The organism is Duganella sp. GW821-FHT07G03, from assembly GCF_059418605.1.
Genome location: NZ_JBWKQE010000021.1, coordinates 57,672 through 113,256 on the forward strand (window position 1 = coordinate 57,672; position 55,585 = coordinate 113,256).

Below are 55,585 nucleotides of genomic sequence, written 5' to 3' on the forward strand. Positions count from 1 at the left end.
CCACCGCCGCCGCGGCGCCCGCGGAACCGGACAGGCGCGGCCCGACCAGATCGGTCAGGTCGGCCAGGCGCTCGTAGGCCCAGTCGCTCTTCATCGCGCTGTCGCGGATCTGGGCCAGGGTGGCCGGATCGTTGGCTGGAGCGGCAATGGCGCCAACGCTCAACAAGGCGCTGGCCGACACGGACAGCGCGGCAAGGACGGTCAGGGACAACGGGGACTTGAAGGCGGATTTCATGCTTTTCCTATGGATGTAGAGTGGTGAGTTGCAAGAACGATCTAAACGATAACCTATCGTAGAGATCTTGTCATCAATGTTGATTTGTTATGGCCGTTGCACTACCATGAACCTTCAACCATGCGAAGAAAGCGTTTATGCTCAAGGGTTCACTCTGCACCGTGCGCCACCTGCTGACCGCCGACCTGAACACCTTCATCGCGCTGGTCAACGACTTGCCGTCGCGCGGCGACCACTTCTCCACCCACTTCAAGTCGCCGGAAACGATGCGCAAGGAGTTCGCGCAAAACGGTTTCGTCAGCGACGACAGCGAGCTGTTTGTCATCGAGGACAGCCTGCACCACATCGTCGGCGTCATCACGCACTTCAAAAGCCGCACGCCGGTCACGCGTGAAATCGGCTACCGCCTGTTCGACCCCAAGCTGGCCGGACGCGGTTACGTGACCGAAGCATGCCGCATGCTGGTCGATTATCTGTTCAAGGTCCACCAGTTCCACCGGCTCGAGCTGTTGACGGCGCCGGAGAACGTGGCCTCGATCCGCGTGGCGCAAAAATGCGGCTTCAGCGCCGAAGGCACGCTGCGCCAGAGCTTTTTCATCAATGGCCGCTACCAGGATGTGCAGGTATTCAGCCTGCTGCGCCCAGAGTGGGAAGCACTCAGGGCGCAAATGTAACAAGCCATTACCGGAATGGCCGGTTTGTAAGCATGTGTATAAGACGTGGTGTATCGGCGTCCAGGCTATATAGTGGAGTCACTGGCCGACGTATCATTCCGATCCGGGCCACGGCAAGGGGAAATACCATGTTGAGCAAAAAATTTATGGGTGTAGCGTTACTGGCCGCAGCAGCAGTATCGTCGTCGGCCTACGCAGGCGACCGTGATTTCAACACGGTAGCCGGTGCCGTGGTCGGCGCCGCCGTCGGCCACAGTGCCGGTGGCCGCGATGGCGCCATCGTCGGCGGCCTGGTTGGCGCGGCGGTGGGCAACAGCATCAATACCAATGATCGCTACTACAATCGCGGCCGCGGTGACCGCTACGTGGAGACCCGTGTGTACTCGCAGCCCGCCCCGGTCTACTATGAGCCTGCCCCGGTCTACTACGAACCGGCGCCACGCTACTACGCCCCGCCGCCGCGCGTGGTGTACGTTGAACCGGCCCGTCCTTACTACCGCGAGTACCGCGAAGAGCGCTGGGAACATCACCACCATCATCGTGATCGCTGGGACCGTTAAGTTCCCTCCCTCAGAGCCCCTCACACGAGGGGCTTTTTTTTCGTCTTCCCCCCGCTAGCCCTGCGTAACGGCGCGGGCCGAGGGGAAATCATGACGACAACAGACGCAATCATCGCTTTGGAACTGGGCCACTACCGGCTGCGCGAGCAGATCGGCGGATCGGCCTACGGCATCATCTGGCGCGCCAGCGGGCCGCCGGCCACACGCGATGTCGCCATCAAGTTAATCAACCGCGAGCAGATGGCACGCGCCCTGCCCGCCCAGCGCGACCGCTGGATCGCCAGCGCAAACAACGAAATCGGCTTCCTGCAATCGCTGGAACCGTGGGACGAGCGCCACATCGTGCGCCTGCTCGACAGCGGCTGGCACGAAGGCCTGCCGGTGCTGGCGCTGGAACTGATGGCGATGGACCTGGGCAAGCATATGCTCGCGCTAAAGGGGCGTGGCGAGGCGATCCCGCTGCCACGGATACTCAACTGGATCGGCCAGATCAACCAGGCGCTGGCCAAGGTGCACCAATACGGTTGGCGCTACCTGGACCTGAAACCGGCCAACGTGCTGCTGGACCGCGACCTGGGCACCGTCAAGCTGGCCGATTTCGGCACCAACCGCCAGTTGGGCAGCCTGCAAGTTCACTCGTATGCCGGCACCGCCAATTGGCAGGCGCCGGAACAGTTCTTCCCGGCCGACGGCGGCGGCTATGCCACAGGCCCGCGCAGCGACTACTTCTCGCTGGGGGCGATGTTCTATTTCCTCGTCACCGGCGGCCTACCGCTGCGCTTTTGCAGCGATTGCGGCCAGGCTTACCGCGAGCACCACACCGACGGCGCTGACCTGCTGCGCAGCTTGAACGGCGGCGCGATTCCGGCCGCGCTGCACAGCGAGGAAGAAGCACGCTTCGCCGCGGCGATTCCCACGCCGGCGCGCGATGCTGCGCTGGAGTTGCTGCGGGCGCTGCTCCATCTCGATCCAGCGCGCCGTCCGCGCCACGCGATCCAGATCAGCCGTATGCTGCACGCGATCCAGGGCGTCAAGCCACAGCGCGGCATGTTCGATATCGCAGATCCCGTCCACGGCATGAATCGTCCAACCGCCGACAACCACTGGCACCACATTCAGGGGGCATGATGGCTATCTCGCTGCGCCGGTCCTTCACAGCGACCCCGCCCGCCCGCCCCTCGATCGCGCACGCAGCCGCCAGGAATACCGGCCTGACCCTCACGCTGGCGATGTTGACTGTCTTGTGCGGCTTACAGGCGCTGGCCTTGTTGCGTGCACCAGCCGCATGGCTGCCAAGCGCCATCACGGTCAATCTGGCGCCGGGCGAGACCATCACGCTGGGCCATCACGAATTGGCGGCGCCGCAGTCGGACCGCAACCATCTGTCCCTGCGCCGCGATACACAGGACGGCTGGACGCTGCGCAATCTGAGCGCGACGCGGCAAGTGATACTGCTGCGCGACGGCAGCGAACAACGCATGGGCAGCACCACGCTGCAGGCCGGCCAGCGCTTCCAGATCGACGGCGCGCTGTTCGATGTGCGGGGCGCAGATTCCGGCAGCATCACCTTCGCCCGCGACGGCCACGAATGGCGCTACGACGGTGCGGTGTTGTATCGCGACGGTCATCAACAAGCCAATTGCCCCGAGTCGCACGTCGCCTCCCGGCTGCTGTCACTGTGGAATCGCGCCATGCCTGGCCTGCTGACCATTTCGCGTCCGCTGTCCTTCGGCGGCAATCTGTATTGCGACAACCGTCTAGGACTGGCCCAAGTGACTCCCGGCGCGGCGCAAATCGCGCGCGGCAACGGCGGGCTCCAGCTCTCGGCCGGCAATCCTGATGGCGACCGCGCGGCGGTGCTGATCCACAGCGCCGGCTTGCAGACCGACTTGCGCAAGCAGGAAGCCTCGCTGGGCGGCGTGAAAGCGATTGTGGTCGGCCATACGCGCTTCCAGCTGGACGCTGACGGCGGCCAGCTCACGCTGCACCCGAGCCGCCACGTCAACCTGTTCAACGCACCGGACCTGAAACTGCCGGAACACGTCACCTGGCAATGGCAGCAGCGCGCGCTGTGGGATGGCGGCCAGTCCAAGGCCATGTGGGCCGGACTCGCAGCCTGCCTGGCTTGCATGGCCGCCAGCCTCGCGCTATCCGCGCGCCTGCCTGGCCGCGCTCACAGCGCGAGGCTGGCAGTCATGCTGCTGTCCGCAAGCGGTGTGCTGATCTGCGGCGTTATCGCATTGGTCGCCCAGCGCGCGGGTTATGCGCCAAGCGCCGCCAGTTCGATGTTACTGGCCGTCTGCGCGCTGCTGCTCTGGCTCGCGCTGCCAGGCCGCCTCACACTGCTGACCGCCGCAGGCGTGGTGCTGCTCGCCGCCGGTCTGTTGGCGCAACTGGAGCTGGGCCTGGGCGCGCCGGAATCGTCCTGGCTGCGCTACTACCAGAAGAGCGCCGCCATGCTGGCGATCGGCGCCGGTCTTGGCGGCCTGCTGCGCCTGTGGGCGCAACGCCAGGCCACGTGCGGCGCACATCTTCAACAGCGCAGCATCGAATGGCTGCTCGCCCTGTTTGCCGCCGTGGCGCTGGCTGCGCTGGCCGCGCAAGTACTATGGGGCGACGAACAAGGCGTCTTCGATTTGCAACCGGTGGAGCTGGCCAAACTCGCGCTCACCGCCCTCACCGCCCATTGCCTGGCGCTGCGCTTCAACTGGCACGCCGGCCCGCAAGGGCTGTCCGAGCACGGCGCCCGCTGGCTGCAACTGATCGCGCCCGCGCTGCTGTTCCTGGCGCTGCTGGGCCTCTCGCTGGTGCAGGTCGACGACTTCTCGCCGCTGATCCTGCTGCTCATCTGGAGCACCGTCATGGCCTTCGCGTACGCCCTGGCCGCCCGCAACCGCAAGCTGGCCGGCGCGCTGGTCGCGTTGACGTTGACGGCCGCCGCCGCCATCGTCTACCTGCGCTGCGTCGGCACGGACGACCTGATACGGTGGGGCTTCTACGCCGACCGCTTCCTGGTCTGGCTCAATCCCGCCGAGCATCCACACACCGGACAACAGCTGCTGCTGGGCGCGCGCGCCATCAGCGACGGCGGCTGGCTGGGCGCCGACCACTGGCTCGGCCTGCGCTCGCTCGGTATGGCGGCCGGCGGCGCGGTGCAGATCCCCGCCGTGCAGGACGATTTCGCCGCGTCCTTCTTCCTCAACCGCCACGGCCTGGTCGGCGGCCTGCTGCTGTGGGTGGCGCAAGCCGCTTTCCTGGCCGGTATCGCCTTCACCGCAGCGCGCGCCTACCAGGCCGGCGCCGCGGCGCGCGACTTCCGCCATGCCTGGTCCGGCCGCTTCCGCTACTTCATGCTGTGCGGCGGCGGCGCCTTCGTGCTGGGCCACTTCCTGCTGTCCTGGGGCACCAACCTGGCCATCTTCCCCATCATGGGCCAGCCCATGAGCTTTCTCTCGGCCGGCGGCAGCCACCTGCTGTTTTTCCTTTGCCCCCTGCTAGCGTTTAGTGCCATCAGCGCGCAATCTTTAGAAGGAGAATGAATCATGCCGATCTACGTACAACACGAAGTCCTGGGCCGCATCCCCGACGTCTTCAACGCCGAAGCGATCTGGCAGGCGCCCGGCCTGGCGCTGTTCTCGCGCCGCCCGCTGCTGCGCGACCTGCTCGAACGCAGCCCGCGCGAGCACAAGGGCCGCGCCGCCACGCGCTGTTTCTCCCATGTGACGCTGATGCTGCCGCAAGAAGAAGTCGACGACGACTACCACCTGACCCGTGGCGCCCGCGCGCGCGACCTGGCGCAGACGCTGACGGCGCTGCACCAGAAGGACTTCGGCGACCTGCTGGGCGGCGACCAGGTGCGCTACGACGTGATCGGCACTTCGCAACTGGCGCCGGGCGAGATCGAGGTCAAGTTCGGCCACGCGGTGTACCTGCCGGCGGCGGACGAGAAGATCCTCTATAACGTAAGCGTCTCGCGCGACAGCGCGATCTGGCATCCGGTCTGCCCGATCTACCCCAACCAACGCCTGGCGCTAATCGGCGGCGAAGGCGGCGAAGCGAGCTTCATCGCCAGCGGCTGGCCGTTCGGTCCCGACGGCGCCATCCTCATCATCAACGACGGCCCGGATGCGCCGCCCGTGGTGCAAATGCGGCCCAAGGACGCCTTCGAATGCCGTTTCGATCCGCGCAGCGGCTACTACACCATCAAATCCCTGCGCGAAGCACCGGGCGGCAGCCCGCGCCTGATGCTCAAGATCGGCCGCACCGGCGCCGCCGCGCCGCGTCCCCAGGCCAGTGCGGCGGTCGACGCCATCAGCATCAACCCGGTGGCGGCCACCGTCGCCGGCAAGCCTGCGGTCTGGCAGAGCCGCGCCAACGGCGGCGCCGCGCCCGAGCTGACGGCGATCCCGGTCAGCCACAAGCCGGCCAACAACGCCGGCGAAAGCGACGCCACCTACGCGCCGATCTCGCAGCAGCGCGTCAGCCTGGTGGCGCTGGCGATGCCGCGCCTGAGCCGCTACCGCGACACCGGTGCGCAAGCGATGGAGCTGCCGTTCAACCACGCGCTGGCCTTGTCCACTGGCGGCCCCGCGGCCATCAGCTTCGTCGTCGACGCCTCCGATGAACTGTACGCCTGCACCGCCGAAGGCCGCCAGCGCATCACCGCCCCCGCCACTTTTACGCCGGTCGATACGCAGGCGATCCGCGTGCTGGCGGCCGCGCCGCAGATGGCGGACCGCTACCGCGCCATGATCTGCCTGGCGCAGCCGGTCGGCGCCTCCGTGGCGAGCGGCGCGCGCTTCAGCTTTGGCCGCAACTCGCCGATGCTGGCGGCGCTGCGCCTGCTCGATTCGCCGCGCTTCCTCAAGCGCGCCAGCGGCGCCAACACCGCCAGCGCCGATCGCATCGGCCTGTCGCGCGACGCCTTCAGCTTCGAGGCGACGGCGCAGGGCTACAAGATCGGCCGCCTCAGCGCCTCGCAGGCCTTGTACCACTTGGACGAGAAGCTGGAATTCGTCGCCAGCATCGGCGACGCCAACACCGATACGCCCTACCTGCTGCCCAATGGCCATCATCTGGTGGCGGGCCATTATGTGCTGCGCTTTGACGCCTGAGAACCCAAGGAGCTTGCATGGAAACGGCTAAACTCTACGCGGCGGGCGCCTTCGCGGCGGGGCTGGTGATCACGCTGTTCCTGGCTGCCTACCTGACGCCGCGTCAGTGGTGGCGCCGTCCGAACGCGCGCGCGCTGCTCATCATGGTGGTCGGCGCCTGGGGCTTCGGCAGCCTGATACTGTACGCGGTGCACGGCCGCCAACCCGGGAACGATCTCATCGTCGCCGCCACACCGGACCGCAACGCGCAAGCGCGCGCGCTCACCGCGGCCGTGGCGGCAAGGGAGGCTGCGGCCAGCGCGGCGGCATCGACGGCGGCCCTGATAGCCGGACTACCGTTCGCCGTCCACCGCGACTTGAACCTGCGCGCCGCGGCCGGCGTGCACTCTGCCCGCCTGGTCACCGTACCTGCCGGCGCCACCGTCACGCCAACCGGCGCGCGCAACGGCGACTGGTGGCAGATCAAGGCCAGCGTCGCCGGCCGCGAGAACACCGGCTGGGTCAACAGCCTGTGGCTGCGCCGGAGCGACGAATGAGGTCCGAACGTTCAGGCACGCCATCCCACGCCGGCATTTTTTCAGCTAAGCTGTGGCCTTTCGCCTCCCGCGCCACGGCGCCCGTCCCGATGACACGAATCACCGACCTGCAGGACTTCGGCCCCGGCCTGGACGTCGCCGCCCGCAGCAGCGCCAGCATCAGCAAGCTGCAAGTGCCGGAGAACCAGGACAACCTGCTGATCATCGACGCCAGCGGCCATGCCGTCTTCCTGCGCGACCAGACCCCGCACAGCATCACGCTGCCCGACTGGCCGCGTGGCCACGTGCGGCTGGCGGTGTTGGACGGCATGGGCGGCCACGGCAACGGCCGCGAAGCCGCCGAAGCCGTGGCCACCGGCCTGCTGCTGATCCCCGCCTGCACCACGCAGGAAGAACTCGGCGGCCGCCTCGACGCCCTGCACGCCCGCTTGCAAGAGCAGTTCCGCAGCGCGGGCGACGACGACAGCTTCCGCCGCCCCGGCACCACGCTGACGCTGCTCGAGATGCCGCCCGGCGCCGCGCCGATGCTGTACCACGTCGGCGATTCGCGCCTTTACGAAATCACCGCCCAGGGCGCCCGCCCGCTGACGGTGGATCATGTGCCCGCCACCTCGTTCGCCATGCACGGCCTGCTGGGCGAGCGGGAATGGTGGCAGCAGGTCCACGGCGAGCACCGCGCGCAGATCGCGCAGGCCTACATCCTCGGCAACGCCTTCGCCAATCCGCAGGTGCTCGACGACGGCCTGATGGCGCTGAGCGCGGCCAACCTGCCGCCCTTCCTGCACCAGCTGGCCGACCGCCGCCTGCTGACCGTGCGCGCGGACGCTACCTATCTGCTAGCCACCGACGGTTTCTGGTCCTGCGGCCGGCCGCTGCAATGGACCGCGCGCTGGCCGGCGCTGCTGGCGCGGCCGGGCCACTCGGCCGGCGCCGCGCTCGACGCCCTGTTCAACGACTACGCCGACCACCCGCCGCCCCAGCTCCACATCGACAACCTGAGCGCCATCGTGCTGCGTTTCGCCCCGGCCCACGAGCCCGCGCACAGCGAGAACGTTGACGAAACGGCACTGCCGCACGCATCAATTCTGTCGCATTTTTGACAACTGGCGGCGCATGTGTTGCGCCGTCGGATTGAATGGCCCCGAGATCGCCACATTGGTTGCCAAGCAGAGTGTAAACCGCATAAACTGACGGGTATCCCATCGGTCGGTTCACCATGAAAAAATGCAGTAATGCCCAGCACCCGCACTGCACCTACTGGGTCATGCCAGGAGCGCAAGCTTGCGAAGGCGGCCACGCCCAAGCAGAGCCCTCCAGCTTCGACCTGCTGAGTGCCGTGCGCAGCACCCGTTCCGGCGCCCCCGGCACGATGCTCGATGCCGCCCCTGCCGAAACCGCCCACGCCCCAAGCACCTACGCCCGCCCCCTGCAACGCGCCCAATCCGAGCGCCCGCAGCTGCACATCAGCGGCTTCGACCCACGCGCCGCCGGCGGCCGCCAGACCCTGAAGATGGAACTGCGCGGCATGCCGCAAGCCTGCGCGCCGCAGCTGACGCTGCAAGTGCAGTCCGACCTGATCCCCAACGGCGCCGCGCGCCAGCAGTTCGTGCGCGCCACCAGCGGCGAATGGCGTCCCGTGTTTGTCGAGTTCTCCTCGCGCGGCAAGGAGCACGGCCAGTACCAGATCAGCATCGAGCTGCTGAGCCGACACGCCGATCTGGCGTCGCGCAAATGGGTGTGCACCTTCGTCATCCTGGTGCCGCGCCTGGACGCCACGCTGACCGAAATCCACCGCATCTTCCTCAGCACCCACAAGAACGTGCGCGTGATGGCGGACGACGCCTCCATCGCCCGCGTCAGCGCGCAAGGCGGCGACAGCCTCGATATCGATGTCACCGCGCGCAACGCCGGCATCGCCCACCTGGACCTGAACGCACCGGCCGGCAAGGTCGACCTGGGCTTCACCACCATCGCCTGGGACGAGGACCTGATCGAGATCGACATGCCGCTGGCGACCGCCATGCATCCGCATCCGAGCCGCGCGGCCTGCCTGGTCAACGCCGCGCCGGAAGCGGGCGCGCAGCGCCAGATCCGCCTGTTCGCGATGGAAGAATGCGTGCTGGGACGCTTTGAACTGGTCGATCCGGAGTCGCACCTGCTGCTGACCCACTACGGCGCCGACGGCCAGGACACCAACGGCCTCACGCGCCGCCTGTCCGGCCGCCATGCGGTGATACGCCGCTCGGGCCAGGGTTTTGAAATCGAAGACGTGTCGCGCTACGGCCTGCTGCTGGACGGCGTCTGGCCGGGCAAGCACAAGCCAACCGCGCTGCGCCTGGGCATGCGCATTGAACTGAGCGCCAGCATCAAGGGCATCGTGGTGTTGTCGGTGTCGGCCATCATGCCGCACGGCGTGATCCTGCACCGCATCGACCAGGGCGCCAACGCCGAATGCTTCTACCTGCTGATGCCAGAAACGCATCCCGGCTATCCGGTCAAGGCGTTCGCCGCCGCGCCGCATGCGGCCGCGCTGCCGCTGCTGCTGCACCGCGACGGCGGCTTCTGGCACCTGGACCAGCTGACCGGCAAGGAAACCGCGCTGGCCCCCACCGTGCCGCTCGATAAACTGAGCCGCATCGCCCGCCACAACCGCTTCGCCAGCGATCCGTATCCTGAACACTGGATCATCCGCACCGGCGCCACCGACCTGTATAGCACCGTGGCCGCCAACGCCATGTCGACCGCGTAACACGCGGCCCACAGGCTCCAGTGCCCCTGACCAGCTCCCTCCACAGCCGTCGATGGGAGCGCATCTCCCTTGCGGTGCTGCTCCTGCTGCTGGCCGGCCTGCCGCTGGCGGTCTGGCTCGACATGCAGAACATCGCCGCCGCCCGCCTGCAGGCCCAGGCGGTCGACCTGAACTCCATGATCGCCAGCATCCGCGGCTACTACGCCAGCGCGGTGGTCGGCCGCGTCCTCGGCAACCATGGCAAGGACACGCAGGTCATCCACAACTACGAGACGGTGGCGGGCGCGATTCCGATCCCGGCCACGCTGTCGCTGGAACTGGGCCGCGTCATCGCCGACCGCCAGTCCAACGTCAGCTACCGCTTCGTGTCGGACTATCCGTTCCGCGGCCGCACGCCGCACGCGCTTGACGACTTCGAAAAGAACGCGCTGACGGCGCTGCGCGCACATCCGGACCAGCCGCCCATCATCCTGGCCACCGCCAGCGGCGGCGACACGCGCGTGCGCCTGGTGGCGCCGGTGCTGATGGGCGCCGCCTGCGTGCAGTGCCACAACAGCCACCCGGACAGCATGAAGAAAGACTGGAAGGTCGGCGACGTGCGCGGCCTGCAGGAGGTGGCGATCCACGACGAGATCAGCACCAGCCTGTGGTCCTTCAAATACAGCGTGGCCTACTTCCTGTTCGCGGCGGCCACGGGGCTGGGTTTCATCCTGCTGCAACGAAACCAGAACGCCGTCATCCGGCGCATGAACACCGACCTGACCGGCGCCAACGACTTCCTGGCCGCGGTGTCGATCAAGATCTCGCACTACCTGTCGCCGCAGATCTACAAGAGCATCTTCAGCGGCGAGATGGACGTGGCGCTCAGCACGCAGCGCAAGAAGTTGACCATCTTCTTCTCCGACATCAAGGACTTCACCGAACTGACCGAGTCGCTCCAGCCCGAGGCGCTGACGGAACTGATCAACGAATACTTCACCGCCATGTCGCTGATCGCCATCCGCCACGGCGGCACCATCGACAAGTTCATCGGCGACGCCATCCTGGTGTTCTTCGGCGACCCGGAGAGCAAGGGAACGGCGGAAGACGCGCGCAACTGCCTGCGCATGGCCATCGAGATGCAGCACGCGCTGTCCAAGCTGAACGTCCAGTGGCGCATGCTGGGCGTGGAGGCGCCGTTCCGCGTGCGCATGGGCGTCAACACGGGCTTCTGCAATGTGGGGAATTTCGGCAGCAACGACCGCATGGACTACACCATCCTCGGCGCGGAAGCCAACCTGGCGGCGCGGCTGCAGTCGATCGCGCCGGCCGGCGGCATCGTCGTCAGCTACGAAACCTATGCGCTGGTGCGCGACACCGTCGCCGGCCACGCGCTGGCGCCGGTCACCATGAAAGGCATCGCGCGCGAAGTGGTGCCGTATGTGATCGACGGCATGCTCGACGGCGACGGCGCCACGCTCCAGGTATTCAGCGAGCATAGCGACGGCCTGGATCTCTATCTCGACATGGGCCGCATCGATGCGGACGCCGCCAGGAACCTGCGCGGCGTGCTGCACCAGGCGATAACGGCGCTGGACCGGCAGGAACAAGCTTAGTCGGCGGGCCTAGGCCACCGGTTTTTTCGCCGGCAGCGGAATGAACTCGGTCTCGCCCGGCACCTTGTCGAAGCGCTGCGCTTCCCAATCCTCGCTGGCCTGGACGATGCGCTCCTTGCGCGACGAGACGAAATTCCACGACATGAAGCGGTGGCCATCGAGCGCCTCGCCACCGATCACCACGAACTGCGCATCCGCATCCGCCTTGATCAGCTGTGCCGTCGTCGTATCGAGTAGCGCCATCGTATGCAGCGCCAGCGGCGCGCCATCGATATGCAGCTCGCCGGTGATCGGATAGATCGCCGCTTCCGCCGGCAGGCCGCTCAGCGCCAGCTCATGGCCGGCCTTCAAGGCCACGTCCAGATACAGCGTCTGGCTATAGGTTTTCACCGGCGAGGTCTGGCCGAAGGCCGAACCGACCAGCACGCGCACACGCGCACCGTCGACCTCAAATTCAGGAATATCGTCGGACGGCGTGTGGCAGAAGCTCGGCTCATCTTCTTCATGGGCGACCGGCAGCGCGGCCCACAGTTGCAGGCCGTGCGTGCGGTGCGGCTTGCCGACCAGGTCCTTGGGAGTGCGCTCGGAGTGGACGATGCCACGGCCGGACGTCATCCAGTTGATCGCGCCGGGTTCGATGCGCTGCACGCTGCCGATGCTGTCGCGATGGTCCATCGCGCCTTCAAACAGATAGGTCACGGTGGCCAGGCCGATATGCGGATGCGGACGCACGTCATGGTCGGCATCGAGCGGCACATCGACCGGACCGAAATGGTCGAAGAAGATGAACGGACCCACCGCCTGCTTGATCGCGGACGGCAAATAGCGGCGCACGACAAAGCCGCCGCCCAGGTCTTTTTCGTGGCCTTTGAGCAGAGTCGAAATCGTCATGATCTTACCCCAGCACCGTGGTGACTTCGGTGGTCACGGACGTCATCAGCTTGTGGATCGGGCATTTCTGCGCGGCGGCCAGCAACTCGGTGCGCTGGGTCTCGGTCAGCTTGCCGGTCAGGTGCAGCGTGGCGGCCAGGCGGTAGGTGCCCTGGCGCTCTTCGCTGGCGTCGCGCTCCATGCTCACTTCCACATGCTCGAGCGGAATGTTCTTGCGCTTGGCGTACCAGACCACGGTCAGCGCCTTGCATGCGCTCAGCGCCGCGTCGTACAGGTCATGAGGCGAAGGGCCGGCGTCGCTGCCGCCCTCCTCCACCGATCCGTCCGTGGACAGGATATGGTTGCGCACATGGACGATGTGGCGCATTGGCAGCGACTGGTCGCGCAGTACTCGGATAGTCATACGATGGTCCTCGAAAACGGCATTATCAAAACCGTCACTCTACACCGTTTGACCTGCTTGCGCCTCCCCTAAACGTTCAGAGGCCGTTCAGCAGCACCATCGAAAAATCGGCGCCGCCCTGGCGCAGCTTCTTCAGCGGCACGTGGGCCGGATCGTCGTACCAGGCCTGCGCATGTTCCATCGACGGAAACTCAACGATGATCTGCGTTTCCGACAGCAGCGGCGATCCTTCCAGGACCAGCGGCGCCGCCTTCGCCAGCGGCTTGCCGCCGTGTTTTTTCGCCAGCGCGGGCATGTGGGCGCTGTACTCGGCCACCCAGTCCGAGTTGCGTAAGGTGAGATATCCGATTGCGTAGGCTGCCATGATGAACTCCTTGCTGTTGAATGAGGCTCCATTATTATTCGAAGTCCTCACAGCATAAATGAGCTAGAATTTCATAGACTCGTAACTAATACTTCCGAATATGAGCGATAAACTCCGCAGCATGCAGGTATTCGTGGCCGCCGCCACCGCGCGCAGCTTCGCCGCCGCCGCACAGACGCTGGACATGTCGCCGGTCATGGTCGGCAAACATGTGCAAGCGCTGGAACAGGAGCTGGGCGCGCGCCTGATCGAGCGCACCACGCGCAGGCAAGCGCTGACCGAGATCGGCGCGGTCTACCTGGAACGCTGCCGCGACGTGCTGGCCAGCGTGGAGGCGGCCGACCTTGTGGCCGAGCACCTGCGCGCGGAACCGCAGGGCAGCCTGCGCGTCTCTGCGCCCGCCACGTATGGCGAACATCGGCTCATGCCGGTCATCGGCGCTTATGCCGCGCTGTACCCGCAAGTGAAAATTGATCTGCTGCTGACCAACCGCGTGATCGACATGGCCGAGGAAGGCGTCGACGTCGCGATCCGCTCCGGCGCGCTGGTCGACAGCGGCTTGATCGCGCGGCCTTTGCGTCCGGGCCGCGTGCTGCTCGCCGCCAGCCCGGAGTACCTGAAGCGGCGCGGCACGCCACGCCATCCGTCGGACCTGGAAAAACATGACTGCCTGGTGTTTTCCGACTGGCGCCCGCACGCGGCGTGGCGCTTCCGCAAGGGAGAGGAACAGATCGAGGTGCCGGTGCGCAGTTCCTTCGTCAGCAATACGGGAACGTCGCTGGTGTCTGGTGCGATTGCGGGGATGGGTATCGCGATGCAGGCGGACCTGCTGCTGGAGCCCGCGCTGGCGGCGGGTAAATTGGTACGGCTGCTGCCGAAGTGGGAACTGCCGTCGCGGCCCATGCACATACTGCGCCGGCCGGAAGCGCGCCCCAGCGCCAAAGTCCGCAGCTTCGTCGACTTTGCGCTGGAGCGGCTGGGATGATTACACGACTTTTTTAACGAACTCGGTTTTCAGGCTCATGGCGCCGAAGCCGTCGATCTTGCAATCGATATCGTGGTCGCTGTCGACCAGGCGAATATTCTTGACCTTGGTGCCTACTTTGACGGTGCCGCCGCCGCCCTTCAATTTCAAATCCTTGATCACGGTCACGGTATCGCCGTCCTGCAGGATGTTACCGACGGAGTCGCGATACACCTTGGCGCCTTCTTCGGCCGCTTCGGCAGCGGTGGCGCTCCATTCGTGGGCGCATTCCGGGCACACCAGCTGGGTGCCATCTTCGTAGGTGAATTCGGAATTACATTTTGGGCAGGGTGGCAAAGCGCTCATGGTACGATCCTGGTGTTTTGAAGAAGGCAGCATTATACCAGTTCTTACCTGAAGTTAGACCAACTTTCGCGCCACCCGGAAGCCGACGATATCGTTGGCGAGCACCGCGGAAAAGCCGTTGCGCACCGACGAACGCAGATAGCGCGGGTTGTACAGCCACGAGCCGCCACGCAGCACGCGCCGCACCTGGTCGCCGCCCTCTTCCCACGCGCTGCCGTCGACCGGCGCGCCGGCGTAGTTATCGTGCACCACGTCCTGGGTCCACTCCCACACATTGCCGTGCATGTCGAACAGGCCCCACGGGTTGGGCTGGAACGTGCCGGCCTTGTTGGTCCCCTGCAGATAGGCGCCGCGCAGGCTGCCGTTGTAGGTGTAATGGCCGTCGTAGTTGGCCTGCTCGGTGGTGATGGCGTCGCCGAAGCTGAAGGCGGTCTTGGTGCCGGCGCGGCAGGCGTATTCCCATTCCGCCTCGCTCGGCAGCCGGTAAGTCTGGCCGGTTTGCCCGGATAGCCAGCGCACATACAGCTGCGCATCGACCCAGCTGACGCCGACCACCGGATGCTCGTCGGTCTGCGCGAAGCCGGGTGCGCGCCAGTCGGTATCGGATTGCGATTCCCAGCCGGTGGCGCGCACGAACTGCCGCCATTGTCCGACCGTGACGGGAGAACGCCCCATCGCGAACGAATGCTCGATGCCGACCCAGTGCTGCGGCGTTTCGCGCTCCAGCCAGTTTTTCTGCGCGCCGGCCTTGATCGCCGCCGCCTGCTCATGCTCGTGTGAGCCCATCTGGAAACGGCCGGTGGGTATCAGCACCAGATCGGGGCCAACGCCGGTGCCGTCGACAAAGCGGTCACGCAGCACGCCGTTGGCGTCGGCGACCGGGCTGCCCGCCGTCGGCATCAGCGCGGCCAGTTCGGCGGCGTTGCGTTCGGCCTGCTGCTTGCGGTGGCGCTCCTGCTCGGAGCGATACGCCGCTTCGGCCTTCAGTTGCGCGGCTTTTCGTTGCTGCTCCTCGCGTTCCTCGCGTGCCTGCTTGGCGTCGGCGTCGCGGCGCGCCTGCAATTGCTCGCGCAAGGCCTGCTTGCGTGCCAGCGCCGCGGCTTCGGCTTCGGCGCGCTGCTTTGCCTCCAGCGCGCGGCGTTGCTGGTCCAGCTTCACTTTTTCTGCCGCCGCAGCCTGGGCTTCGGCCTGGCGCCGGGCGGCCAGTTCCGCCGCCAGGGCCTGTCGCTTCAGGTCGGCGGCGCGCGCATGTTCCGCCTGTGCCGCCTTGGCCTCGGCGTGCGCCGTTTGCTCGGACTGGCGCTGCTGCTCGCGCTCCCGCGCCTGGCGGGCCTGGGCGGCCAACTCTTCTTCGCTCGGACCGTCGGCGCGGCGCAGCTCCGCCAGCAGCTCGCTGACCGAGGCCGGGCGGCGCTCCTGCGCGTAGGCGAAGCCGTTTTGCAGCACCTTCCACTGCGCCGGATTGAGCCCCTGCGGCGGCGACGGATGGAAGTCGGCCGGACGCATATCGTCAAACGGCATGCGGCCTTCCAGCAGCTGGTAGATCATCACGGCGACGGCATAGACATCCAGCCTGGGCGAAGGCTGGCGTTGGTGGGTACCCGCCTCCGGCGCGCGGTAGCCGACGGTGCCGGCATTGGGCGTCTGCAAACCGAGGCTGCTGCCGGCGCTGCGCGCGCGCGAGGCGATGCCGAAGTCCAGCAGCTTGATCTCGCCGCGCTGGGTCAGGAACACGTTGCCGGGCTTGAGGTCGCGGTGCACCAGCTTGTGTTTGTCCCAGGCGTATTGCAAGGCGTCGCCCACAGGCGTCAGCAGGCGGTAGATGGCTTCCATCGGCAGCGGGCCTTGCGCGGCCAGGTAGGCGTCGAGGTCCTGGCCTTCCAGGTATTCCATGATGATGAAATAGCTGGAGGTGGCCGGGTCCTGCGCCCACTCATAGACGCGGACGATGTTTTCATGCGCCAGCTTGCGCGCCTGCGTCGCTTCCTCGATCAGCAGCTTGGCGTGGGTGGCGCTTTGGGTCAGCTGCGGCGGCAGGATCTTCAAGGCCACCATGTCGCTGTGGCCCAGTTCCGCGTGGGTGGCCAGGTCGGTCGCCTGCCACACCTGGCCCATGCCGCCCATGCCGATCAGGCGCTCCAACCGGTAGCGGCGGTTCTGCGGGCCGATCTCCTGGCTGGACATCAACCCAAGCTCGGTGCCCTGTCGTACCGCCGGCGGCGCAGCCGTGACGCTGCCTCCCGGCGGCGCGTATTCCGCATCCAGGATGGCGTTCTTGCGGCGGTCGAACTCCTGCAAGCTCAGTAGACCGTCATCATGTAAGGCCCGCAGTTCGCGGATCTTGTCTCTTGCTGTTTGCATCATTAAACGAAGTGTAACCGTTCCTGCATAAAGCTGTTTAAGCTAAAGGCACGCCGCATTGGGCGCAGAATTTATCCAAAGGGTGGCCGGCCCGCGTCGGATGGCCGTTGGCGCAGTAGCGCGCCGGCGCGGGCACGGGAGCGGCGGCGCCGGCCTGCGCCACGCCGATGCCCAGCTGGCTCTGCGTGGTCAACGCACTGGCGCTGGCCGTGTTCTGAACGTTCAGCAGGTCGAGCTGGTGGCGGCGGTCCTTGTCCATTTCCGTGTCGCGGTGCGCGCGCTCTTCCAGCACCCGCTCATGCGCCAGCTGCGCCGCTTCGGCCGGGGTCACGCCGTGTTCGGCCGCCACCACCTGCGCCAATGCCTGGATCTGCTCGGCCGTCATGCCGCCCTGGATCTGCATCTTCATGATCTGCTTGAGCGCTTCGGCGTTCGGCGCGGCGGCGGTGGCCACCTTGCCGGTATCGCTCAAACGGCCGATGGTTTCGATGCGCGTGAGCTCATGCGATTGCTGCGCCAGCAGCACATCGTACTCGCCCTTCCAGCGCGCGAACTTTTCGTCGCGGTCATGCTCCAGCTTTTTCAGTTCGCGCTGCCATTGCGCTTCCTGCTCCTTCTGCTTGAGGATCTGGCGCTGCTCATCCACTTCCAGCTGATCCAGCATCGCCTGCTTGTTGACGGCGAGGTTCTGGCGCTGATGCACGCCGTCCGCCTCGATGGTGCGCAGCAGCTTTTCATACTGGACCACCGAATCTGCCTGCGCGCCGGCGCGCTTGAGTTCTTCGATTTTCTGGTTGATCTCGGCCACCTGCACGGCGTTGGCCGCGTCCTTGACGGCGTCGCCGCGCAGCAGTTCGCGCTGGCGGGCCAGTTGCAGCTGGTCTTCCCATTCCTGCACGCGCTCGGCCTCCCTGCGGCGCGCGGCGCTGGCCAGGGTCAGGCCCTGGATGCGCTCATTGTGGCCTTCGGCCTCGATGTGCAGCTCACGCTCTTTCTCGGCCTTCTCGCGCTGGCGCAGCGCGGCCAGTTCACTGCGGCGATGCGACTCGTCCTCGATCAGCAAGGCCTGCGCCATCTGGTTCTCGATGGCTTGCTGGCGCAGCTGGTGCGACAGGCGCTGCTGCGCCAACTGACGTTGTTCGGCGGCCGTCTGTTGCAGCACTTCGAGCTCGGTGCGCATCTTGATCTGGGCCAGATGCCGCACATGCTCCCAGTCCGCCTGCTCGCCGGCACGGTGGGATTTGTTTTTCGCCAGCTCATGCTCCAGATCGGCCAGCACGGTGCCGGCGCCTTTGTCGATGGCGACCTTGCGGGTCTTCGATTCCATCACGCGGCTGTACAAGTCCACTTCGCGCGCGCGCAGCGCCTGCATGCGCTCGGACTCCTTGAACGTCAGCTCGGCCTTGTTGACGCCCGCGTCCTGGCGCAGCTCGGCGCGGCGCAGGTCGGAGCGCATCTTTTGTTCTTCGCGCCAGATGGCCTGCCATTCCTCTTCGTCGTAGATCTGGTCCAGCTGCTTGACGTGCTCCAGCTGCACATGGCGCTCGTCCGCCACCAGCCACAGGGTGCCGATGCGTTCGCGGTTGTGGTCGAATTTATCGTGCCGCAGCGCGACGGTCTCCACGCGATCGACCGCCAGCCCGTAGCCGGCCAGGCGCAGCTTCAATGCGGCTTGCAGGCGCTCGTCCAGTTGCAGGCGCAGCTCGGCGTTGTGCGCCATGTCGCGCATCGAGCGGCTGCCGATGAATTCCGCCGCCACCTGATGCACCGAGGGGCCCAGCAAGTCCTGCAAATGCTGCGTGCTGACGGTGCCGGGAACGGTCATGAAGTGCTGGGCGAAAGCAGGCACGTTCTCGATGCGGATGGCGACCGTGAAGCGGGCCGCCACCTTCAGGTGCTCCGCCGTTTGCAGGTCGCCGAACGAAAACTCCACCGGCAGCGCGGCGCTGCGGGTGATGAGGATTTCGGCGTTCTGGTTGCGCAGCAGGTGGTTCAGGCGGGTGAAGAAGCCTTCGATCTCATATTCGCCCTGCGGCACCTCGGTGGCCTTGTCGGCTTGCAGGATGTAGGCGCGCGAGGTGGCCGGCACGCGCAGCGTTTTGGTGAAGATGCCGGACAAGGCGCTCACGCCGAAGTACACGGCCAGTTCGTCGTCGCCTGGAATCCAGCGGTTATCGCGCAGCACAGGCTCGCTGCGCGGCGCGCCCAAGGTCAAGCCGCAGTGCTTGCAGTAGCCCGACTGGTCGTCGTTTTTGTGCTCGCAACGCGGGCATTTTACGCCGCCAAAACCAAACATTTGGAACATGTCAGACTCCTTCTTCGATTCGTCTTCCGGGCCGCCCTGCCATCCGCCGATTTTAGCAGGGCACGCCCATTTTTCATTCTGCGCACGATACTGTGCCGCTTCAAATCATGCCGATCCGGTCGATACAGGCCAGGCTGGCGCCTTTTTGACGCAGCTCGACTGCGTAGCCGGCCGGCAGTTCATCCTGCCAGGCCTTGGGCAGCAGCACCCGATCGCCCGCGGCCGCTTGCATAAGTATCAATTCCAGCTTGGGCTCGCGGCCTTCGACGGTGTCGACCCGGCCGGCATGCCAGGCGCTGGAGCAGCCGGTGGCGATGATGCGGCCGCGCGGCAGGAACTCGCGCCCGCGCGCAAGACGGTCGGCCATCACCAGCGCCAGTTGGTACGATCCGCCCTGGAAGCGCGGCTGGTCGAAACGCACCACGCTGCGCCAGCGGCCCAGGCCCTTGCCATCGAAATGGCGGGCGGCGGCCAGCGTCTGACGGACTTCCAACTGGGCGCTCGCGTCCAGGCCTGGCGCGGCGATGGTGTCCTCCTCTGTCGCCGATGCAGGATGGTGGGTGGCGCTGGCCGATACACCCTCCGCTTCTGCGCCGCTTTCGATGGCGAAGACGCTGACCTCCACCCACGCCAGGCTGTCATTGACGCCGCCGCTGTGCAGCGGGAACCAGGCGCGCACGGTGGAGACGCCGGCCGACGGATCGGCATGGCCGCTTAGCGCGCCAAGATGGGTGATGTGCAGCGCCCGCGCCGGACCATCGTTGGCTGCGCCGCCGGCGATGATGCTGTCGGCGGGGCCGATCTGCGGATGATCCGCCATAGCGGCGACGGAAGCGGCGCCCTGGACGCGGCCCAGGTGCCAGGCGTCCGACCAGCCTTGGGCGAACTGGCGGCCGGCCTGCGCAGCTTGGAACAAGCCGCGCACCATGCGGTCCGCCAACACTGCTGCCAGTTCCCAGTCGCGGTCTGCGGCGCCGGGCGCCACGTCCATGCTGAGGACGACCTGGTCGCGGCTGTCGAGCCACACTTCGGTATGGCGGGCAAGGCGAACCACTTCCTGCATCCGTTCGGCGATGGCCGGCGCGCCGGCGACGCTGCATTTGACCTCGGCGCGGTTGGCGCGCGGGCGGCGGCTGGCGGTGATCGTCAGGATGCGGCCGTCGGCCAGTATGCTGCGGCATTCGGCGTTGGTGGGCACGGTGGTGGCGGAAATCGTGGTCATAGCGTGGTCATAGCGATGGTTCCGTGCGGGGCGCATGCGGGGCGCGGCGGAAGGCCAGGCCGGTTTCCAGGTTGGCGCAGATGCGGTCTGCCTCCTCCAGCAGTGCCGGCCATTGCGCATGGCCGGCGCGCTGGAAGCGGGCCAACAACGCCCAGGCTTCGTCCAGCGCTTGTATCGCGACCAGGGTCTGGCCGGTGCGTCGGACCTGTTCTGCATACGCCAATGGCTGGTCCGGTGCCGTCCAGGCCAGCGACGGCATGGTGTTGACGTTCAGCGCGGCCATGCCGAGTCGTAGCAACAGGGCCTGGTGCTGCTGGAAGATCAACGAGCCTTCAGGCAGGACGAGCAAGCGCAGGTCGCGGCTCAGGGCCGGCAGTTCAAGGAACAGGCGGCGCAGGCCAAATGCATCTTGCCAGGCGACAGGCGCTGCGGCGGCGGAAGGCGCCACGGAGACGGGCGGCGGCACCGGCGGCATATCGGCAGCAGTTACGACGGCAGCTTTGGCGGCGCGGACCGTCAACACGTCGGCGTAGTCGACTTGGTCGCCCAAGTCGACCGGCACACAGTCGTCCACCGTTACACCGAAGCGCGTGTACAACAGCTGATTGAGGCCGGCGCGGAAGGCATGCCACTCCTCCAGCGTAGTGCACGGCGGCAGGTCCAGTGCGCCCTGCGCCAGCTCCGTTTGCAGCGCCGCCTGGACCGATGTGCGGAACGCCTCCAACTCCAGCCGTTCCGCCATCTCGCTGTACAAATACAAATCGAAACGCTGCTGCGTCACGCGCGGGTTGGCGACATCGACGACAAAGCGCAGCCGCAGCCCCCATTCCGGCGCCGCCGCGAACGGCGCCAGGTGCACCGTGTACGGTCCCGGATGGAAGCACAGCGCCAACTCGCCCGCCTCGCAGGCCACCTTGCCGGCGACCGCGCGGCGCGCATGGCCGCCTGCGTTGAAGACCACGACGGTGCTATGTACCGGCGCAAAGTCCCCCGCATCGAGCCTCAGCGCGATCAGGTTGACTCCCAGTCCGTCGGTGTCGACGGCTGGCTTGCGGCGCCGGGTAAATATGCCCATGGCCTAAGGCGCCACCGGTTCGACAGCAAAACCTGCGCCGTACATCTGGAAGTGGCGCGCCGGCGGGGTGGCGAAAGGCCAACTGCACTCGTATTCGCCGTCGGCGTCCAGGCGGCCTTGCAAGACGATCGCGCCGCCGCCGTCGATCACGCGCACCATCACACGCTCGCGCAACAGGCGCGCGGCGAACGGCGCTTCCGCCGACAAGCTCAGGATCACTTGCCAACCCTCGCCTTGCGGGAGGAAGTGCAGCGTCCAGCAGCTGTCGTCGGTGACCAGCGCGTCCAGCATCGCTGCGCTGGCGGCCGCGCGCAGCATGCCGCAGCTGCCACCCCACACCGGATCGTTGGCGGCCTGCCGTACCTGCGCCTGCGCGGCCGCGTGCCGCTCCAGCGACAATTGACGGAAGCGGCGCAGCGTCAAAGGCGACGCCGACAAGGCCTGTCGTTCGTTCGGCGTCAACACCCGGCTGCCGTCCAATGCCGCCAGCAGCGTGGCGTCGGCCAGCATCAGGCGGTCACCCGGCACGGCGCGGGCCAGCAGCGCGCGCTCTCGCAGCCGTGCGTCTTGCTCATCTTGTGCTGATGTCAACTCGTTCTCCTTCATTTCGCCGACGCGGTGTTGGCCGCATTCAGCTTGTCGATCGCTTCGTTGCGGCGCTTGCGCAGCGTCGGCATCGAAATCTGGTCCAGCGCCGCCAACTGCAGCAAGGTCGGCAGCTCGCCGGTGGCCGGGTCGAGCCAGGCGTCCGGGTAGGTATCGTCGGCGGCGCCCAGCAGTTTCTGGTACACGGCGAGGCGGATCGGCAGCGACTCGCTGCTCAAAACGCGCAACGCCCAGCTGCCGGCTTCCTGCGCCGCCCGCGCCAATTCCAGATAGCGGGGGGGCAGGGAAAGCGTGCCGGCCAATGCCTGTTCGGCCGCCAGGTCGTGCACCTCGAATTCATCTGGCGGCCCGGCAGTGGCGTCGCCCTCCTCCGCTTCGTCCGCAAGGCCGGAGTCTTCATCCGCCACCGGTTCGGGCAGGATGCGATCCTCGCCTTGCGGGGCGTTCTGGTCGGACTCGCCGAGCACGCGCCAGTAGTCTTCCAGCCACAGCGCCGCTTCGCCCGCATCGCCTTGCCAGTCGTCGGCGCGATCCATATTGGCTGACAGTTCTTCATAATCGCCGATCTCCGCCAGCATCGCCGCGATCTTCTCAGGGCTATTTTTCAGGCTGGCGAAGCGTTTGGATTTGGTGTGCAGCGGTCCCGGCGAGCCGGCGTAGCGCTCCTGCGACGCGCTCCAGCGGATGATCCACTCGGCCCTGCAGCCGCTGATGGACTTCATTTGCCGCACCTCGATCGGGCTGCCGTCCAGCGGACGGCCCAGTATGTCGCCCACCCGCGCCGCGTGCTGCCGCCAGTCCGCGAACAGGCCGGCGATCTCGCGGTAGGCGGTATCGAGCATGCGATAGGTGTAGATTTTGTTGGGCGAGCAGTCGCGCCCCGTGGTGACGATGTAGTTGTCGGCGTCGACCTTGTCGCGCAGGCCGGCGTACATATCGTTGACCTTCTTGCGCATCACGCCCTCGGCGGCGGCATCGAGCCAGAAGGCGCCGCTGCGGCCATGTTCGGCGGCGACGGCGGCGACAAACGCCAGCCAGAACGCCGGCTGCGCCTGCAATTCGAACATCAGGCTAAGCGACAGTTCATAGACACTGTCGCCGTAGCTGTTGCCCTCGGCCTCGGCGCGCGCCGAGCGGGCGCCCGCGCGCAGCACTGCGGCTACCGCATCGGTATAGCTGTCGAGCAGCGTTGCATGCTGCCCGGGGTCGAGCAGCTGGTGCATCTCAAGCCGGCGGAACGCCTGCAACGAGCAGTGTCCCAACAGCTTGCGCACTTGTTCCCAGCCGTGCTCCTGATACCGGGTTCCTGGCAAGCGCATACAGTCCTGTCAATAAGAGAAAAACGAAAATGAGCGCGCTATGGCGGACGCCTCGAAATCATGCCACAAAAGCCGCGATTTCATTGTCCCGTTTACAAGCCTATTTCCCCTTCTGTTCGCGGTTCTGGGCCGCCAGCGTGGACAGCACCGCCGCCAGCACCGGCGCCGCATGCTCGCCGCCGGTGGCGTTGGAGTGGCTGACGAAGGCCGCCATCGCCAGCCGGTGCGTCTGGCCGGGCAAAGTGCCCGGTTCCAGCCAGCCGGTGAACCAGACGGTGGCCGTGTCGTCGCCGGTGGGCGCGGTGCCGGTTTTGCCGTACAGGCCGGGACGCACGCCGGCCAGCGCGGCGCCGCCGAACGCGCCGGCGCCGGTGCCGACATCGACCACGCCTTTCATGCCGGCCCGGATGCGGTCGAGGCGGATGCCGACCGGCTTCATCTCCGGCACGGTGCTGTCGGCGCCGCCCAATGCGAGCAGCATGCGCGGCGCCACCACCTTGCCCTGTCCGACCGCCGCCGCGGCCAGCGCCATTTGCAACGGTGTGACCTGCATGCGCAAGCCGATCGCCATCTGCCGCAGCTCGTGCCGAGTGTGGATAGGATCGATATGCGCCGGCGTCGCTTGCAGCGCATCCCAGCTGCGCCAGTTGAAATCGGCCGGCAGCAAGCCGCCGTCCAGGCGCAGCGTTTGCTCGAAGCCCAAGCGGTGCGCGGCGGCGACGATGGGGCGCACCGCATCGAGCGCGTTGGCGTCCAGCGCCTGCAGGTCGGGGGCGCCGCCGTCGGCGCGGCCGAACAGGCTATGGTCGCTCAATTCGCTGGACCAGGCGAACCAGGTATTGAGGCTGTAGGTCAGCGCCTGCGCCAGTCCCAGGCGGCCTTCCTGCGCGCGCCGGTCCAGGCTTTGCTCGTGGTAGTTGGTGATGTGGGCCAGGCGCGGATTGAGCGGGTAGCTGGCGGCGTCGGTCTGGAAGCCGAAGCCGCGCTGCTGCGCCAGGCGGTTGATGGCGGGCAGCGGCATGCCGGTCAGCAGCGCGTCGATCTGCGGATCGTTCTGCGCCGCCAGCTCCAGACCCAGCGCGCTGACCACCTTGAACGTCGAGCCGGGACTCTGGTGCGCGCCGCCGTCGTGCTGCAGGGCCGGCAGGCGCAGCGGGCTGCGCGCGGGGCTGGTGCGGTCGAAATCGCGCACCTCGGCCCAGTTGGCGGCGCTGACTTCGCCCGCGCCGGCGCCGGCGGCGGCCAGCACGTCGCCGGTCTCGGTATCGAGGATGACCAGGCCGGCGTGGCGGCCATCCGCCGCAGCCTGGGCGCCGCTGCAGGCCTTTCCATCCCAACGGCCGCGATGCATGCCGACGCACTCCAGCACGCGCTGGCTCAAGGCCTGCAAGGGCAGGTCCAGCGTCAGGCGCGCGCCGACCGCCGCGCCGGATGCGCGCGAGACCGTGGCAGCCGATACCGGCAGGCGGGCCAGCATGCCGGCCACGCTGTTGGCCTGGTCGCCGCTCACGCCCAGCAGGGGCGCCAGGCCGGCCTCGATGGCGGACTGCGTCGGCGCGCCGTCGGCCCAGAGCAGCGTGCCGTTGCGGTCTTCCAGCTGCACCGGCGACGGTGCGGCTGGTCGTGGCAGGCCAGGCGTGCCGTCGCCGCCGCCGGGCGACAGCGCCTGCCATACCAGGCGGCCGCCGGCGACACGCAGGTGGCGGTATTTTTGATCCTCCGGCGCGCTGAAATCCAGCGGTTGCGCCGTCAGCTGCACGTTGTGCGCGCCCGCTTGCAGCGTCAGCGTGACCTGCTGGACATCCGTGCTGCTGGCACACGCGCGGCCGGTGCAGGCGGGCGCCAGCTGCGCACTGGCGCCAACGCTGCCGGTGACGCGGCCGGCCAGCAGCACCTGCATCACTTCGCCGCCAGCCGCGGCGCGCGGCAGTGCGAGCTTGAGCCGCACGACAGGGCGAACGCCCTGCCCTTCAACTGCTTGCGGCCAGCGCGCCACGCGGGTCCACGGCTGCCATCCTTGCGGCAGCGATGCGAACAGGCGCGAGACGGCGACCGGCATCTGACTGGTGGTGGCCACCATCGTCGGTGCGCTGCCGGATGCCGAGTCGCTGCCGGTGCTGGCGCTCCAGTCCAGCGCCACGCCCGCCGGTGCCTTGACGCGCCAGGCCAGCAGGCGGCGTTCGCTATTGTAGATGTCGATCTGCTGGCGGACGTAGGCGCCGTCGGCCTGGTAGTACAGACGTTTGAACAGTTTGTGCGTGGCGGCGCCGGATTTGACCTGCTTCCAGTTGTCCAATTCCGCGACCCGTTCGGCGGCGCCAGCGGCCTGCCATTGCGGCAGGTCGCGCGGCGCCAGTTCGATCGCGCCGGCGGCGTTCAACCGCACCAGTCCCTGGTCTTGCAGTTCGTTGAACAGCGATTGGTCTTCCAGCGCCATTGGTGCGGCGGCCGGCACCTGATACGCGCCTGGCGCGAGATTGGTGCTGACCGCCCTGCCGCGCGCGGGGAAGGCGACCACCAACGCGCTGGCCGGCACACTGGTGTCAGCTGCGTCGTCCGGCGCCAGGCGATACATCTGCACCACCAGTTCTCCCGCCTGCGGGCACATGGCGTTGGCGCGCCGTTCGATGCGCAGCGCCGAGGCGGCGCCCCACAGCAGCCATCCTTGCTGGCGCAGCGCCACCTGGCCGCTGGCGCCCTGCTCGACCTGGCCGAAGCTGGCGTCGCTGATCCAGCGCGCGCCGGCCTGCGCGCTGCGCCAACTCAGTTGCAGCGGCTCGCTCAGCGGATCGGTGAAATCCGCGCGGGCAGTGCCTTCGATCTGGATTTCCGGGATCGCGGCGGCGCCGGCACCGTTGTCGGCCACCAGCAATACGTTGCGCAGCGAGATCTGGAGGTTCGATTCTTCATTGCGCTTAACCCAGCGCTTGACGTCGTCGAAGCGGTAGCCGAGCCGCAGCGGCAGCAGGCGGGCGTCGGTGGGGCTGCGCATCTGGCTGCACAGGTCCACGCGCACCGCTGGAGCGGCTTGCATGCCGGATGCCACCAGCAAGACGCCGCCGGGTTGGATGCTGGTGCTCAGGCCCGCCTGCGCCGGCACGGTGAAGGCGGCGCCGGGCAGCACGGATTGATAAGCATAGGCGGCGCGCACGCTGTTGACGGCCTGCGGCGTGCTGACCGTCGCGGCGGCCAGGTGTCGCGCATGGCCGGCGATCAGCGCGCCCCCGCCCGCCACCACGCACACGCCGCCAACGGCGATCCACATGGCGCGCTGGCGCCCGAGCGGCTGTGCCCCGCTCGTCGCGGGTGTCGACGGCACCAGCCGCATCGATGAGAAGCCACGTGCTCCGGCGCGCAGGTTGGCCTGCCGGCGGCGCGCGCGGCGGCGTTCGGCCCAGGCTTGCAGGATGGTGGTGATGAATCGCGGCATAAGCCCCTCACGCTGGTGGACGGTATCTGCCCAGCCTTAGCGGAGGGGCGGCGAAAACGCGCAGTCCGTGGTCGAAAAGCTATCGCCTTGTCGCGCCTATCTGCATTTCGGGACGCAAAAAGCGCGGCTCGTCGCAATCCCGTGGCGGCTGGACAGGCCTTTGCATAAAGTGAGCACATCGAAACACACTTTTAACCACCGAAAGGAAGCAAAATGAACGTCCTGAAAAACTTCGAAGCCCTGTTTGTCGTGACCCTGGGCCTGGCCTGCGCCGCCAACTACGTCCTCGACGAAACCACCGCAGCCCCAGCGCCGGCTCCAGCACTGGCCAGCTACACCGCGCCGGCCGCCGCCAAGGACATGCAGGTGATCGTCGTCAGCGCCAAGCGCCTGACCGCCGACCAGAAAAAACAGTCGCTGATCGACGAGAGCAAATCCGTGCTGGCCGCAGACACCACCGCAGCGAGCAAAATTTGAAGGCCCGTAATCCCTTCGCCTGTACGCGCCGCCGAAACGCCGCGTAACAGGCGAAGCCTTTAGCAGCCTCGCTCCGTTCCTTCTTGGTCCGCCAGCACCCGCCCCGCCGTAGTCCTCTCTGTGCGCCACCGCACACACCACCACACCTTTGTGTCAGATGTAAAAAGTTGCATCATCGGGAGTCATCCCTGGCGCTGCTTGCTATAGTTCGTTCAAGCGTTGCACGAAAACGCGCAAACGGAGAACACATCATGATCAAACGCTCGCACACCATTTACGCTGCCGCCATGCTCGCGTTGAGCGCAGCCGCATTCGCTCCAGCCATCGCGTCCGCGCAAGTCGGCGTCAGCGTCGTGATCGGCAATGCGCCGCCGCCTCCACGGTTTGAAAGCCTGCCGGCGCCGCGCCAAGGCTACGTCTGGGCGCCTGGCTATTGGAATTGGGACGGCTATCGCCACGTGTGGCTGGCCGGCCGCTGGGAAACGGAACGCAACGGCGCGCAGTATCGCCGCGCCGAATGGATACGCGACGGCGGCAACTGGCGCCTCGATCCGGGCGGCTGGGTCACCGTCGGCCCGGCCCCGGTGCAGGTTGACTATGTGACCGTCGCACCGCCGCCGCCGCGCTATGAACGGATGCCGCCGCCGCGCTACGGCTACGTCTGGGCGCCGGGCTACTGGGACTGGCGCGGCCACCGCCATGAATGGATAGGCGGCAGCTGGGTCGCCGAGCGTCCGGGCTACATCTATGCCCAACCGCGCTGGGTGCAACGCGATGGCCGCTGGCTGCGCGAGGAAGCGCGTTGGGACCGCGGACCGAACGGCGACCGCGATCATGACGGCATCCCGAACCGCTACGACCGTCACGACAACCGGGACCACGGCCGCGGCGACAAGGACCACGACGGCATACCTAACCGCTATGACCACGATCGCGACGGCGACGGTGTGCCTAACCGCCATGACCGCCATCCAGACAACCCGCGCCGCGATTGATGAACGACGCTGATTTCGAAGTATTGGCCACGGCCGCCTACAAGGGCGAGCGCGTGGCCGCTCGTCGTCTGGCGGCGCGTACACAAGTGAGCGAAGCGCAGGCCTTGCATCAGGTGCTGACGCAGGTGGCGGGCGTACAGGGTTTAGCGCCACTGCTGGCCGAACGCAGCGCCTTGCGCCTGCGCGACCAGGAACTGCGTTCGGCAAAGTTGGCGGAGAAGGCGCGCCAGCTGGAACAGCGCGCGGCGCGCATGCGGCCGGCCACTGACGGCTGGCGTGGGTGGTTCGACGGTTCGGCGCATCCCAATCCGGGACAGATCGGCATCGGCGCGCTGCTGTGCGGGCCGGAGGACGAGCGGGTGGAAATCAGCCGCCGCGCCGGATATGGCAACAGCGGCGAGGCGGAATACCTGGCGCTGACGGCCTTGCTGGAAGCGGCCGTCAGCCTGGGCGCGGCCGGGCTGGTGGTGCACGGGGACAGCCAGGTGGTGGTCAACGATGTGAATCTGAGTGCGCAGGCGGTGGCTGCCGGCCGTGGCGCCAAGGGACTGGAAGAACATCGCCAGCGCGTGCTGGAGTTGATGGCGCCGCTGGGAGAGGTCAGCCTGCGCTGGGTGCCGCGCCACCGCAACGGCGACGCGGACCGCTTGTCGCAACAGGCGATCGACAGATCGCCCGGCGACAGTAGCGACGAACAGCAGTGATAACTAAGCGCGGCTGGTCAGGCGCAGCGCCGGGCGCGCCGCTGTGGTGCGCGCAGCCGTGCCGCGCGGACGCGAAGACGACGCCAAACCCTCCACCTTGAACACGCTGACCGCCTGCGCCAGCGCCGCTGCCTGCTGCTGCATCGATTCCGCCGCGGCGGCGGCCTGTTCGACCAGCGCGGCGTTCTGCTGCGTCACGCCATCCATCGCGCCGATGGCCTGATACACCTCGTTGATGCCGGCGCTCTGCTCAGTGCTGGCCGCCGTGATCTCGGTGATGATGTCGCTGACGCGATGCACGCTGCTGACAATTTCATCCATCGTCAAGCCGGCATCGGCCACCAGCTTGCTGCCCTGGTTGACCTTGTCGACCGAGTCGCCGATCAGCGTCTTGATCTCCTTGGCCGCCGACGCCGAGCGCTGCGCCAGGTTGCGCACTTCCGTCGCCACGACCGCGAAACCGCGTCCCTGCTCGCCGGCGCGCGCCGCTTCCACGGCGGCGTTCAGCGCCAGGATGTTGGTCTGGAAGGCGATGCCGTCGATGACCGCGATGATGTCGACGATCTTGCGCGATGACTGGTTGATCGAATCCATCGTGTCCACCACCTGCGACACCACCATGCCGCCCTTGACCGCCACCTGCGCGGCCGATGCGGCCAGCTGGTTGGCCTGGCGCGCGTTGTCGGCGTTGTGCTTGACGGTCGACGTCAGTTCTTCCATCGACGACGCGGTTTCCTCCAGCGCGCCGGCCTGCTGCTCGGTGCGGCGCGACAGATCCTGGTTGCCCGCCGCGATCTCGCTCGACGAGGTGGTGATATGGTCGGTGCCGCTGCGTACCTCGGTGACGATGCCCAGCAGGCTGGCGTTCATCTCCTTCAACGCGGACAGCAGCTGGCCGGTTTCATCGCGGGCGCTGTCGTCGATATGGCCGGTCAGGTCGCCGCCGGCGACGCGGCGCGCGGCCGTCACCGCCACTTGCAGCGGGCCGGTGATGCCGGTGGTCAGCAGCCAGGAACTGACGGCGCCGAAGGCCAGCACCAGCGCGGCCAGCAGGTACAGCAGCTTGCGGCTGCTGGCCGCCACTTCATCGATATGGACGGCGGTGGCGTCGATTTTCGCGCGCTGCATTTTCAGCAGTTCCTGCATCAGCGCCTGGTAGCTGGTGGAGCCGGGACGGAACACGTTGGCGAAGACCTTCTCGGCTTCTTCCAGTTCGCCGGCGCCTTTCAGCTTGGCCACCTGGTCGCGCGACGACAGATAGATCTTGCGCTGCTCGCCGATGCGGCCGAACAGTTCCTTCTCGTCGGCGTCGACGATCAGCGCTTCCACTTTCTTTTGATATTCCGCCGAGATGGCCGACGAAGCTTTCGATTCTTCGGCGAAGAAGGCGCCCAGCGACGGATCGCTGCTGCGGGCGATGGCGGTGGTGCGGCGGATAGCGCTATCAATCTTGCTTGACCAGTCGGAGATCATGCGCTCCTTGGCCAGCGGCACCTGCATCATCTCGCGCGTGGCCGTGGCCACGCCCTGCAGGCGCCAGACGCTGATCGCGGTGATCAACATGGCAAACGCCAGGATGATGCCAAAGCCCAGCGCCAGGCGCTTGCCGATACTGATATTGGTCAGCATCGTCATCACGCGGCCAGCGCGGTGTTTTCGACCAGGCCCATGTCGGCGCTGGACATCAGCTTGTCGATATCGATCAGGATCAGCATGCGCTCGTCTAGCGTGCCCAGGCCGACGATGTGGTCGGTGTTGATGGCCGAGCCGATTTCCGGCGCCGGCTTGACTTGTTCGGGCAACAGCGTGGTGACGTCGGAGACGCGGTCCACCACCATGCCGACCACGCGGTGGCCGATGTTGAGGATGATGACGACGGTGAACTGGTCGTACGACGGCGTGCCCAGGTTGAACTTGATGCGCATGTCGACGATCGGCACGATCAGGCCGCGCAGATTGACCACGCCCTTGACGAAATCGGGGGCGTTGGCGATGCGGGTCGGGCTTTCGTAGCTGCGGATCTCGGCGACTTTTTGGATGTCAATGCCGTACTCTTCCTGGCCCAGCGTGAAGGCCAAGTACTCGCCGGCGGGGGTCGTTGCGTGCAGTTCGCTTACATTACCAGACATGGGGTTTTCCTTCATTGCCAAAATGATTGACGGCAATGTTACCTCAAGTCAAGTAAAGACGCAGTAAATAAATGCACTAGAGAAACAAATAAGCCTAGCGCAGCTTCCACCTGGGTTTTTCCACCAGCTGGGAGGCCGGTGCCGGCAAGGCGCGCAGCACGGTGATGGCGACGGCGCGCGGATTCGGCGCCAGCGGTTCCGGCTTGGCGGGCTCGGCATCCGCGGCGGTGCGCCTGGCCGACCAGGACGTGGCGCTGGCGGCCGGGTTCGGGCGCGCGCCGGCCGGGCGGAAGTCCTCCCCCCTAAGCTGGAAATAGGGCGCCACGGTCGGCGTGTCGTCCAGCGCCAGCGCGCAGTCGCAGACCAGGGCCAACAAGATCGGTGCAAGCGCCAGGAAGTTACGCATCAAAGTGCCTGTCATTATCAAATATGGTTGCATTTTGCACAATCTCATCGTACTTGGCAAGCAAACAATTATTAATCGCCGTCCGCATACCCTGCACAAGGGCTGAATCAGGCTGTATGATCTGAAAAACCAAACGCCGAAGACATCACGGGAGAACAATGAACAGCTTGCTGAACAGCTGGCACCCGCGCCTGGTCCGCCTGGCCAGCGCCGCCGCCGGAGTCGACGGAGCGCACGATAACAACCACCTGCACCGGGTCTGGCGCAACGCCACCCTGCTGCTGGACGATTATCCCGAGGCCGACGCGCTGGTCGTGCTGGCCGGCTGTTATCTGCACGACCTGGTCAACCTGCCCAAGAACGATCCCGAGCGCCACCTCGCCTCGCGCAAGGCGGCGCTGCTGGCCAGCCGCCAGCTGGCCGAACTCGATTTCCCGCCCAATAAACTGGCCGCCGTCGCGCATGCGATCGAGAGCCACAGTTTTTCCGCCGCCATCCGCGCCGAGACCATCGAGGCCAAGATCGTGCAGGACGCCGACCGCCTCGACGCGCTCGGCGCGGTGGGCCTGGCGCGGCTGTTCTACACGGCCGGCCGCATGGGCACCGCGCTGGCGCACGCCGACGATCCGATGGCGCTGCACCGCGAGCTCGATGAAAAAGCCTATGCGCTCGACCATATCGACACCAAGCTGGCCACCCTGCCCGGCAAGATGCAGACGGCCGCCGGACGGCGCCTGGCGCAAAACCGCCTCAACGAGCTGACCGCCTTCCGCGACAGCTTCATCGCCGAGTGGGCCGCCAGCCCGGCGGCGCCCTGACCTCGCCCTGACTCACTTCTTGCCGATCACATGACCCCACCCGATACCGCCACCACCATCCTGCCGGCCGCCGCGCCGGCGGCCAACCTGAACTTCATCCTGATCTGCGTGTTCATCGATATGCTGGGCATCGGCCTGATCGTGCCGGTGCTGCCGATGCTGATCGGCGAGTTTGCCGGCTCGCGCGAAAACCAGACCCACTGGTTCGGCATCATGAGCGCGGTGTTCGGCCTGATGCAGTTCATCTTCATGCCGATGCTGGGCGCCGTCAGCGACCGTATCGGCCGCCGGCCGGTGCTGCTGTATTCGATGGCCGGCATGTGCATCAACTTCCTGTCGACGGCGTGGGCGCCCAACCTGGCCTGCCTGTTCATCGGCCGCGTGGTGGGCGGCATGTCGTCGGCCAGCATGTCGGTGGCCTCGGCCTACGCGTCCGACGTGTCGACGCCGGACAACCGCGCCAAGAGCTTCGGCAAGGTCGGCGCCGCGTTCGGCCTGGGCTTCATCTGCGGCCCCATGCTCGGCGGCCTGCTGGGCAACGTCAACCTGCACCTGCCGTTCTATGTGGCGGGCGCGCTGTCGGCCGCCAATTTCGTCTACGGCTATTTCGTGGTGCCGGAATCACTGCCGGCGGAGCGCCGTTCGGCCTTCAGCCTGGCCAAGATCAATCCCCTGTCCGCCCTGTCCAAGCTGGCGCGCCGCACCGACATCCGCGGCCTGGTGGTGACGTTCGCGCTGGTCACCTGCGCGCAGATGATGCTGCAAACGACCTGGGTGCTGTACACCAACTTCCGCTTCGACTGGACGCCGGGGCAGAACGGCGCGGCGATGTTCTGCGTCGGCCTGATGGCGGCCGTGGTGCAGGCCGGCCTGCTGGGCATCCTGATCAAGCGCTTCGGCGAAGTGCGCCTGTCGCTGCTGGGCATGTGCTCGGGCGGCATCACCTACCTGATGTACGGCCTGGCCACGCAGGGCTGGATGATGTATGTGCTCATCATCTGCAACGTGCTGTCGTTCGCGGTCGGTCCCGCGCTGCAGGGCATCATCTCGAAATCCACGCCGCCCAACGAACAGGGGGAATTGATGGGCTCTTTGCAATCGATCTCCAGTCTGGGGGTGATCTTCATGCCGCTGCTGGGCACCGCCATCCTGGCGGAAGTGGGCCACCTGCCCGCCAACGACTGGCGCATCGGCAGCACCTTCTACCTGTGCGCGGTGATGCAGGCGCTGGCCATCCTGGTGGCGCAGCGCTTCTTCCGCCAGCACCACATGCAGGCCGCCAAACCATGAGCGGGCGCGGTATCGCCATGCTGCTGGCGGCCGGCGCGATGCAGGCCGGCGCCGCCGCCGAGTGCTCGCGCGATATCGCCGTGCCGGTATCGGCCAGCGGCGCCAGCGTCCTGGTCGAGGGGACCAACATCGGCGGCATCTATCCCGACCTGCTGCGCAACATGGGCGCAAAAAACGGCTGCAACTTCGTCTTCACCCTGGTGCCGCGCGCGCGCCAGGTGGCCATGTTCAAGGACGGCAAGGCGGACCTGCTGGTGCCGGCCTCGCGCACGCCGTCGCGCGACCTGCTCGGCGCCTTCGTGCCGATGATAGGCCATCGCGCCATGCTGATCTCCGTGGCGAGCCAGCGGGCGCCGATCACCAGCGCGAAGAACTTGCTGGAACGGCGCGAGCTGCGCGTGGCGGTGGTGCGCGGCTTCGACTATGGGGAACAATATATGGCGCTGGTCAACGAGCTGGCCAAGCAAGGCCGCCTGTTCACCGAGGTCGACGTGGTGGCGGTGGCGCGCCTGCTCAACGCCGGCTCGGCCGACGTCACCATCATGGGGCCGACGCTGATGGCCGGCGCGATCCGGCGCGACCAGCGCATCAACGGCATGCAGGAGAAGCTGCGCATGGAGGCCATACCGGAACTGCCCTGGCACGAGAGCGGCGCCTACGTGTCGCGCGCGCTCAAGCCGGAAGACCAGCGGGCGCTGGTCGACATGCTGGAAAAGATAGGCAAGTCGAACCAGGTGATGGACGGCTACCGCCACTACTTCCACGCGGACGTGCTGACCGACAGCGTGCGTCCGCGCTAGGCTAAACGGTTTATTCCGTTTAGCTTATTTCCCCTCCACCACCGGCAGCTCCAGCGCGCTGCTCTCGGCGCCGGCGTGGAACACGCGCAGCGTCGCCTTCTTGTAGTCGGCCGGCTTGGCGTAGAAGATGTTCTGCACGTAGGTTTGCGGGTTGCGGTCGTACAGCGGGAACCAGCTGGACTGGATCTGCACCATCACCCGATGGCCCGGCAGGAACACGTGGTTGGCGTTCGGCAGCGCGAAGCGGTATTTCTCCACCGCGCCCGGCGTGATCGGCGACGGCTGCTCGAAACTGTTGCGGTAGCGGCCGCGGAAGATGTCCATCGCGATGCCCAGCTGGTAGCCGCCCAGCTCCGGCTGCGACGGCACCTCGTCCGGGTAGACGTCGATCAGCTTGACCACCCAGTCGGTGTCGGTGCCGGTGGTCGAGGCGTACAGGTTGACCATGGCGGCGCCGGCGATTTGCAGGCGCGCCTTGAGCGGCTCGGTGACGTAGCTCAGCACATCGGTGCGGTCGGACACGCCGCGCTGGTCGCTGACCAGCCACGGGCGCCACACGTTCGCATCGTTCATGTGCACCGGGCGCGGCACGAACGGCACCGGCTTGGCCGGGTCGGACACGTATTCGTCGTAGCCGGCGCCTGGTTGCGGCGCGTCGAAATCGAGCTTGAAGTCCGGCTTCAGGTAGATCGGCTTGAGCGGCGCCGGGCAGCCGGCTTCGCAGGCCAGCGGCCAGCGCGGCAAACGCTGCCAGCGATTGACGCCGGTCTGGTAGAACAGCACCGGCGGCGTGTCGGCGGCCGGCGCGCCGTCCTTCAGGTATTGGTCGAGGAAAGGCTGCATCACGTCGCGGCGGAATTCCAGCGCGGTGTCGCCGGTGAACTTGAACGCCCCCAGGCCGGAGCCCTCGTAATTGACGCCGCTGTGGCGCCACGGCCCCACCACCAGGAAGTTCTTGTTGTTGGCCGTGTCCTGCGGCTCCACCGCCGAGTAGAAGGCGTAGGCGCCGTAGATGTCTTCCTGGTCCCAGTAGCCAACCACGGTCATGGTCGGCACCTTCATCTGGCGCTTGGCCAGGATCTTGTCCAGCGCCTGCTGCTGCCAGTAGCCGTCGTAGGCGGGATGCTCGAACAGCTTGCGGGTGAAGTTCAGTTGATCCAGGCCGAACTGCTTGGCGTAATCGGCCGTGGAGCCGCCGCGCAGCGCGCCTTCGTAGTCGTCGTAGACGCCGGTGGCCAGGGTCTTGCCGCTGCCCTTGGCGGCGGTCTGGCCGGCGATGTAGCTCAGGTTGGGCAGGCGGAAGGCGCCGTTGTGGAACCAGTCGTCGCCGCGCCAGCCGTCGACCATGGGGCTCATCGGCACCGCGACCTTGAGCGCCGGGTGCGGATCGACCAGCGCCATCAGCACCGTGAAGCCTTCGTAGGACGAGCCTATCATGCCGACGTTGCCGTTGCTTTCGGGGGTGTTCTTGACCAGCCAGTCGATGGTGTCCCAGGCGTCGGTGGAGTGGTCGGTGCGCGTGTTGTTGAGCGCGCCCTTGACCGGGCGGGTCATCACGTACTCGCCTTCGGAGCCGTATTTGCCGCGCACGTCCTGGTAGACGCGGATGTAGCCGTTCTCCATCATCACTTCGTCGCCCTGGCCGACGGTGGCCAGCACGCTGGGGCTGACGTTGCGCTGGGCGCGGCCGCTGGCGTTGTAGGGCGTGCGGCTGAGCACCATCGGCGCGCGGACGGCCCCCTTGGGGATGACGAGCACGGTGTGCAGCTTGACGCCGTCGCGCATCGGGATCATGACCTCGCGCTTGACGTAGTCGGCGTTGGGGACGGCGGTGTCGAACTTGGCGGGGATGTCGGGCGCCATCGGCGGGGTGGACGTTTGCGCCGTTGCGGCGGAGACCATCAGGGTGGAAAGCACTGCAACTGCAAGTACGCGCATATCGGCTCCGGTAAGGGGTATTGCTCAGGATCGGCAATACTACCTTATCGTTTAGATTAATGCATGAGCTTAAAGAGCACGGCGGTGAGCCCGGTCTGGACGACGATCACGCCAACCATCCACTGTATCAATTCGGACTTGAGCTGCGCCAGGCGCATGTCGAGATAGTTCTTCGTCACCAGATGACTATCGATGAGCTGAAACATGGCCGAGGCCAGCGCCTTGGCCTGCTTCTCCGGCATGCCACCTTCAGTCAGAGTATCCATAAATGCGACAGAATCGAAGTTATCAGGCATTTTAGTCTCCTTTGGGTTGGACCGCGAGTAATCAATCTAGTTCCGATTTCCCCGTCGTGCCTTGTGGCGCCGCACACCTTGACAGACCGGCGCTGAGCTGCAACCATACGCGCATGAAATTTTTTACTACACTTCACGCCTGCCTGATTTGGCGCCGCTCCTAGCGCGCGGCCACTGTCTACCCATAGTGATGTGATATTTTTATCAACGCCGCCCTTATCTGGTGGCGTTTTTTATATTCGTCGCGCCGGACCGGGGCAACGTAAAGGAACCCCTGATGAGCCTGACCGAACAATCCGACGTAATCGCCACCGCGCCAGCCGCGTCCAAAGGCCCGACCGTGATCCTGACCGGCGACCGCCCGACCGGACCGCTGCATCTCGGCCACTTCGTCGGCAGCCTGCGCAACCGCGTCGCCTATCAGCACGAATACAAGCAGTTCATCATGCTGGCCGACGCCCAGGCCCTGACCGACAATATGGACGACACCAACAAGGTGCACCGCAACGTGGTCGAAGTGGCGCTGGACTATCTGGCGGTCGGCATCGATCCGGCCAAGTCGACCATCCTGATCCAGTCGCAGATCCCGGAACTGGCCGAGCTGACCTTCTACTACCTGAACCTGGTGACCGTGGCGCGCCTGGAGCGCAACCCGACCGTCAAGACCGAGATCGCGCTGCGCGGCTTCGAGCGCGACATCCCGGCCGGCTTCCTGACCTACCCGGCCTCGCAGGCGGCCGACATCTCGGCATTTAAGGCCTCCATCGTGCCGGTCGGCGACGACCAGATCCCGATGATCGAGCAGACCAACGAGATCGTGCGCCGCTTCAACCGCCTGGTCAACCGGGACATCCTGGTCGAGTGCAAGGCGCTGGTGCCGGAAATCGGCCGCCTGCCGGGCACCGACGGCAAGGCCAAGATGAGCAAGTCGCTGGGCAACACGATCAACCTGGGCGCCACCGCGGCCGAGATCACCGCCGCCGTGAAAAAGGTTTATACCGATCCGCTGCACCTGCGCGTGGAAGATCCTGGCCACCTGGAGGGCAACGTCGCCTTCATCTACCTGGACGCCTTCGATCCCGAGCAGGACAAGCTGGCCGAAATGAAGGCCCACTATGTGCGCGGCGGCCTGGGCGACTCGATCGTCAAGAAGCGCCTGGAACTGGTGCTGCAGGAGATGCTGGCGCCGATCCGCGCCCGCCGCGAAGCGCTGGCGCAGGACAAGGGCTACATCATGCAGATGCTGAAGGAAGGCACGCTGCATGCGCGCGAAGTGGCGGCGCGCACCGCCGACGAAGTCAAGGCCGCCCTCGGCCTGAGCTACTTCTGACCCCGGTGACGGCGGACGCCCTGCCCTCGCAGCTTGCGCTGCTGTGGCTGGCGGCGGTGTACGGCGTCGCCAGCATCTTCTGCTTCATCGCCTACGCGGCCGACAAGTCGGCCGCCATCAAGGGCCGCCGGCGCACGCCGGAAAGCACGCTGCTGCTGTGGGGCCTGGCCTGCGGCTGGCCCGGCGGCCTGCTGGCGCAGCGCTGGCTGCGCCACAAGACGGTCAAGACTTCGTTCCAGGTCGCCTACTGGTGCAGCGTGGCGCTGAACCTGTCCGCGCTGGCCGCCGTGTGGTGGCTGTGCACAATCTACTGAGGAGTTCGACCATGTGGCATGGCGTGATATGCGGTTTGCTGGCGGGCGCCATGTGGGGCATGGTGTTCATCGTGCCGGAATTGCTGACGGCGTTCACGCCGCTGGAGATGGCTTGCGGGCGCTACATCGCCTACGGCCTGATCGCCGGCGCGCTGATGGCGCGCCGCCTGCCCGCGCTGCTGCGCCGCCTCGACCGCGGCGATGTGGTCGCGATGGTCAAGCATGCGCTGGCCGGCAACATCGTCTACTACATGCTGCTTGCGCTGGGCGTCAAGTTCGCCGGCGTGGCGGCCACTTCGCTGATCATCGGCGTGCTGCCGATTTCGGTCACGCTGGTCGGCCAGAAGGACTACGGCTCGGTGCCGCTCAAGCAGCTGATGCTGCCGCTGCTGCTGGTGGCGGCCGGCATCGCCTGCATCAATATCGACGTCTTCACCCACGACAGCGGCAACGGCGCGCCGCTGGCCGACAAGATTCTCGGCGTGCTGTGCGCGGCCGGCGCGCTGCTGTGCTGGACCTGGTATTCGGTGGACAATGCGCGCTACCTGAAACGCAATCCGCATTTCAGCAGCGGCGAGTGGTCGGCCCTGTACGGCCTGTCGAGCGGCCTGATCGCGCTGGCGATCGCGCTGGCCGGGCTGGCGCTGTTCCATGCCGACGTGACCGGCGCCGGCGCCGTGGCCAGCGGCCGCGATTGGACGCTGTTCTGGATCGTCAATGCGCTGCTGGCTCTGGGCGCGTCGGTGATCGGCAACCACCTGTGGAATATCGCCAGCCGCAAGGTGCCGCTGACCTTGTCCGGCCAGCTGATCCTGTTCGAGACCCTGTTCGCGCTGCTGTATGGCTGCATCTACAAGCAGCAGCTGCCGCGCGGGCTGGAGATCGCCGCCATGCTGCTGCTGGTGGCCGGCGTGACCTGGTCGATGCGCGTGCACGCGCTGGACGACGCCAGCGAGGCGCACGCCGGCTAGTCCGGCCGCTTACTCCGGCTTGAGGCGTTGCGCCACCAGCTCGGCCATCGCGGCGTCCTGCAAGCCGGCCACCACGCCGCGCTGGTCGGCGCCGCTGCGGTTCTGGCTGACCTTCCATTTGCCCACCAGGCTGTCGATCGGGATCTCGATGCCGACGATGGCCTTCATCGTCGCGGCCATGAAATCGATGGGCGCGTCGTCCAGTTCCCACGGCTGCGGCAGGCCGCTTTCGTGCTTGTTGGTCAGGTGGTCCAGCAGGCGGCGCAGCCAGAACGGATCGTCCACCGCCCGCCCCACGCCGCGCGCCTGCACCATCGCGTAGTTCCAGGTCGGCACCACCTTGTGCGTGCTGCGCTTGGTTTCATACCAGCTCGGGCTGATGTAGGCTTCCGGCCCCTGGAACACCACCAGGCATTGCGCCCCCGCTTCCAGCTTTTGCCACAGCGGATTGGCACGCGCCACGTGGGCGCGCAACACGCCCAGGCCGCTGCTGCCCTCGTCGGCGTACAGCATGAAGGGCAGCAGGTCGGCGCTGACGCCGTCGGCATCGACGACGATCAGCGTGGCCAGGGGATAGGCGTGCATCAGGCCATGGCGGACTTCAAGGCGGTCTTCGGCAAACGCGGGTTGCAGGTACATGGCTGGACGGATGGCGTGGATGAGGTGGCCAGTGTAGCAGCGGCGCCCGCGGGCCGACAGGGCCAGCGTGGCGCGCGGGCGTGGAGCCAGGCCTAGTCGAGCAGGCCGTTCTCGCTCAGCACGTCCTGGATCAGCTCCAGGCGCAGCACCGGATTCTCCTGCAGCAGCAGGCGCTGCTTCTCTTCCACGTCCAGCCGCAGCAGCTCGCACCAGCGATTCGCCACCCAGCCGGCTTCGTCCAGCCGGTACGGCGGCGCCAGCGGCATGTTGGCGGTGGAGATCTGCTTCTTCTGCAAGGAGCGTATCAGGGAGCCCAGCGCATTGGCGACGTCCTGCTGCTCGCTGGGTATCGGCACCACCATGTCTTCGGCCACTTCCTCGACCTCGGCCATCCACAGGCCGTGCTTGAGCTGTTCGGCGGATTTGATCTGGAAGCGCGTGGTGCCGATGCAGGAGATCTGCAGCAGGCCCGGCAAGGGCGCGGTCCAGTCGATGATGCGCGCCATGGTGCCGGCGTCGGACAGGGTTTCGTGCTGGTCGGGCACGCGGGTTTCGCTGCCGTCCAGCAGCGGCACGACGCCGAATTCTTCGCCGCGGGCGATGCAGCGCTTGATCAGATCCAGGTAGCGCACTTCAAACACCTGCAAGGGCAAATGCCCGTCCGGGAACAGGATGGTATTCAGCGGGAAAAGAGGAATTGATGACATTCCGCCATCATCGCATGAAATGGCTGTGCTCGTCCTAGACAGAGCGCACTAACCTTACGGCTTCCTTAAGGTCGGCGGAAAATCACGCCGCCTTTCATCACAAAAGCAACGCTGCGCAGCGCCGAGATGTCCTGGGTCGGGTCGCCCTGCACCGCCACCAGGTCGGCCAGGTAGCCGGCGCCGATCCGGCCCAGCGATGCGCCACGGTCCAGCACCGCCGCGTTGACCACGGTGGCCGCCTGCAGCGCCTCGGTCGGCGTCATGCCCAGCTTGACCATCCATTCCAGTTCGCGCGCGTTGTCGCCATGCGCGAACACGCCAACGTCGCTGCCGTTGCCGATGACCACGCCCAGCTTGCGCGCCAGCTGGAAGGCGCGCGCGGCGGCCTGCATGGACGGCGTCGGCGGCCCGCCGCGCTGGTATTTTTGGAAGTATTCGCTGGTCGCCTCGGGCGCGGTCAAGGTCGGGAAATAAGCGACGCGGCGCTCGGCCATCAGGCGGAAGGTGGCCTCGCTGCCGCCGTAGCCGTGCTCGATGCTGTCGACGCCGGCCAGCGTGGCGCGGCGCATGCCTTCATCCGTGCTTGCATGCGCGGAAACCTTGCGGCCCGATTCGTGGGCGGCGGCCACCAGCGCATCCAGTTCGGCCTGCGAGAAGGTGGCGTGGGCGCTGCCGTCGGCGCCGCTGCGGTAGTCGGCGTAGACCTTGATCCAGTCGGCGCCGCGCGCGCCCTGCTCGCGCACCGCGCGCGTGACCTCGTCGACGCCGCTGGCTTCCTGCGCGCCCTTGGGCAGGTCGAGGTCGGCGCGGTAGTTGCGCGGCGACGGACCATACGTGCCGGTGGCAACGATCGCGCGGGTGGCGATGAATAAGCGCGGACCGGGAATAACTCCGTCCTCTATCGCTTTTTTAATCGCCACGTCGGCATACAAAGCGCCTTCGGTGCCCAGATCGCGCAGCGTGGTAAAGCCGGCTTGTAATGTGGCGGCGGCATGGCGTCCGGCCAGCAAGGTGCGGTATTCCACCGACTCCTTTAAGACCTGGTCGTCCCACGAGGTTTCGTTATAAGGATGCAGCAACACATGGGAATGCAGATCCATTAATCCCGGGATCAGCGTGGCGCCGGGCAGGCTGATACGCTCGACGCCGGCCGGGACATTCATTTTATCGCTGGGGCCGACGGCGGCGATCTTGCCCTGCACGATAAGCACCGACCAATGGTCATGCGCGGGACCGTCGCCGGTCCAGACGCGGTCCGGGCTTAATAAGCTGTCGGCGGCGTGCGCGGCGGGAGTAAGGAGGGAAATTAAAGCGGAGAATAATACTGCGGCACGGCGCATCATGGATCGCGTCCCAAAAGAGAAAAGCCGGGGCCGGGGTTTATAAGGAATATAAACCCGCACACCCCGGCCTTGCAGCGAGCTTGCCGACTAAGCTTACTTAATCAGATATTGCTCTTTGTCCTTGCCTTCCAGCCATTTCGGAGCGCGGCCACGGCCGGTCCAGGTCTGGCCGGTTGCGTCGTCGCGGTACTTGGTTGGCACTGGTGCGCGGGTTTTGACCGTCTTCACCTTGGCTACGCCGCCCAGATCCGCCACGGTCAGGCCGTATTCACGCATGATGGCCGTGACTTTCTCTTTGGCCTGCGCGATTTCATTCTTGCGGGCGCTTTCGGCCAGGTTTTCCAGTTCGGCGATCTTGGCTTTGTATTCCTGGTAAGTCGTCATCGTATTTCCTTCTTATCGGCGGGTTAAATATTAAAAAAAACCACTGGTGACAATGTGTGAGAATTGATTAGCGCAATTTACCATAACTTTGCGCTGATTCTCCAGAGATATATGTGACAAATACCAATATAGCGATAAAAACGAATAATTTCCACTACTGTTGTTCAACTGAAGCGCATATCAGACGCTTTTACGACGCCGCCGCAATACCCAGGTGGAGAGTCCCGTTATAAAGAATAAGGCCGGCAACAAACCGGCTATCACCATAAGCCAACGGCCTATGGCGCCGCCGAATTGGCCTGAATGCAGAGGAAATAAAGACGCCAGGAAGCGGTCGCCGCCCGTGCCGGCCAGCGGATTAACTGTTTCAATCACGGCGCCGCTGCGGATATCGATCAGCAGGCGCAAGGTGCCGGTGCGCTGCCAATCGTCGGCGCGGCGCAGGCGGACCTGGTACAGGCCGCGATCGGGCAGGCGTTGCAGCGCCAGCAGCACGGCGCCGTCGCTGAGGTGCTGTTCGGCGATCGCCCTGGCGTCGTTCCAGGAGATCGTGGCTTCGCCTTTTTGCACGGCTGGCATGGCGATGCCGCGATGGGCGGTGCTGACCGGCGTCAGCTGCCCCACCAGCGCGCGCCCCAGCTCCGGCAAGCCGTTGTAGAAGCCGGTGGCGGCGACCACCAGCATCAGCACGATCGCCAGCAGGCCGGCCGAGCGGTGCAGGTCGAAATGGCTGCGATAGGCGTTCTGGCGCCAGTTGACGCGCAAGGCCCGCTTCCAGCCCTGCGCCGGGGTCGGCCAGGCCAGCAGCAGGCCGGCGATCAGCAAGGCCACCCAGGCCAGCGCCAGCCAGCCCAGCGCGGCGCGGCCGGTTTTGCCTTGCAGCAGGCTGTCGTGCCAGCGCAGCAGCGTCGGCACCAGATGCGCGGCGTCAAGGCCGACTTCTTCGCGGTCGCGGCTGCCCAGCAAGGCGCCGCTACACGAGTCCAGCATGGCCTCGTTGTCGGCGACGCCGGGCGCCTTGAAATACAGGCCGTAGCTGGCGCCGGCATGGCTGGGCAGATACACCGAGCCGACCTGGGCCTGCGGCCACACGCGCTGCAAGCTGGCGACCGCGCCCGTCACATCCAGCGGCGCGACGCAGGGCACGGCGTTGTGCATCAGCCGGGGATTGAGCTCGGCGTCGAGTTCGTGATGGAACACCAGCAAGCTGCCGCTCAGGCCGGCCAACACCAGCACCAGGCCCAGCGTCAGCCCCAGCCATCGATGCAGCCACAGCACACCCGGACGGATGGTCTGGCGCAGGCTGCGCGGCGGTCGATGAGCAGGATGGTGGGCGGTGGACATTGGACTCGGCATCAAAAGAGGACGCCGATTATACTAAAGTTTCATAGTAGATGCGAACAATTCTCAATTACCATTCATTCGCACAGGGGGCGGTGCATGATGCCATCCTTGACGACCTTGCGGATCAGGTTGGCCAGGCGGCAGGTCGCGGGGCCGGCCAGCTCCGGGTTGGCGACGATCAGCGACAGCGACTGCTTGCGGCGCTGCCCGACCCGCAGCGGCAGCGGTTTGAGCAAGTCCTGTTCCAGCTGGGTCCGTATCTTGTGCTCGGGCAGCCAGCCGAAGCCCAGGCCGCTGCAGATCATCTCCAGCCGCGTGTGCGGGCTGGTGACGCTCCAGCGCTGGTTGCTGTTGAGCCAGCCGTGGTCGCGCGGGTTCAAGGTGCCGGAATCGCGCACCACGATGTGCAGGTTGCGGCTCAGGTCGTCCACTTCCAGCTCGCGGCCCAGCGCGTGCAGCGGATGGCAGGGATGGGCCACGGCGACGAATTCGATATCCATCAGCACATCGCCCAGGAAACCGGGTGGTACCCGGCTGACGATGGCGATGTCGACACGTTTTTCCAGCAGCGCATCCTCCGAGCCGGACAGCACGGTCTCCTCCAGGTTGACGCGGGTGTGCCGGGCCCACGGTTCGAAATCGCGCAGCACCTGCACCAGCAGCTCGACCGGGAACAGGCTGTCGACCGCGATGCCGACCTGCGGCTCCCAGCCTTCGGCCAGGCTGCTGGCCAGCTGCTCCAGCTGGAAGGCGTCGCCCAGCAGCTCGCGCGCCTTGGCCAGCAGGGCCTCGCCGTTCTTGGTCAGGCGCGCGCGGCGGCCGTCGATTTCCAGCAATTCCACGCCCAGCTGCTCCTGCAACTTGGCCACCATGTAGCTGACCGACGACTGGCTGCGGTGCAGCGCCTCGGCCGCCTGCGCATAGCCGCCGCATTCCACGATCGCCTGCAAGACCTGCCATTGTTCCAGTGTGCTGCGGGGTATCTTCACTTCGATTCCATGACAAAGGTGCCGTCCCAGTCGTCGGGCGGCGGCGAGGCGGCCATGTGGGCGCAGCGTTCGATGTACAGCGCGGCCACCTTGTCATGCGGATTGAGCGCCAGCACTTCGTCGAACAGCTTGCCGGCGGCGGCCCAGTGGCGCTTGCGGTAGCTGAGCAGGCCGTTGCGGAACAGGCCCATGGCCTCGGCCAGGTTGGGGTAGCTGTCCTCGGTGTGGAAGTCCATCACCTCGTAGATCGAGACCGGCTGGGTCTTGCCCTTGACCACCACGATGTCGACTTCGCGCAGGCGGTAGGTGCCGCGCAGCGCGCGGTAGGTGAACGCGCTGATGAGGATGCGCGCGCCATACTGCTTGCAGGCCGATTCCAGCCGCGCCGCCAGGTTCACGCCGTCGCCGATGATGGTGTAGTCCATGCGCTTCTTGGAGCCGATGTTGCCGGACACGACCTGGTCGGTGTTGAGGCCGATGCCGATCTCCACCGGCGGCTTGCCCTCGCGCGCGCGCAGCTGGTTCCAGGCGCTGAGCTCGTTCATCATGGCGATGGCGGTGCGCAGCGCGCGGTCGGCGTCGTCGTCGTGGCCGACCGGGATGCCGAAGGCGGCCATGATGGCGTCGCCGATGAACTTGTCGAGCATGCCCTCTTCGCGCTGGATGCAGTCGACCATCATGGTGAAGTATTCGTTGAGCAAGGTGACCGTGCCCTGCGCGCCGAGCTGCTCGGTGATGGTGGTGAAGCTGCGGATGTCCGAGAACAGCACCGTGGCGTGCACGTTTTTACCGCCCAGCATTTCGGCGCCGTTGGCCACCATCTGGTCGGCGATGCCGGGGTCCATGTAGCGCGACATGGTCGAGCGCAGGCGCTTCTCGCTGGAGATGTCCTCGAGCATCAGCATCCAGCCGATGCGCTTCTTCTCCATCGACAGCAGCGGCTGCACGCTGAAGTTGACCGACAGCGTGGCGTCGTCCAGCACCAGTTCGGCGTCCATCAGGTGTTCGGCGGTCTGCCTTTCCTCGACATGGCGCAGCTTGTCCATCACCCAGCTGTTGGCGGCGCCGAAGAAATCCGCCGCCGAGCGGCCGACGATGGCGTCGGTCGCGGTGCGCAGGATGCGCAGGCCGGCTGCGTTGCAGGTGACGATTTTTTCCTGGCTGTCGAGCGTGACGACGCCGTTCGACATCGACTCCAGCATGGCTTCGTTGTAGTTCTTGATCTGCTGGACGTCGGCGAACAGCTTGGCGTTTTCCAGCGCGATCGAGATCTGCGCGGTGAAGGCGCGCAGCCGCGATTCGTCCTCGTGGGTGAACGGGCCGCCGCGCTTGTTGAGCACCTGGGTCACGCCGATGATCTTGCCGGCCTTGTTAACGATCGGTACACACAGGATGGAGCGCGTGAAGTAGCCGGTGCGCTTGTCGAACGCCGGATTGAAGCGCAGGTCGGCATACGCATACGGGATGTTGATGGTCTTGCCCGTCGTGAAGACGGCGCCCGCGATGCCGGCCGTGTTGGGCAGGCGGATTTGCAGCGACTCCAGGCCCTGCCCCACTTCCGACCACAGCTCGCCGGTTTTCTCGTCGTTGAGGAACAGGGTCGAACGCTCGGCGTTGAGCAGGCGCGTGGCTTCGCCCATCACTTTTTGCAGCAGCGAGCCGAGCTTGATGTCGGCCGTGACCTCGGACACCACGTCGATGAATTCCATCTCCTGGCGCCGGATCTTCTTCATGCTTTCGAGGAAGCGCGCGCTTTGCAGCGCCAGCGTGCCTTGCGTGGTCAGCGCCTCCAGCAGTTGCAGGTCGGCGCGGGTGAACTTGCCGCGGCGCTTGTTGAGCGTCTGCGACACGCCGATGATCTCGCCCTTGAAGGTCTTGATCGGCACGCACAGGATGTTGCGGGTGACGAAGCCGGTCTGCTCGTCGATGGAACGGTTGAAGCGCGGATCGGCGTAGGCGTCGGCGATGCTGACCGCCTCGCCGGTGGTGAACACGTGGCCGGCGATACCGGTGTGATTCAGAAAGCGGATCTCGCGCTGGATATTGCCCTGCGCGACGCGGGAGAACAGCTCGCCGGTCTCGGCGTCGTTGAGAAACAGCGTGCCGCGTTCGGCATCGAGTTCCTCGGTGGTGACGTCGATCAGCGCGGTCAAGATTTCGTCCAGCGTATCGTAGGCGGCCATGCGGCGCGACACTTCCAGCAACAGTTCGACCTGGCGCAGCCGCTTGCGCTGGGCGCCCGCCACCGCCTGCGCCGACGCGGCCTCGCTCTTGACGGGCGGCTTGGCCGGCACGCTGCGGATCGCGGGTTTCGAGTTGGACACGGGATCTCTCATGCGCGCGCCTCCAGCGTGTGGCGCAGCGCGCGTATGGTGTCGTGCAGCTGGGCGATTTCGGCGTGGCGCACGGTGTTGGCCTGTTGCAGCGCGTCGAGCTTTTCCTGCGTCAGCCGTTCCAGGCTGGTGCGCAGGGCGGCGACGGTTTCGCGCAATTGGCTGATCTCGCTGTGGGCGAAGGACAAGGCGTCCTGCACCGCATGCTGGCGCTCGTTGTGGGACAGTTCCAACTCCGAGCGCAGCACGACCACGGTGCGCTGCAAATCGCGCACCTCGGCCAGCGCCAGACGCAGGCTGTCGTCGTCGGGCTGGATCATCTCGGTAACTTTAGGCTTTTTCAGGGGAGGCCCGCTGCAAGAAGTACACTGCAGCATCATATCATCTAGAAATCACGGCACCTCGGAATCATGCCTTCAAAAGCGCTTTTCGATGGTGACGCGCAGCTGGGTTTCGCCGCTGGCCACCGTTTGCCGGTTCTGCGTGCCGTTGGCGTCGCTGTACAGGCTTTCCGTGGCGTAGTCCTGCCCCAGCAGGTTGGAAACGGCGATGCGCAGATTGTTCTGGGTGTCGATTTTCCACAACGCATACACGTCCAGGTCGCGCCGCACGCTGGTGTAGCCGCCCTGGGTGCCGCTCAGGCGGGCCAGGCCGCCGTTGCGGAAACTGTAGCTGCCGCCGGTGCTGAGCATGCCGCTCGGGCTCTTGTAGTCGACGCCCAGGGTGGCGCTGAGCGGGGTCTGCTGGTCGAGGCGGTTGTCGGGGCCGGGCACGCTTTCCACACGCGACCAGTTGCGGCTGACGCTGGCGCGCAGATCCAGCGCCGGCGCCTGCTCGACCAGCGCGCGCACCGGGAACTTGGCTTCCAGCTCGATGCCGCGGGTTTCGGCGCGGCCATCGTTGATCGAAGTCGAGACCCAGCGCTGGTCTTCATACAGCAAGCCCTGGTGGGTGTAGTTGTCGATCCGGCGCATCGAGGCGCTGGCGCTCAGCAAGCCACCCTCGCCCCAGTAATGTTCGAACGAGGCGTCCAGGCCCAGCGCCAGTTCCGGCTTCAGGTGCGGATTGCCGCGGCGGTCGGGCTCGGTCGGGCTGTTGTTGGTCGAGGTGAACTTGCGCGGAATCAGGCTGGCCGTCGACGGCGCCTTGTAGGTGCGGGTCAGCGCCACGCGCAGCTGGTCCTTCTTGTTGGGGAACTTGAACAGCGTCTGCATCAGCGGGCTGAACACGCTGGAGCGCTGCCGTACTGCGTCAAAGGTATTGCCGTCGCTGCGGGTGTCCAGGCCTTCCCAGCGCAGGCCGGTGTAGAGCGACCACTGCGGCGTCAGGTTCCACTCATCCTGGCCGTACAGCGCCAGCCGCGTGACCTTGGCCGAGAAACCCTCGTCGCTGTTGTCCGGCGTGCTGCCCGGCAGCGCGGCCTCGCGCTGCGTGCGCTGGTCCTCACGTTGGTTCAGGCCGGCATCCCAGCCCATCGCCAGCGCATGCTCGGTCGGCACCTCGCCCTTGCCGTCGGCCGGCGCGGCGCCGAAGGTCAAGGGCCGCGAATACTTGCCCTGGGTGCTGAAGCCGTGTTCGGTGCCGACCGCGACGACGGTGCGCGCCAAGGTCGGCGGCAAGCCATGGTTGCCGCCGATCTGCAATGAATCGGAGGTGTTGCGGTTGTCGCTGACGCCGGCCTTGATATCGAGCTTGGCGCCCTCGTCCAGCTTGTGCACCCAGTTCAGGTCGGTGCGGCCGAAGCCGTTGTGGCTGCTGTAGCTGCTGTCGATGCGGTCGTAGTCCGGGCCCCGGCCCAGCGTGGTGACGGTGCGGCTGTGGCTGTTGCTGGCGAACTGGTTCAGGTTGACAAAGGTCTGCGACGTCAGCGTGTCGCCGTTGTCCAGGGTCCAGTTGATGCGCGGCGACAGGTTCATGCCTTGGGCGCGGCCCTGGTCTTGCCAGGGTGCGGCGCGGCTCAGGTTGGGCACGCCGGCGGCGTCGGTACCACGGTCGAACACCGGCGTCATGCGGTTATACATATAGCGAAAGGCATTGCCGCCCAGCGAGTAGGAGGTGCTGCCGAGCTTGTCCGACATCTGCAGGCTGACTGATGGCGAGCTGAACTTGCTGCCCTTGCCCTCGCTGAACTTGACTTCGCGCTGGGCCGCCTTGAGCGCCTTCTTCAGCACGATGTTGATGGTGCCGGCGATCGATTGCGTGCTGAACTCGGCGCTGGCGGCGCGCAGCACCTCGATGCGCTCGATCACCTCGGGCGACAGGCTGTCGATGGCGAAGCCGGCCGGGGCGCGCTCGCCGTTGATCAGGATCTGGGTGTAGCCGTTGCCCAGGCCGCGCATGCGGATCTCGCCGCCGCTGCGGCCGGCCGCGCCGCTGACGGTGATGCCGGGCACGCGCTTGAGCACGTCGTTGACCGAGGTGTCGCCGTATTTCTGGATTTCCTCGCTGGTGATGACGGTCTTGCTAGCGGTATCATCGCGGCGCGCGTCATAGCTGGCGGCGGCGCCTTTGATCTCCACCTTCTGCATGGTGGCGGCTTCGGCCGGCTTGGCTTGCTTGAGCTGTTGGGCGGGCGCTGGCGGCGCCTCGGCCTCGGCATGGGCGGCGCCGGCGGCGAGGTAAATGGACAGGACAGCGGCAGCGATCTGCGTCAGGCGAAATTGGCGGGCAGGCATGATTCTTAAAGGCAAGTGATCGGACAAGTAGCGAGCTTGCATTATGCCTTGTTTAATGCCAAATGTTCAGCATTTAACAAGACGCCCAGATTGTTTAGTACGAATTCCTAAACCCCGGCGCTATAATGCGCGATCGTTTATTGTATGGATACCCTATCGTGTCTCGTCTTGCCGTCCTGCCGCACTACCTGCTTCCCAAGGGAGCGTTGACCAATTTTGCCGGCCGCGTGGCCGGCGCCAAGGGTGGCAGCAAGACCACCTGGCTGATACGCTGGTTCGTCGGCAAGTACAACGTCAATATGGACGAGGCGCTCGATCCCGACATTGCGCACTACGCCAGCTTCAACGAATTCTTCACCCGCGCGCTGCGTCCCGACGCCCGCCCGATCGCCGACGCCGACTTCATCTGCCCGATCGACGGCCGCATCAGCCAGTTCGGCGACATCAAGGAAGACCAGATCTTCCAGGCCAAGGGCCACAATTTCAGCACCACCGCGCTGGTCGGCGGCGACGCCGAGCTGGCCGCCAAGTTCCAGAACGGCAGCTTCGCCAACCTGTACCTGAGCCCGCGCGACTACCACCGCATCCACATGCCTTGCGACGGCAAGCTGACCCGCATGATCTACGTGCCGGGCGAGCTGTTCTCGGTCAGCCCGGCCGCCGCGCGCGGCATTCCCGGCCTGTTCGCCCGCAACGAGCGCGTGGTGTGCGTGTTCGACACCGCCCACGGCCCGTTCGTGATGACCCTGGTCGGCGCCACCATCGTCGGCAGCATGGCCACCGTGTGGCACGGCGTGGTCAATCCGCCGCGCATGCCGCATGTGTGCGAATGGCAGTACGACGACCAGAACATCGTGCTGAAAAAAGGCGAGGAACTGGGCCGCTTCCTGCTGGGTTCGACCGTCGTCATGCTGTTCCCCAAGGATGTGCTGAGCTTCAATCCGGCCTGGCAACCGGCCGGCGCCGTCCAGCTGGGCCAGGCGATGGCTCAGCTGAAGAAGTAAGCGCTACACTCCGACCGGTTCGCCCTCCTCGAAGGCGGCCTGCAACATGTCGAGGAATACCCTGGTCTTGGCCGGCATCAGCCGGCGGCCGGGGAACACCGCCCACCCGCTAACGACCGGGAACGACCACTCCGGCAACACCCTCACCAAGGTCCCCGTCTGCACATGCTCGCGCGCGATCAGCTCGGTCGAGGCGGCGATGCCCACGCCCGTGGTCGCCATACGCACCAGCAGTTCCGGCGAGTTGGCCAGCAGCCGCACCGGCAACTCGCGCTCCCATTCGGTTTTCCCGCGCAACAGCTTCCAGCGTATCAGCCCGTTCACCCGTGGTGGCAGGCTGAGCAGGTCGTGCTTGAACAGGTCGTCGGGGTGTTCGGGCAGGCCCCGCAGCGAGGTGTAGAGCGGCGAGGCGTACAGGGCGATCTTGCTCAGCGTGACGCGGCGCGCGGCCAGCGAGGCATCGTCCGGCAGGTTGCCCATGCGGATGGCCAGGTCGAAGTTCTCCGCCACCAGATCGACCCGACGCGGCGACAAATCCAGCTCCAGCGCGATGGCCGGGTACTGGTTCATGAAGCGCGTCATCATCGCGCCCATCGCCACGTTGGCGAAGTCGGCTGGCATCGAGATCCGCAACAGGCCGCTGGGCGCGCCCTGCCGATGCTGGGCCAGTGCGCCGGCCTGCTCGGTTTCGTCGGCCACGCGGCGCGCGTGCTCCAGCAGGCTGGCGCCGAATTCGGTCAGCACCAGCTTGCGCGTGGTGCGCTGGAGCAGGCGCTCGCCCAGTTGCGCCTCCAGCAGCGAAATCCGGCGCGACACCGTCGATTTCGGCAATTGCACCCGCTGCGCCGCCAGGCTGAAGCTGCCGCATTCGACGATGCGGGCGAATAACAACAGGTCGCCAGGGTCGATTTCCACGCATTTCCTCCTTCATTGTTCCATCAGTGGATTAATGTTATCCATTTTAGCGGCTTCCGGAACGAATATGAAACGATTAAAGTGACTACATCGCAGCACAAACCAGACAACAGGAGCAACACCATGAACATCTTGCAAATCAATTCCAGCGCCCGCAGCACCGGTTCCGAATCCACCCGCCTGGCCGACGCCATCGTCGCCAAGGTCCGCGCCGCCAACCCAGCCGCAACGCTGCTGCGCCGCGACCTGGCAGCCGATCCGCATCCGGTGATCGACGAGCCGACCCTGCAAGCTCTGTTCACCCCGGCCGACCAGCGCACCGAAGCCCAGGCCGCCCGCGTGGCGCTGGACGACGCGCTGATCGCCCAGGTGCAAGCGGCCGACGTGATCGTCATCGGCGCGCCGACCTACAACTTCGGCATCACCGCGCAGCTGAAAAGCTGGTTCGACGCGATTGCCCGCGCCGGTGTGACCTTCAAGTACGGCCCAACCGGCCCGGTTGGCCTATTGACCGGCAAGAAGGTGTACGTGGCGCTGTCGCGTGGCGGCATGCACCGCGACGGCCCGACCGACACCCAGCTGGCGCACATCAAGATGTTCCTGAACTTCGTGGGCCTGACCGATGTGCAATATATCTTCGCCGAAGGCCTGGGCATGGGCCCTGAAGCGGTGGCCAAGGCGCAAGCGCAGGCGGAAGCAGAAATCAACGCAGTACTGGTGTAACGCAACTCAACAAGCCAAGGAGCAAAGTCATGACCGATCAAGTAAACACCCCTCGCAGCGTAGAGCGCGTTATCAGCGGCCAGGCCGTGATGGACGGCGCAGGCGTCAAGATCAATCGCGTCCTGACCCAGCCCTTGCAGCGCCGGCTCGATCCGTTTTTGATGCTGGATAATTTCGGCAGCGACCAGGCCAACGACTACATCGCCGGCTTCCCCAGCCATCCGCACCGCGGCTTTGAAACCGTGACCTACATGCTGGAAGGCCGCATGCGTCACAAGGACAGCGCCGGCAACGAAGGCTTGCTGACCAACGGCGGCGTGCAATGGATGACCGCTGGCCGTGGCGTGATCCACTCGGAAATGCCGGAGCAGGAAGAAGGCGTGATGGAAGGTTTCCAGCTGTGGCTGAACCTGCCCGCCAAGGACAAGATGCAGGCGCCGTGGTATCGCGATTTCAATGGCGCCGACGTGCCGGCCTTTACCACGGCAGATGGCGTGGCGGTCAAAGTCATCGCCGGCAACAGCCACGGCGTGGCCGGTGCGGTGCAGCGCGCGGTGACGGAGCCGATTTATCTCGACATCCATGTGCCGGCCGGCGCCAGCTTCAGCCAGGCGCTGCCGGAAGGTCACAACGCATTCATCTTCACCTATCGCGGTGAGGTGAACGTCGGCGACAAGGCGGTGGCGTCGGGCCGGATGGCGATCCTGGCGAATACCGCAGGCGCCGATGGCGTGACGGTGCATGCAACGGAAGACAGCCGTCTGATCCTGGTGGCCGGCCAGCCGCTGAACGAGCCGATCGCGCAGTACGGCCCGTTTGTGATGAACACGCAGGCCGAGATCTTCGCCGCCGTTGAAGATTTCCGCGCCGGCAAGCTGGGCGAGGAAGCCCACGCTTAAAGTTGCAACAGCCGCCGGGCAGACATCCTGCCTGGCGGCTGTCCTATTTCGACATCGATGCGCTAGCTTTCGTTGTGCTTGTCGCGCAAGGCAAGTAGACCGCGTATCAAGCGAGCCAACCCTGCTGCCTTTTCACGTTGTTCGCGTTTATCTCGATCCGCTAGCAGTTGGCGCACTTGGCGCCTGAGTTGGAAGTTGTCGACGGCATAGGCCACCAACACGATAGCCATGACCATGCCTGTCATCGGCTCCCCTCCAACGTGCCAGGAAGCCCAAGCCAAAACGGCGCAGATGATTCCCACAATGAGCAGCGCGACGCGGTCTAGCATTATCGACTCCAGGCAAGTTTGTAGTTCTTGCGCGATTTTACGTCCTGCTGATAGATACCTGGCCATCGAAGTAAAACGGAGGCCAACCAAGGTTCATGAAGATGATTGCGCTGCGCGCTCAACAGCACGTCTGACATGGAGTTGCCGTCCGCGAGGGAGCGTCCGGTCGCGACCGCGATACTGCCGATTACGGCACCGGCGTAAAACGAAGCGCGCAAGGTCCCCAAGTAAATCAGTTTTTCCAAGCCAGTACCCGCACCGATCAACTCCGCGATCGTAACGTTTCGGCCAAATTGTTTAATCGCCGCAAGCAGGACGGTCGCAGTCTGAATCGCTGCGCCGTTGCTGGCAAAAAGCGTCTCTGGGCAATCCAGGCCCAGACCGTCCATGTTTTCTTTAAAATACTTGTAAAAGTCGGATGACATGATGTTCTCCTATGGCGGCAGGCCCGTCCTGGCGGTCATAGAAGCATACGTGGGCTAAGCGTGGAGTGATTGACGCGCATCAGGTCAGGTAGAGTGCCGTCACTCAGGATAAAATGCCGGCATGATGCCCACTATCCTCAAATGGCTGCGTTACCTGAGCCACGTTCTCGGCTTTGAGACGGCCGATTCCTTCCCGCCTGGCCATCCGTATGAACGGACGCGCTGGAATGGCGCCTATTTCGACATCGCCTCCGACGTCAAGCCGGACCTGATCGAGAGCCGCCTGTGCGAGGCGATCGGCAACACGCCGCTGGTGTTCGGCTACATCACCAATCCGACGCCGCGCATGCAGCGCGCGCTGCTGGCGATGCTGGAGGAACGCATGCGCAATAACCGCGGCCGCGCCAGTGAACTGGCGGCGCTGCTGGTGGCCGCCTACGACAGCCCGCACATCACCGAAGTGGTTCCCGGCCTGCGCGCCGCCATCGCCGCCACCCGCCACGAGGACATGAGCGAGCGCGCGCGCAGTGTCATGGTTTTCCTGGGTTCGATGCAGTCGCCGTTCGACGTGATCGAGCTGAATTAAAGCTAGCTCGCGCACCTCAGGAGTACGCACATGGGGTGCGCCGCCCGGCGCCTTGTGGCAAAACCTCGATTTTCTCTTCGATTTCCCCCGATTTTTTCAAGCATTAGGCTATTTCCGGATTTGCCGGCCCAAATTGGGGAAAACCGAAAAAAATATGGGCGAAAATAGCGTATTCCCCACAATGACCGTGCCGCCCTGCGGATTCAACCGGTCGACGCAACATACTCTTAGGCAGGAGGAGCGTTGCAATTTGCTGGTGAATTGGTAATTTTTTGGAAGAACTTAAATAATGGTCGAAATTAAAGTTACCAAGCACCCGAAAAAACATTCTTTTTTTGGTACCGTATTCGTCGTCGCACAATCCATATTTGCAGTTCTGTTAGTAGCTATAGCGGTTGCCTTCATCCTAATATGGCTAATGTCAGTGGTTCTCTCGTTCATGCCGGGCAGCGGCCTTATGCCTTGGGTCACATCAGGACTGTCGGCATTCGGATTATTTTTTATTTTCTTGGCCGCTATTCCCGGTATTCCGGGAATCATCTGGGTGACATGGTTGGTCGATCACGTAACCCCACCCTTGGATCGAATTCTCAAGATTACGGCCTGGGTTGGAAAGTTGGCTTTTAAGATTGGCGCGATCGCAGCAATTTTGATCTTGGTTCTTGTAATAGTTAGCGCTATGCGCTAGCCGGCACATACTGAGGGCTCATAGCGGCGGAAGCGGACCTCCCCATCGCTGACGACAAGCAACTTAAGCGACGGCGCCAGCCGGTGCGACCGCCCGGGCGAAATTGCCCGGCACGTAGCGGTCGCGCAGCTTCATGAACGGCGTCTCCACCAGCAGATGCAACAGCCAGCCCGCCAGCAGGCTGGCCGCACTCATCAACACGATGGCCTGCCAACTATTCGGCCCCCAGCCCTCGGCCTGGAACGGCGCGCGCAGCAGCACGCACAGCGTCTTGTGCGTCAGGTAGATCGCGTACGACCACAGCGCGATGCTGGCCGCGCCCGGCACCCGCAACCTTTGCAGCAGCGAGCCGGGACTCAAGGCCG

54 protein-coding genes (2 of these 54 only partly in view) are annotated in these 55,585 nt (G+C 65.8%); 24 read left to right on the plus strand and 30 right to left on the minus strand.

Annotated elements, in window-relative coordinates; translation table 11 throughout:
* Positions 1–235, minus strand: the beginning of a protein-coding gene (locus tag AC07OK_RS23150; RefSeq protein WP_494692494.1) for a M20/M25/M40 family metallo-hydrolase. It extends 1,223 nt beyond the left edge of the window; only the first 235 of its 1,458 coding nucleotides appear in the window; its start codon is at positions 233–235; its stop codon lies off the left edge, out of view.
* Between the two features lie 137 nt (positions 236–372).
* Here AC07OK_RS23150 and AC07OK_RS23155 point away from each other — a divergent pair, with 137 nt between their 5' ends.
* From AC07OK_RS23155 to AC07OK_RS23195, 9 genes are all read left to right on the plus strand, one after another.
* Positions 373–909 carry a GNAT family N-acetyltransferase gene (locus AC07OK_RS23155; protein WP_494692495.1) on the plus strand — a complete coding sequence of 179 codons (537 nt, stop codon included), beginning with the start codon at positions 373–375 and terminating at the stop codon, positions 907–909.
* Between the two features lie 146 nt (positions 910–1,055).
* Positions 1,056–1,469, plus strand: coding sequence for a glycine zipper domain-containing protein (locus AC07OK_RS23160; RefSeq protein WP_494692496.1), 414 nt, complete (start codon positions 1,056–1,058; stop codon positions 1,467–1,469).
* A 90-nt stretch (positions 1,470–1,559) separates the two neighbouring features.
* Positions 1,560–2,597, plus strand: coding sequence for a serine/threonine-protein kinase (locus AC07OK_RS23165; protein WP_494692497.1), 1,038 nt, complete (start codon positions 1,560–1,562; stop codon positions 2,595–2,597).
* Entirely contained in the window at positions 2,594–5,008 is a 2,415-nt protein-coding gene (locus AC07OK_RS23170; RefSeq protein WP_494692498.1) for an FtsW/RodA/SpoVE family cell cycle protein, read from the plus strand. Before AC07OK_RS23165 ends, AC07OK_RS23170 begins: the two co-directional genes overlap by 4 nt.
* 3 nt (positions 5,009–5,011) lie before the next feature.
* Positions 5,012–6,583 (plus strand): hypothetical protein, encoded by a 1,572-nt coding sequence (locus tag AC07OK_RS23175; RefSeq protein WP_494692499.1) that lies wholly within the window; start codon positions 5,012–5,014, stop codon positions 6,581–6,583.
* 17 nt (positions 6,584–6,600) lie between these two features.
* A complete protein-coding gene (locus AC07OK_RS23180) occupies positions 6,601–7,119 on the plus strand; it encodes an SH3 domain-containing protein (RefSeq protein WP_494692500.1) in 519 nt (172 codons plus the stop codon).
* Positions 7,120–7,208: 89 nt separating this feature from the next.
* Positions 7,209–8,219, plus strand: coding sequence for a PP2C family protein-serine/threonine phosphatase (locus tag AC07OK_RS23185; RefSeq protein WP_494692501.1), 1,011 nt, complete (start codon positions 7,209–7,211; stop codon positions 8,217–8,219).
* Between the two features lie 116 nt (positions 8,220–8,335).
* Positions 8,336–9,868: an FHA domain-containing protein gene (locus AC07OK_RS23190; protein WP_494692502.1), complete on the plus strand. Its 1,533-nt coding sequence runs from the start codon at positions 8,336–8,338 to the stop codon at positions 9,866–9,868.
* A 74-nt stretch (positions 9,869–9,942) separates the two neighbouring features.
* Positions 9,943–11,463 (plus strand): adenylate/guanylate cyclase domain-containing protein, encoded by a 1,521-nt coding sequence (locus AC07OK_RS23195; protein WP_494692503.1) that lies wholly within the window; start codon positions 9,943–9,945, stop codon positions 11,461–11,463.
* Between the two features lie 9 nt (positions 11,464–11,472).
* Here the strand turns inward: AC07OK_RS23195 and AC07OK_RS23200 are convergent, their stop codons facing one another.
* The 3 genes from AC07OK_RS23200 to AC07OK_RS23210 form a co-directional block, all read right to left on the minus strand.
* Entirely contained in the window at positions 11,473–12,354 is an 882-nt protein-coding gene (locus AC07OK_RS23200; protein WP_494692504.1) for a pirin family protein, read from the minus strand.
* A 4-nt stretch (positions 12,355–12,358) separates the two neighbouring features.
* Positions 12,359–12,757, minus strand: a complete 399-nt coding sequence (locus tag AC07OK_RS23205) for an OsmC family protein (RefSeq protein WP_494692505.1) — start codon at positions 12,755–12,757, stop codon at positions 12,359–12,361.
* Positions 12,758–12,833: 76 nt separating this feature from the next.
* A complete protein-coding gene (locus tag AC07OK_RS23210; protein ID WP_494692506.1) occupies positions 12,834–13,121 on the minus strand; it encodes a DUF1330 domain-containing protein in 288 nt (95 codons plus the stop codon).
* A 100-nt stretch (positions 13,122–13,221) separates the two neighbouring features.
* Here AC07OK_RS23210 and AC07OK_RS23215 point away from each other — a divergent pair, with 100 nt between their 5' ends.
* Positions 13,222–14,106, plus strand: a complete 885-nt coding sequence (locus AC07OK_RS23215; protein WP_494692507.1) for a LysR substrate-binding domain-containing protein — start codon at positions 13,222–13,224, stop codon at positions 14,104–14,106.
* On the opposite strand, the gene AC07OK_RS23220 is transcribed toward AC07OK_RS23215, so the two are convergent.
* The 8 genes from AC07OK_RS23220 to AC07OK_RS23255 form a co-directional block, all read right to left on the minus strand.
* Positions 14,107–14,451, minus strand: a complete 345-nt coding sequence (locus tag AC07OK_RS23220; RefSeq protein WP_020706313.1) for a zinc ribbon domain-containing protein YjdM — start codon at positions 14,449–14,451, stop codon at positions 14,107–14,109.
* A gap of 54 nt (positions 14,452–14,505) precedes the next feature.
* Positions 14,506–16,815, minus strand: coding sequence for an SUMF1/EgtB/PvdO family nonheme iron enzyme (locus tag AC07OK_RS23225; protein WP_494692508.1), 2,310 nt, complete (start codon positions 16,813–16,815; stop codon positions 14,506–14,508).
* Positions 16,816–16,849: 34 nt separating this feature from the next.
* Positions 16,850–19,117 carry a hypothetical protein gene (locus tag AC07OK_RS23230; protein ID WP_494692509.1) on the minus strand — a complete coding sequence of 756 codons (2,268 nt, stop codon included), beginning with the start codon at positions 19,115–19,117 and terminating at the stop codon, positions 16,850–16,852.
* 100 nt (positions 19,118–19,217) lie between these two features.
* The gene (locus AC07OK_RS23235; RefSeq protein WP_494692510.1) at positions 19,218–20,339 is read right to left on the minus strand and encodes a hypothetical protein; all 1,122 of its coding nucleotides are present in this window, start codon (positions 20,337–20,339) and stop codon (positions 19,218–19,220) included.
* A 7-nt stretch (positions 20,340–20,346) separates the two neighbouring features.
* Positions 20,347–21,414, minus strand: a complete 1,068-nt coding sequence (locus AC07OK_RS23240; RefSeq protein ID WP_494692511.1) for a hypothetical protein — start codon at positions 21,412–21,414, stop codon at positions 20,347–20,349.
* Between the two features lie 3 nt (positions 21,415–21,417).
* Positions 21,418–22,005, minus strand: a complete 588-nt coding sequence (locus AC07OK_RS23245) for a hypothetical protein (protein ID WP_494692512.1) — start codon at positions 22,003–22,005, stop codon at positions 21,418–21,420.
* Positions 22,006–22,016: 11 nt separating this feature from the next.
* Positions 22,017–23,339, minus strand: a complete 1,323-nt coding sequence (locus AC07OK_RS23250; RefSeq protein ID WP_494692513.1) for a hypothetical protein — start codon at positions 23,337–23,339, stop codon at positions 22,017–22,019.
* A gap of 100 nt (positions 23,340–23,439) precedes the next feature.
* Positions 23,440–26,769, minus strand: coding sequence for a penicillin-binding transpeptidase domain-containing protein (locus AC07OK_RS23255; RefSeq protein ID WP_494692514.1), 3,330 nt, complete (start codon positions 26,767–26,769; stop codon positions 23,440–23,442).
* 213 nt (positions 26,770–26,982) lie between these two features.
* Here AC07OK_RS23255 and AC07OK_RS23260 point away from each other — a divergent pair, with 213 nt between their 5' ends.
* The 3 genes from AC07OK_RS23260 (at position 26,983) to AC07OK_RS23270 (ending at position 28,945) form a co-directional block, all read left to right on the plus strand.
* On the plus strand, positions 26,983–27,246 hold the full coding sequence (locus AC07OK_RS23260) for a hypothetical protein (protein WP_494692515.1): 264 nt from the start codon (positions 26,983–26,985) through the stop codon (positions 27,244–27,246).
* Positions 27,247–27,497: 251 nt separating this feature from the next.
* Positions 27,498–28,241, plus strand: a complete 744-nt coding sequence (locus tag AC07OK_RS23265) for a hypothetical protein (RefSeq protein ID WP_494692516.1) — start codon at positions 27,498–27,500, stop codon at positions 28,239–28,241.
* Positions 28,241–28,945, plus strand: coding sequence for a ribonuclease HI family protein (locus AC07OK_RS23270; RefSeq protein ID WP_494692517.1), 705 nt, complete (start codon positions 28,241–28,243; stop codon positions 28,943–28,945). Before AC07OK_RS23265 ends, AC07OK_RS23270 begins: the two co-directional genes overlap by 1 nt.
* Positions 28,946–28,948: 3 nt before the next feature.
* On the opposite strand, the gene AC07OK_RS23275 is transcribed toward AC07OK_RS23270, so the two are convergent.
* From AC07OK_RS23275 to AC07OK_RS23285, 3 genes are all read right to left on the minus strand, one after another.
* A complete protein-coding gene (locus AC07OK_RS23275) occupies positions 28,949–30,580 on the minus strand; it encodes a methyl-accepting chemotaxis protein (RefSeq protein WP_494692518.1) in 1,632 nt (543 codons plus the stop codon).
* Entirely contained in the window at positions 30,580–31,074 is a 495-nt protein-coding gene (locus tag AC07OK_RS23280; protein ID WP_494692519.1) for a chemotaxis protein CheW, read from the minus strand. Before AC07OK_RS23280 ends, AC07OK_RS23275 begins: the two co-directional genes overlap by 1 nt.
* A 94-nt stretch (positions 31,075–31,168) precedes the next feature.
* On the minus strand, positions 31,169–31,480 hold the full coding sequence (locus AC07OK_RS23285) for a hypothetical protein (protein ID WP_494692520.1): 312 nt from the start codon (positions 31,478–31,480) through the stop codon (positions 31,169–31,171).
* Positions 31,481–31,638: 158 nt separating this feature from the next.
* Between AC07OK_RS23285 and AC07OK_RS23290 the strand changes: the two genes are divergently transcribed.
* Genes AC07OK_RS23290 through AC07OK_RS23300 form a run of 3 tightly spaced genes read left to right on the plus strand, consistent with a single transcriptional unit; the run spans position 31,639 to position 34,388 of the window.
* The gene (locus AC07OK_RS23290) at positions 31,639–32,298 is read left to right on the plus strand and encodes an HD domain-containing protein (RefSeq protein ID WP_494692521.1); all 660 of its coding nucleotides are present in this window, start codon (positions 31,639–31,641) and stop codon (positions 32,296–32,298) included.
* A gap of 30 nt (positions 32,299–32,328) precedes the next feature.
* Positions 32,329–33,588, plus strand: coding sequence for a TCR/Tet family MFS transporter (locus AC07OK_RS23295; RefSeq protein ID WP_494692522.1), 1,260 nt, complete (start codon positions 32,329–32,331; stop codon positions 33,586–33,588).
* Complete coding sequence (locus AC07OK_RS23300; protein WP_494692523.1) at positions 33,585–34,388, plus strand: substrate-binding periplasmic protein; 804 nt, start codon at positions 33,585–33,587, stop codon at positions 34,386–34,388. Before AC07OK_RS23295 ends, AC07OK_RS23300 begins: the two co-directional genes overlap by 4 nt.
* Positions 34,389–34,412: 24 nt before the next feature.
* On the opposite strand, the gene AC07OK_RS23305 is transcribed toward AC07OK_RS23300, so the two are convergent.
* Positions 34,413–36,326, minus strand: coding sequence for a CocE/NonD family hydrolase (locus AC07OK_RS23305; protein ID WP_494692524.1), 1,914 nt, complete (start codon positions 36,324–36,326; stop codon positions 34,413–34,415).
* A gap of 56 nt (positions 36,327–36,382) precedes the next feature.
* Positions 36,383–36,622 carry a hypothetical protein gene (locus AC07OK_RS23310; RefSeq protein WP_494692525.1) on the minus strand — a complete coding sequence of 80 codons (240 nt, stop codon included), beginning with the start codon at positions 36,620–36,622 and terminating at the stop codon, positions 36,383–36,385.
* 277 nt (positions 36,623–36,899) lie between these two features.
* On the opposite strand from AC07OK_RS23310, the gene trpS reads away from it, so the two are divergent.
* The 3 genes from trpS to AC07OK_RS23325 are packed head-to-tail and all read left to right on the plus strand — an operon-like array spanning position 36,900 to position 39,237.
* The gene (gene trpS, locus AC07OK_RS23315) at positions 36,900–37,952 is read left to right on the plus strand and encodes a tryptophan--tRNA ligase (protein WP_494692526.1); all 1,053 of its coding nucleotides are present in this window, start codon (positions 36,900–36,902) and stop codon (positions 37,950–37,952) included.
* Between the two features lie 5 nt (positions 37,953–37,957).
* Complete coding sequence (locus AC07OK_RS23320) at positions 37,958–38,266, plus strand: DUF1294 domain-containing protein (RefSeq protein ID WP_494692527.1); 309 nt, start codon at positions 37,958–37,960, stop codon at positions 38,264–38,266.
* Between the two features lie 11 nt (positions 38,267–38,277).
* Positions 38,278–39,237, plus strand: coding sequence for a DMT family transporter (locus tag AC07OK_RS23325; RefSeq protein ID WP_494692528.1), 960 nt, complete (start codon positions 38,278–38,280; stop codon positions 39,235–39,237).
* A gap of 9 nt (positions 39,238–39,246) precedes the next feature.
* Here AC07OK_RS23325 and AC07OK_RS23330 read toward each other — a convergent pair whose 3' ends face one another.
* The 9 genes from AC07OK_RS23330 to AC07OK_RS23370 all read right to left on the minus strand — a co-directional run bounded on the left by AC07OK_RS23330 (position 39,247) and on the right by AC07OK_RS23370 (position 49,651).
* On the minus strand, positions 39,247–39,876 hold the full coding sequence (locus AC07OK_RS23330) for an FMN-binding negative transcriptional regulator (RefSeq protein WP_494692529.1): 630 nt from the start codon (positions 39,874–39,876) through the stop codon (positions 39,247–39,249).
* A gap of 92 nt (positions 39,877–39,968) precedes the next feature.
* Positions 39,969–40,583 (minus strand): LON peptidase substrate-binding domain-containing protein, encoded by a 615-nt coding sequence (locus AC07OK_RS23335; protein WP_494692530.1) that lies wholly within the window; start codon positions 40,581–40,583, stop codon positions 39,969–39,971.
* A 65-nt stretch (positions 40,584–40,648) separates the two neighbouring features.
* Entirely contained in the window at positions 40,649–41,926 is a 1,278-nt protein-coding gene (locus AC07OK_RS23340; protein ID WP_494692531.1) for a metal-dependent hydrolase family protein, read from the minus strand.
* Between the two features lie 93 nt (positions 41,927–42,019).
* Positions 42,020–42,310 carry an H-NS histone family protein gene (locus tag AC07OK_RS23345; RefSeq protein WP_008447725.1) on the minus strand — a complete coding sequence of 97 codons (291 nt, stop codon included), beginning with the start codon at positions 42,308–42,310 and terminating at the stop codon, positions 42,020–42,022.
* A gap of 180 nt (positions 42,311–42,490) precedes the next feature.
* Positions 42,491–43,654 carry a PepSY-associated TM helix domain-containing protein gene (locus AC07OK_RS23350; RefSeq protein WP_494692532.1) on the minus strand — a complete coding sequence of 388 codons (1,164 nt, stop codon included), beginning with the start codon at positions 43,652–43,654 and terminating at the stop codon, positions 42,491–42,493.
* Positions 43,655–43,728: 74 nt separating this feature from the next.
* Complete coding sequence (locus tag AC07OK_RS23355; protein ID WP_494692533.1) at positions 43,729–44,643, minus strand: LysR family transcriptional regulator; 915 nt, start codon at positions 44,641–44,643, stop codon at positions 43,729–43,731.
* Complete coding sequence (locus tag AC07OK_RS23360) at positions 44,640–46,979, minus strand: GAF domain-containing protein (RefSeq protein ID WP_494692534.1); 2,340 nt, start codon at positions 46,977–46,979, stop codon at positions 44,640–44,642. The genes AC07OK_RS23355 and AC07OK_RS23360 overlap by 4 nt, the downstream gene beginning before the upstream one ends.
* The gene (locus tag AC07OK_RS23365; RefSeq protein WP_494692535.1) at positions 46,976–47,296 is read right to left on the minus strand and encodes a hypothetical protein; all 321 of its coding nucleotides are present in this window, start codon (positions 47,294–47,296) and stop codon (positions 46,976–46,978) included. Before AC07OK_RS23365 ends, AC07OK_RS23360 begins: the two co-directional genes overlap by 4 nt.
* A 96-nt stretch (positions 47,297–47,392) precedes the next feature.
* Complete coding sequence (locus tag AC07OK_RS23370) at positions 47,393–49,651, minus strand: TonB-dependent receptor plug domain-containing protein (RefSeq protein WP_494692536.1); 2,259 nt, start codon at positions 49,649–49,651, stop codon at positions 47,393–47,395.
* A 155-nt stretch (positions 49,652–49,806) separates the two neighbouring features.
* Here AC07OK_RS23370 and asd point away from each other — a divergent pair, with 155 nt between their 5' ends.
* Positions 49,807–50,655 carry an archaetidylserine decarboxylase gene (asd, locus tag AC07OK_RS23375; protein WP_494692556.1) on the plus strand — a complete coding sequence of 283 codons (849 nt, stop codon included), beginning with the start codon at positions 49,807–49,809 and terminating at the stop codon, positions 50,653–50,655.
* A 3-nt stretch (positions 50,656–50,658) separates the two neighbouring features.
* On the opposite strand, the gene AC07OK_RS23380 is transcribed toward asd, so the two are convergent.
* Positions 50,659–51,570 (minus strand): LysR family transcriptional regulator, encoded by a 912-nt coding sequence (locus AC07OK_RS23380; protein WP_494692537.1) that lies wholly within the window; start codon positions 51,568–51,570, stop codon positions 50,659–50,661.
* Positions 51,571–51,693: 123 nt separating this feature from the next.
* Here AC07OK_RS23380 and AC07OK_RS23385 point away from each other — a divergent pair, with 123 nt between their 5' ends.
* On the plus strand, positions 51,694–52,293 hold the full coding sequence (locus tag AC07OK_RS23385) for an FMN-dependent NADH-azoreductase (RefSeq protein WP_494692538.1): 600 nt from the start codon (positions 51,694–51,696) through the stop codon (positions 52,291–52,293).
* Between the two features lie 29 nt (positions 52,294–52,322).
* Positions 52,323–53,192, plus strand: a complete 870-nt coding sequence (locus tag AC07OK_RS23390) for a pirin family protein (RefSeq protein WP_494692539.1) — start codon at positions 52,323–52,325, stop codon at positions 53,190–53,192.
* A gap of 62 nt (positions 53,193–53,254) precedes the next feature.
* Here the strand turns inward: AC07OK_RS23390 and AC07OK_RS23395 are convergent, their stop codons facing one another.
* Both AC07OK_RS23395 and AC07OK_RS23400 read right to left on the minus strand, forming a co-directional pair.
* Entirely contained in the window at positions 53,255–53,521 is a 267-nt protein-coding gene (locus tag AC07OK_RS23395; RefSeq protein WP_494692540.1) for a hypothetical protein, read from the minus strand.
* Positions 53,521–53,946 carry a hypothetical protein gene (locus tag AC07OK_RS23400; RefSeq protein ID WP_494692541.1) on the minus strand — a complete coding sequence of 142 codons (426 nt, stop codon included), beginning with the start codon at positions 53,944–53,946 and terminating at the stop codon, positions 53,521–53,523. Before AC07OK_RS23400 ends, AC07OK_RS23395 begins: the two co-directional genes overlap by 1 nt.
* A gap of 121 nt (positions 53,947–54,067) precedes the next feature.
* On the opposite strand from AC07OK_RS23400, the gene AC07OK_RS23405 reads away from it, so the two are divergent.
* Both AC07OK_RS23405 and AC07OK_RS23410 read left to right on the plus strand, forming a co-directional pair.
* Entirely contained in the window at positions 54,068–54,532 is a 465-nt protein-coding gene (locus AC07OK_RS23405; RefSeq protein WP_494692542.1) for a hypothetical protein, read from the plus strand.
* Between the two features lie 289 nt (positions 54,533–54,821).
* Entirely contained in the window at positions 54,822–55,220 is a 399-nt protein-coding gene (locus AC07OK_RS23410) for a hypothetical protein (RefSeq protein ID WP_494692543.1), read from the plus strand.
* Positions 55,221–55,283: 63 nt separating this feature from the next.
* Here AC07OK_RS23410 and AC07OK_RS23415 read toward each other — a convergent pair whose 3' ends face one another.
* A protein-coding gene (locus tag AC07OK_RS23415) for an acyltransferase family protein (protein ID WP_494692544.1) crosses the window boundary here: on the minus strand, positions 55,284–55,585 show its end. Its footprint extends 859 nt past the window's final position; only the last 302 of its 1,161 coding nucleotides appear in the window; its start codon lies off the right edge, out of view — the gene reads right to left on this strand; its stop codon occupies positions 55,284–55,286.

Excerpts from the sequence above, each read along its gene's own strand:
- AC07OK_RS23330 (WP_494692529.1), bottom strand. The coding sequence starts at position 39,876 with ATGTACCTGCAACCCGCGTTTGCCGAAGACCGCCTTGAAGTCCGCCAT.
- AC07OK_RS23205 (WP_494692505.1), bottom strand. The coding sequence starts at position 12,757 with ATGACTATCCGAGTACTGCGCGACCAGTCGCTGCCAATGCGCCACATC.
- AC07OK_RS23385 (WP_494692538.1), top strand. The coding sequence starts at position 51,694 with ATGAACATCTTGCAAATCAATTCCAGCGCCCGCAGCACCGGTTCCGAA.
- AC07OK_RS23300 (WP_494692523.1), top strand. The coding sequence starts at position 33,585 with ATGAGCGGGCGCGGTATCGCCATGCTGCTGGCGGCCGGCGCGATGCAG.
- AC07OK_RS23230 (WP_494692509.1), bottom strand. The coding sequence starts at position 19,117 with ATGTTCCAAATGTTTGGTTTTGGCGGCGTAAAATGCCCGCGTTGCGAG.
- AC07OK_RS23410 (WP_494692543.1), top strand. The coding sequence starts at position 54,822 with ATGGTCGAAATTAAAGTTACCAAGCACCCGAAAAAACATTCTTTTTTT.
- AC07OK_RS23190 (WP_494692502.1), top strand. The coding sequence starts at position 8,336 with ATGAAAAAATGCAGTAATGCCCAGCACCCGCACTGCACCTACTGGGTC.
- AC07OK_RS23310 (WP_494692525.1), bottom strand. The coding sequence starts at position 36,622 with ATGCCTGATAACTTCGATTCTGTCGCATTTATGGATACTCTGACTGAA.
- AC07OK_RS23400 (WP_494692541.1), bottom strand. The coding sequence starts at position 53,946 with ATGTCATCCGACTTTTACAAGTATTTTAAAGAAAACATGGACGGTCTG.
- AC07OK_RS23225 (WP_494692508.1), bottom strand. The coding sequence starts at position 16,815 with ATGATGCAAACAGCAAGAGACAAGATCCGCGAACTGCGGGCCTTACAT.
- AC07OK_RS23335 (WP_494692530.1), bottom strand. The coding sequence starts at position 40,583 with ATGTCATCAATTCCTCTTTTCCCGCTGAATACCATCCTGTTCCCGGAC.
- AC07OK_RS23395 (WP_494692540.1), bottom strand. The coding sequence starts at position 53,521 with ATGCTAGACCGCGTCGCGCTGCTCATTGTGGGAATCATCTGCGCCGTT.
- AC07OK_RS23340 (WP_494692531.1), bottom strand. The coding sequence starts at position 41,926 with ATGATGCGCCGTGCCGCAGTATTATTCTCCGCTTTAATTTCCCTCCTT.
- AC07OK_RS23350 (WP_494692532.1), bottom strand. The coding sequence starts at position 43,654 with ATGTCCACCGCCCACCATCCTGCTCATCGACCGCCGCGCAGCCTGCGC.
- AC07OK_RS23235 (WP_494692510.1), bottom strand. The coding sequence starts at position 20,339 with ATGACCACGATTTCCGCCACCACCGTGCCCACCAACGCCGAATGCCGC.
- AC07OK_RS23210 (WP_494692506.1), bottom strand. The coding sequence starts at position 13,121 with ATGGCAGCCTACGCAATCGGATATCTCACCTTACGCAACTCGGACTGG.
- AC07OK_RS23305 (WP_494692524.1), bottom strand. The coding sequence starts at position 36,326 with ATGCGCGTACTTGCAGTTGCAGTGCTTTCCACCCTGATGGTCTCCGCC.
- AC07OK_RS23200 (WP_494692504.1), bottom strand. The coding sequence starts at position 12,354 with ATGACGATTTCGACTCTGCTCAAAGGCCACGAAAAAGACCTGGGCGGC.
- AC07OK_RS23155 (WP_494692495.1), top strand. The coding sequence starts at position 373 with ATGCTCAAGGGTTCACTCTGCACCGTGCGCCACCTGCTGACCGCCGAC.
- AC07OK_RS23285 (WP_494692520.1), bottom strand. The coding sequence starts at position 31,480 with ATGCGTAACTTCCTGGCGCTTGCACCGATCTTGTTGGCCCTGGTCTGC.
- AC07OK_RS23215 (WP_494692507.1), top strand. The coding sequence starts at position 13,222 with ATGAGCGATAAACTCCGCAGCATGCAGGTATTCGTGGCCGCCGCCACC.
- AC07OK_RS23345 (WP_008447725.1), bottom strand. The coding sequence starts at position 42,310 with ATGACGACTTACCAGGAATACAAAGCCAAGATCGCCGAACTGGAAAAC.
- AC07OK_RS23170 (WP_494692498.1), top strand. The coding sequence starts at position 2,594 with ATGATGGCTATCTCGCTGCGCCGGTCCTTCACAGCGACCCCGCCCGCC.
- AC07OK_RS23390 (WP_494692539.1), top strand. The coding sequence starts at position 52,323 with ATGACCGATCAAGTAAACACCCCTCGCAGCGTAGAGCGCGTTATCAGC.
- AC07OK_RS23255 (WP_494692514.1), bottom strand. The coding sequence starts at position 26,769 with ATGCCGCGATTCATCACCACCATCCTGCAAGCCTGGGCCGAACGCCGC.
- AC07OK_RS23265 (WP_494692516.1), top strand. The coding sequence starts at position 27,498 with ATGATCAAACGCTCGCACACCATTTACGCTGCCGCCATGCTCGCGTTG.
- AC07OK_RS23175 (WP_494692499.1), top strand. The coding sequence starts at position 5,012 with ATGCCGATCTACGTACAACACGAAGTCCTGGGCCGCATCCCCGACGTC.
- AC07OK_RS23365 (WP_494692535.1), bottom strand. The coding sequence starts at position 47,296 with ATGATCCAGCCCGACGACGACAGCCTGCGTCTGGCGCTGGCCGAGGTG.
- AC07OK_RS23240 (WP_494692511.1), bottom strand. The coding sequence starts at position 21,414 with ATGGGCATATTTACCCGGCGCCGCAAGCCAGCCGTCGACACCGACGGA.
- trpS (WP_494692526.1), top strand. The coding sequence starts at position 36,900 with ATGAGCCTGACCGAACAATCCGACGTAATCGCCACCGCGCCAGCCGCG.
- AC07OK_RS23370 (WP_494692536.1), bottom strand. The coding sequence starts at position 49,651 with ATGCCTGCCCGCCAATTTCGCCTGACGCAGATCGCTGCCGCTGTCCTG.
- AC07OK_RS23165 (WP_494692497.1), top strand. The coding sequence starts at position 1,560 with ATGACGACAACAGACGCAATCATCGCTTTGGAACTGGGCCACTACCGG.
- AC07OK_RS23295 (WP_494692522.1), top strand. The coding sequence starts at position 32,329 with ATGACCCCACCCGATACCGCCACCACCATCCTGCCGGCCGCCGCGCCG.
- AC07OK_RS23360 (WP_494692534.1), bottom strand. The coding sequence starts at position 46,979 with ATGAGAGATCCCGTGTCCAACTCGAAACCCGCGATCCGCAGCGTGCCG.
- AC07OK_RS23275 (WP_494692518.1), bottom strand. The coding sequence starts at position 30,580 with ATGACGATGCTGACCAATATCAGTATCGGCAAGCGCCTGGCGCTGGGC.
- AC07OK_RS23160 (WP_494692496.1), top strand. The coding sequence starts at position 1,056 with ATGGGTGTAGCGTTACTGGCCGCAGCAGCAGTATCGTCGTCGGCCTAC.
- AC07OK_RS23405 (WP_494692542.1), top strand. The coding sequence starts at position 54,068 with ATGATGCCCACTATCCTCAAATGGCTGCGTTACCTGAGCCACGTTCTC.
- AC07OK_RS23185 (WP_494692501.1), top strand. The coding sequence starts at position 7,209 with ATGACACGAATCACCGACCTGCAGGACTTCGGCCCCGGCCTGGACGTC.
- AC07OK_RS23325 (WP_494692528.1), top strand. The coding sequence starts at position 38,278 with ATGTGGCATGGCGTGATATGCGGTTTGCTGGCGGGCGCCATGTGGGGC.
- AC07OK_RS23280 (WP_494692519.1), bottom strand. The coding sequence starts at position 31,074 with ATGTCTGGTAATGTAAGCGAACTGCACGCAACGACCCCCGCCGGCGAG.
- AC07OK_RS23290 (WP_494692521.1), top strand. The coding sequence starts at position 31,639 with ATGAACAGCTTGCTGAACAGCTGGCACCCGCGCCTGGTCCGCCTGGCC.
- AC07OK_RS23270 (WP_494692517.1), top strand. The coding sequence starts at position 28,241 with ATGAACGACGCTGATTTCGAAGTATTGGCCACGGCCGCCTACAAGGGC.
- AC07OK_RS23220 (WP_020706313.1), bottom strand. The coding sequence starts at position 14,451 with ATGAGCGCTTTGCCACCCTGCCCAAAATGTAATTCCGAATTCACCTAC.
- AC07OK_RS23260 (WP_494692515.1), top strand. The coding sequence starts at position 26,983 with ATGAACGTCCTGAAAAACTTCGAAGCCCTGTTTGTCGTGACCCTGGGC.
- AC07OK_RS23250 (WP_494692513.1), bottom strand. The coding sequence starts at position 23,339 with ATGCGCTTGCCAGGAACCCGGTATCAGGAGCACGGCTGGGAACAAGTG.
- AC07OK_RS23180 (WP_494692500.1), top strand. The coding sequence starts at position 6,601 with ATGGAAACGGCTAAACTCTACGCGGCGGGCGCCTTCGCGGCGGGGCTG.